55 protein-coding genes, 1 tRNA gene and 1 riboswitch (2 of these 57 cut by a window edge) are annotated in these 57671 nt (G+C 50.8%); of the genes, 16 read left to right on the top strand and 40 right to left on the bottom strand.

Going from position 1 to position 57671, the window contains the following annotated elements; all coding sequences use genetic code 11:
* The 9 genes from brxC to F5I99_RS04845 all read right to left on the bottom strand — a co-directional run.
* On the bottom strand, positions 1–744 hold the beginning of the coding sequence (gene brxC, locus F5I99_RS04885) for a BREX system P-loop protein BrxC (protein ID WP_225307559.1). 2901 nt of this gene lie to the left of the window's left edge; the window shows 744 of its 3645 coding nt (coding positions 1–744); it begins with the start codon at positions 742–744; its stop codon lies beyond the left edge, outside the window.
* A 17-nt stretch (positions 745–761) separates the two neighbouring features.
* A complete protein-coding gene (locus tag F5I99_RS04880) occupies positions 762–1340 on the bottom strand; it encodes a BREX protein BrxB domain-containing protein (RefSeq protein WP_151053913.1) in 579 nt (192 codons plus the stop codon).
* Positions 1321–2103 (bottom strand): BrxA family protein, encoded by a 783-nt coding sequence (locus F5I99_RS04875; protein ID WP_151053912.1) that lies wholly within the window; start codon positions 2101–2103, stop codon positions 1321–1323. Before F5I99_RS04875 ends, F5I99_RS04880 begins: the two co-directional genes overlap by 20 nt.
* The gene (locus F5I99_RS04870; RefSeq protein WP_191905951.1) at positions 2100–2606 is read right to left on the bottom strand and encodes a BrxE family protein; all 507 of its coding nucleotides are present in this window, start codon (positions 2604–2606) and stop codon (positions 2100–2102) included. Before F5I99_RS04870 ends, F5I99_RS04875 begins: the two co-directional genes overlap by 4 nt.
* A gap of 1182 nt (positions 2607–3788) precedes the next feature.
* A complete protein-coding gene (locus F5I99_RS04865) occupies positions 3789–5249 on the bottom strand; it encodes an ATP-dependent DNA helicase (RefSeq protein WP_151053910.1) in 1461 nt (486 codons plus the stop codon).
* A 97-nt stretch (positions 5250–5346) separates the two neighbouring features.
* Positions 5347–5619 (bottom strand): hypothetical protein, encoded by a 273-nt coding sequence (locus F5I99_RS04860; RefSeq protein WP_151053909.1) that lies wholly within the window; start codon positions 5617–5619, stop codon positions 5347–5349.
* A 151-nt stretch (positions 5620–5770) separates the two neighbouring features.
* Positions 5771–6187, bottom strand: coding sequence for a helix-turn-helix domain-containing protein (locus F5I99_RS04855; protein ID WP_225307558.1), 417 nt, complete (start codon positions 6185–6187; stop codon positions 5771–5773).
* A gap of 68 nt (positions 6188–6255) precedes the next feature.
* Positions 6256–6927, bottom strand: a complete 672-nt coding sequence (locus F5I99_RS04850; RefSeq protein WP_151053908.1) for an inovirus Gp2 family protein — start codon at positions 6925–6927, stop codon at positions 6256–6258.
* Between the two features lie 296 nt (positions 6928–7223).
* On the bottom strand, positions 7224–7418 hold the full coding sequence (locus F5I99_RS04845; protein WP_151053907.1) for a helix-turn-helix transcriptional regulator: 195 nt from the start codon (positions 7416–7418) through the stop codon (positions 7224–7226).
* A 177-nt stretch (positions 7419–7595) separates the two neighbouring features.
* Here F5I99_RS04845 and F5I99_RS04840 point away from each other — a divergent pair, with 177 nt between their 5' ends.
* The 6 genes from F5I99_RS04840 (at position 7596) to F5I99_RS04815 (ending at position 12797) form a co-directional block, all read left to right on the top strand.
* Entirely contained in the window at positions 7596–7922 is a 327-nt protein-coding gene (locus tag F5I99_RS04840; RefSeq protein ID WP_151053906.1) for a hypothetical protein, read from the top strand.
* A 125-nt stretch (positions 7923–8047) separates the two neighbouring features.
* Complete coding sequence (locus F5I99_RS04835) at positions 8048–9109, top strand: YqaJ viral recombinase family nuclease (RefSeq protein WP_151053905.1); 1062 nt, start codon at positions 8048–8050, stop codon at positions 9107–9109.
* 92 nt (positions 9110–9201) lie between these two features.
* Positions 9202–10122, top strand: coding sequence for a recombination directionality factor (locus F5I99_RS04830; protein ID WP_151053904.1), 921 nt, complete (start codon positions 9202–9204; stop codon positions 10120–10122).
* A gap of 108 nt (positions 10123–10230) precedes the next feature.
* Complete coding sequence (locus tag F5I99_RS04825; RefSeq protein WP_151053903.1) at positions 10231–11040, top strand: DUF932 domain-containing protein; 810 nt, start codon at positions 10231–10233, stop codon at positions 11038–11040.
* Positions 11041–11094: 54 nt separating this feature from the next.
* Positions 11095–11592 (top strand): RadC family protein, encoded by a 498-nt coding sequence (gene radC / locus F5I99_RS04820; RefSeq protein ID WP_151053902.1) that lies wholly within the window; start codon positions 11095–11097, stop codon positions 11590–11592.
* Positions 11593–11858: 266 nt separating this feature from the next.
* On the top strand, positions 11859–12797 hold the full coding sequence (locus F5I99_RS04815; protein ID WP_151053901.1) for a hypothetical protein: 939 nt from the start codon (positions 11859–11861) through the stop codon (positions 12795–12797).
* A 205-nt stretch (positions 12798–13002) separates the two neighbouring features.
* Here F5I99_RS04815 and F5I99_RS04810 read toward each other — a convergent pair whose 3' ends face one another.
* The 12 genes from F5I99_RS04810 to F5I99_RS04755 form a co-directional block, all read right to left on the bottom strand.
* Positions 13003–15921 carry a UvrD-helicase domain-containing protein gene (locus F5I99_RS04810; protein WP_151053900.1) on the bottom strand — a complete coding sequence of 973 codons (2919 nt, stop codon included), beginning with the start codon at positions 15919–15921 and terminating at the stop codon, positions 13003–13005.
* Positions 15922–16081: 160 nt separating this feature from the next.
* Positions 16082–16158, bottom strand: a tRNA-Pro gene (locus F5I99_RS04805).
* Positions 16159–16235: 77 nt separating this feature from the next.
* Positions 16236–16598 carry a MerR family transcriptional regulator gene (locus F5I99_RS04800; protein ID WP_151053899.1) on the bottom strand — a complete coding sequence of 121 codons (363 nt, stop codon included), beginning with the start codon at positions 16596–16598 and terminating at the stop codon, positions 16236–16238.
* Positions 16570–16881, bottom strand: coding sequence for an integration host factor subunit alpha (gene ihfA, locus F5I99_RS04795; protein ID WP_036518915.1), 312 nt, complete (start codon positions 16879–16881; stop codon positions 16570–16572). Before ihfA ends, F5I99_RS04800 begins: the two co-directional genes overlap by 29 nt.
* 16 nt (positions 16882–16897) lie before the next feature.
* Positions 16898–19279 carry a phenylalanine--tRNA ligase subunit beta gene (pheT, locus tag F5I99_RS04790; protein ID WP_151053898.1) on the bottom strand — a complete coding sequence of 794 codons (2382 nt, stop codon included), beginning with the start codon at positions 19277–19279 and terminating at the stop codon, positions 16898–16900.
* Positions 19280–19321: 42 nt separating this feature from the next.
* Positions 19322–20305, bottom strand: a complete 984-nt coding sequence (pheS, locus tag F5I99_RS04785) for a phenylalanine--tRNA ligase subunit alpha (protein ID WP_151053897.1) — start codon at positions 20303–20305, stop codon at positions 19322–19324.
* Between the two features lie 86 nt (positions 20306–20391).
* Positions 20392–20748 (bottom strand): 50S ribosomal protein L20, encoded by a 357-nt coding sequence (rplT, locus tag F5I99_RS04780; RefSeq protein ID WP_036518910.1) that lies wholly within the window; start codon positions 20746–20748, stop codon positions 20392–20394.
* A gap of 44 nt (positions 20749–20792) precedes the next feature.
* On the bottom strand, positions 20793–20987 hold the full coding sequence (gene rpmI / locus F5I99_RS04775; RefSeq protein WP_036518908.1) for a 50S ribosomal protein L35: 195 nt from the start codon (positions 20985–20987) through the stop codon (positions 20793–20795).
* Between the two features lie 105 nt (positions 20988–21092).
* Entirely contained in the window at positions 21093–21593 is a 501-nt protein-coding gene (gene infC / locus F5I99_RS04770; protein ID WP_225307557.1) for a translation initiation factor IF-3, read from the bottom strand.
* 59 nt (positions 21594–21652) lie between these two features.
* Positions 21653–23569 carry a threonine--tRNA ligase gene (gene thrS, locus F5I99_RS04765; RefSeq protein WP_151053895.1) on the bottom strand — a complete coding sequence of 639 codons (1917 nt, stop codon included), beginning with the start codon at positions 23567–23569 and terminating at the stop codon, positions 21653–21655.
* 219 nt (positions 23570–23788) lie between these two features.
* Positions 23789–24616, bottom strand: a complete 828-nt coding sequence (locus tag F5I99_RS04760; protein ID WP_151053894.1) for a sterol desaturase family protein — start codon at positions 24614–24616, stop codon at positions 23789–23791.
* Positions 24617–24878: 262 nt separating this feature from the next.
* Positions 24879–25358: an Lrp/AsnC family transcriptional regulator gene (locus F5I99_RS04755; RefSeq protein WP_151053893.1), complete on the bottom strand. Its 480-nt coding sequence runs from the start codon at positions 25356–25358 to the stop codon at positions 24879–24881.
* Positions 25359–25525: 167 nt separating this feature from the next.
* On the opposite strand from F5I99_RS04755, the gene leuA reads away from it, so the two are divergent.
* On the top strand, positions 25526–27199 hold the full coding sequence (gene leuA / locus F5I99_RS04750) for a 2-isopropylmalate synthase (RefSeq protein ID WP_151053892.1): 1674 nt from the start codon (positions 25526–25528) through the stop codon (positions 27197–27199).
* Positions 27200–27223: 24 nt separating this feature from the next.
* Here leuA and F5I99_RS04745 read toward each other — a convergent pair whose 3' ends face one another.
* Positions 27224–27922, bottom strand: coding sequence for a FadR/GntR family transcriptional regulator (locus F5I99_RS04745; RefSeq protein ID WP_151053891.1), 699 nt, complete (start codon positions 27920–27922; stop codon positions 27224–27226).
* A gap of 120 nt (positions 27923–28042) precedes the next feature.
* Here F5I99_RS04745 and F5I99_RS04740 point away from each other — a divergent pair, with 120 nt between their 5' ends.
* From F5I99_RS04740 to F5I99_RS04720, 5 genes are all read left to right on the top strand, one after another.
* Positions 28043–28831, top strand: a complete 789-nt coding sequence (locus F5I99_RS04740) for a (Fe-S)-binding protein (RefSeq protein ID WP_151053890.1) — start codon at positions 28043–28045, stop codon at positions 28829–28831.
* Positions 28832–28843: 12 nt separating this feature from the next.
* Positions 28844–30262: a LutB/LldF family L-lactate oxidation iron-sulfur protein gene (locus F5I99_RS04735; RefSeq protein ID WP_151053889.1), complete on the top strand. Its 1419-nt coding sequence runs from the start codon at positions 28844–28846 to the stop codon at positions 30260–30262.
* Positions 30259–30918, top strand: coding sequence for a LutC/YkgG family protein (locus F5I99_RS04730; RefSeq protein WP_151053888.1), 660 nt, complete (start codon positions 30259–30261; stop codon positions 30916–30918). The genes F5I99_RS04735 and F5I99_RS04730 overlap by 4 nt, the downstream gene beginning before the upstream one ends.
* 357 nt (positions 30919–31275) lie before the next feature.
* The gene (locus tag F5I99_RS04725) at positions 31276–31512 is read left to right on the top strand and encodes a ParD-like family protein (protein WP_151053887.1); all 237 of its coding nucleotides are present in this window, start codon (positions 31276–31278) and stop codon (positions 31510–31512) included.
* A complete protein-coding gene (locus F5I99_RS04720; protein ID WP_151053886.1) occupies positions 31481–31810 on the top strand; it encodes a type II toxin-antitoxin system RelE/ParE family toxin in 330 nt (109 codons plus the stop codon). The genes F5I99_RS04725 and F5I99_RS04720 overlap by 32 nt, the downstream gene beginning before the upstream one ends.
* Before the next feature lie 189 nt (positions 31811–31999).
* Here the strand turns inward: F5I99_RS04720 and F5I99_RS04715 are convergent, their stop codons facing one another.
* The 15 genes from F5I99_RS04715 to F5I99_RS04645 all read right to left on the bottom strand — a co-directional run bounded on the left by F5I99_RS04715 (position 32000) and on the right by F5I99_RS04645 (position 49956).
* Positions 32000–33052: a succinylglutamate desuccinylase/aspartoacylase family protein gene (locus F5I99_RS04715; RefSeq protein WP_151053885.1), complete on the bottom strand. Its 1053-nt coding sequence runs from the start codon at positions 33050–33052 to the stop codon at positions 32000–32002.
* Between the two features lie 2 nt (positions 33053–33054).
* Positions 33055–33960 carry a 30S ribosomal protein S6--L-glutamate ligase gene (rimK, locus tag F5I99_RS04710; protein WP_151053884.1) on the bottom strand — a complete coding sequence of 302 codons (906 nt, stop codon included), beginning with the start codon at positions 33958–33960 and terminating at the stop codon, positions 33055–33057.
* Positions 33961–34132: 172 nt separating this feature from the next.
* On the bottom strand, positions 34133–36484 hold the full coding sequence (locus F5I99_RS04705; protein WP_151053883.1) for a DNA polymerase II: 2352 nt from the start codon (positions 36482–36484) through the stop codon (positions 34133–34135).
* Positions 36477–37472, bottom strand: coding sequence for a diphosphomevalonate decarboxylase (gene mvaD, locus F5I99_RS04700; RefSeq protein ID WP_151053882.1), 996 nt, complete (start codon positions 37470–37472; stop codon positions 36477–36479). The genes F5I99_RS04705 and mvaD overlap by 8 nt, the downstream gene beginning before the upstream one ends.
* Positions 37473–37479: 7 nt before the next feature.
* Entirely contained in the window at positions 37480–38781 is a 1302-nt protein-coding gene (locus tag F5I99_RS04695; RefSeq protein WP_151053881.1) for a diguanylate cyclase, read from the bottom strand.
* Between the two features lie 26 nt (positions 38782–38807).
* Positions 38808–39254, bottom strand: a complete 447-nt coding sequence (locus tag F5I99_RS04690; protein ID WP_151053880.1) for a response regulator — start codon at positions 39252–39254, stop codon at positions 38808–38810.
* Positions 39251–40576 carry a sensor histidine kinase gene (locus tag F5I99_RS04685; RefSeq protein ID WP_191905950.1) on the bottom strand — a complete coding sequence of 442 codons (1326 nt, stop codon included), beginning with the start codon at positions 40574–40576 and terminating at the stop codon, positions 39251–39253. Before F5I99_RS04685 ends, F5I99_RS04690 begins: the two co-directional genes overlap by 4 nt.
* A gap of 190 nt (positions 40577–40766) precedes the next feature.
* Positions 40767–41717 (bottom strand): mevalonate kinase family protein, encoded by a 951-nt coding sequence (locus F5I99_RS04680; RefSeq protein WP_225307556.1) that lies wholly within the window; start codon positions 41715–41717, stop codon positions 40767–40769.
* Positions 41695–42687: a mevalonate kinase family protein gene (locus tag F5I99_RS04675; protein ID WP_151053878.1), complete on the bottom strand. Its 993-nt coding sequence runs from the start codon at positions 42685–42687 to the stop codon at positions 41695–41697. The genes F5I99_RS04680 and F5I99_RS04675 overlap by 23 nt, the downstream gene beginning before the upstream one ends.
* Positions 42687–43853 carry a hydroxymethylglutaryl-CoA synthase gene (locus F5I99_RS04670; RefSeq protein ID WP_151053877.1) on the bottom strand — a complete coding sequence of 389 codons (1167 nt, stop codon included), beginning with the start codon at positions 43851–43853 and terminating at the stop codon, positions 42687–42689. The genes F5I99_RS04675 and F5I99_RS04670 overlap by 1 nt, the downstream gene beginning before the upstream one ends.
* A 15-nt stretch (positions 43854–43868) precedes the next feature.
* Positions 43869–44900, bottom strand: coding sequence for a type 2 isopentenyl-diphosphate Delta-isomerase (gene fni / locus F5I99_RS04665; RefSeq protein WP_151053876.1), 1032 nt, complete (start codon positions 44898–44900; stop codon positions 43869–43871).
* Positions 44897–45934: a hydroxymethylglutaryl-CoA reductase gene (locus F5I99_RS04660; protein ID WP_151053875.1), complete on the bottom strand. Its 1038-nt coding sequence runs from the start codon at positions 45932–45934 to the stop codon at positions 44897–44899. The genes fni and F5I99_RS04660 overlap by 4 nt, the downstream gene beginning before the upstream one ends.
* 47 nt (positions 45935–45981) lie before the next feature.
* On the bottom strand, positions 45982–47556 hold the full coding sequence (locus tag F5I99_RS04655; RefSeq protein WP_151053874.1) for a tetratricopeptide repeat protein: 1575 nt from the start codon (positions 47554–47556) through the stop codon (positions 45982–45984).
* A 203-nt stretch (positions 47557–47759) separates the two neighbouring features.
* Positions 47760–48977 carry an argininosuccinate synthase gene (locus F5I99_RS04650; RefSeq protein ID WP_151053873.1) on the bottom strand — a complete coding sequence of 406 codons (1218 nt, stop codon included), beginning with the start codon at positions 48975–48977 and terminating at the stop codon, positions 47760–47762.
* Positions 48978–49104: 127 nt separating this feature from the next.
* Positions 49105–49956 carry a flagellar protein MotY gene (locus F5I99_RS04645; protein ID WP_151053872.1) on the bottom strand — a complete coding sequence of 284 codons (852 nt, stop codon included), beginning with the start codon at positions 49954–49956 and terminating at the stop codon, positions 49105–49107.
* Positions 49957–50128: 172 nt separating this feature from the next.
* On the opposite strand from F5I99_RS04645, the gene rnt reads away from it, so the two are divergent.
* Positions 50129–50746: a ribonuclease T gene (gene rnt, locus F5I99_RS04640; RefSeq protein ID WP_151058975.1), complete on the top strand. Its 618-nt coding sequence runs from the start codon at positions 50129–50131 to the stop codon at positions 50744–50746.
* Positions 50747–50798: 52 nt separating this feature from the next.
* Here rnt and grxD read toward each other — a convergent pair whose 3' ends face one another.
* Positions 50799–51140 (bottom strand): Grx4 family monothiol glutaredoxin, encoded by a 342-nt coding sequence (gene grxD / locus F5I99_RS04635; protein ID WP_151053871.1) that lies wholly within the window; start codon positions 51138–51140, stop codon positions 50799–50801.
* 281 nt (positions 51141–51421) lie between these two features.
* Here grxD and F5I99_RS04630 point away from each other — a divergent pair, with 281 nt between their 5' ends.
* Both F5I99_RS04630 and argF read left to right on the top strand, forming a co-directional pair.
* Entirely contained in the window at positions 51422–52615 is a 1194-nt protein-coding gene (locus tag F5I99_RS04630; protein WP_151053870.1) for an aspartate aminotransferase family protein, read from the top strand.
* A 55-nt stretch (positions 52616–52670) separates the two neighbouring features.
* Positions 52671–53585 carry an ornithine carbamoyltransferase gene (gene argF / locus F5I99_RS04625; RefSeq protein WP_225307555.1) on the top strand — a complete coding sequence of 305 codons (915 nt, stop codon included), beginning with the start codon at positions 52671–52673 and terminating at the stop codon, positions 53583–53585.
* Between the two features lie 35 nt (positions 53586–53620).
* Here the strand turns inward: argF and F5I99_RS04620 are convergent, their stop codons facing one another.
* Both F5I99_RS04620 and ribB read right to left on the bottom strand, forming a co-directional pair.
* A complete protein-coding gene (locus F5I99_RS04620; RefSeq protein WP_151053868.1) occupies positions 53621–55708 on the bottom strand; it encodes a putative bifunctional diguanylate cyclase/phosphodiesterase in 2088 nt (695 codons plus the stop codon).
* A gap of 539 nt (positions 55709–56247) precedes the next feature.
* Positions 56248–56904, bottom strand: coding sequence for a 3,4-dihydroxy-2-butanone-4-phosphate synthase (ribB, locus tag F5I99_RS04615; RefSeq protein ID WP_151053867.1), 657 nt, complete (start codon positions 56902–56904; stop codon positions 56248–56250).
* A gap of 235 nt (positions 56905–57139) precedes the next feature.
* Positions 57140–57280: riboswitch (FMN riboswitch) on the bottom strand.
* A 323-nt stretch (positions 57281–57603) separates the two neighbouring features.
* On the opposite strand from ribB, the gene F5I99_RS04610 reads away from it, so the two are divergent.
* A protein-coding gene (locus F5I99_RS04610; RefSeq protein ID WP_151053866.1) for a LysR family transcriptional regulator crosses the window boundary here: on the top strand, positions 57604–57671 show its 5' end (the start). Its footprint extends 847 nt past the window's final position; the window shows 68 of its 915 coding nt (coding positions 1–68); the start codon lies at positions 57604–57606; its stop codon lies beyond the right edge, outside the window.

Raw genomic sequence — 57671 nt, 5'->3', positions numbered from 1 at the left:
CATCTCGGTTACGCGGTCGTTCTCAAAGCGTATGACTTCGCTGCTTTCAGTGGTGAAAGAGGTGGGCGTTTTGAACAGCTGTGGGTAGAGCTGGTGTGCCATTTCCGGGATCACGCTGTCCACCACCAGTTCGTCATTACGATAGCTTTCCCACTCTTCGCCTTCGGTGAGATCGCGGAACAGCTGCAGAAACTCTTCATGGCGACCGTCAAGCTTCAAGCGACGTTCAAAGGCAGCCACTTTGAGGTTGCGGGAGTATCCCGCCCACTGCAGCACCTTGTAATATAGGACGGTAGATACCTCTTCCATGGTAGCACCTGCAACCTGCTCACTGGCAAGGTCGAGCATCAGCACCGCCGCAGGGAAACGGCTGGCCACTTTAGTCAACAGGGCTTTAGTGGTGTTCTTTTTCAACCGATCCTTGAGGTGTTGGATAAACGGCACACCGTCGATCTGTACGCGATCATCAAACGCCAGGCCCAAGTATTTGGTGAGGGAGCTTTTACCGGAACCGTAGAAGCCTGATACCCAGACACCCACTTCGTTCTGGCCACCCGCCTCCATGGCGGCATCCATCTTCTGCAGTAGGCTTTCCAACTGCTCTTCAATACTGTCGGTAACAACATATTCAGAGATCTCCGCCTTAAGGCGCTCTTCTTGTGACGCGCCGTAAGTGATCACCTTTTCGATGGTGCGGTAGATGTTTTTGTTGCTATCAAATAGAGATTTAATTTCCACTGCCATGTCCTGTGATTTATCCTTTAGCCGCCTACGTGATCCGAGCGGTAGTTGCCATCTTCTGGGTAGAAGCTTAAAAATTTAAGTCGTGTTTTACCTGTACGAATGCCCGGATAAAAGAAAACCGTTGGCACGCAAAACTTGCCTTGTAGCTCACCTTCAATAACACCTATGCGTGTATAGGGGTGAAGGGCCTCCAAGTCGGTGACCAGCAGGATGGAGTTCGCATTACCGTCAAGAGATGCCAGCTTTTCAGCCAACTTTGCCGTCAGGGCACCCTGCTCCAACCGGTTGGCCAGTGATGTATTGGTTTTGTCCCAATTCAGCGGTGCGGCGGCATCCTGCTTCTGCCAGATGGTTTTCACCATGTTCGGTACAGAGTCAAATATCTCTTGAATGGTGGTGGTGATCGAAAAAGTGTGTACATCCCAACCATCATTCGACAGGCGGGCTTCCCAGGCTTTCATCTGCCGCTTCACATCCAGGATGGAACGCGGGGAAAACACCAGGTAGTAGATGGGTTCATAGCTAGCATGGCCAAATTCGCGGCCACGCTTCATCCGTTCCATCAATTCGTTGAAGTCAGCACTCAGCGATGACATTGACGACATCCTCCATTGATTTGAATGGCCAACTGATGCGTGTAACATCGCCAGCCGCCTGTACGATCAACCAGTTGTTGAGCGACATGCGTTTGAATTCATTCCTGACATCGGCAGACTCCAGTCCAAACAGAGCCCAAGCCGAGTGAGCGATAACGGCATTGTCGCCATTACCGTCAAAGTGCTGTTTATAGGCCAGGTAGAGTACCGTGGCCTGTTCAATCCGCAGGGGTTGAATACTGCGCTCGGCAGTTCTGCGAGAAGACAAAAGGCCATAGTCAGCACAGCAACCTACCAGGTAAGACGAAATGCGTTTGACGGTAGTCTCTGACCAAGGCTTTTGCGTCTTGCCATCGCGTACGGCTTGCTCAACAAAGTGGCGGGAATCTTCCAGCGATACCTGATTGCCGCCACCAGCATAGCGTGCCCAGTACACTTCACGGATAAAGTCCGCCAGGATTAGGTTTGCACTGGCGGTATAATAAAGAAACAACTGATTCATCACCGATGAGCCTGCCCTGCCCTGCAGTGCCTGTAGATGTTCAGCCGCCCCGGTCTTGATATAACGAGGGGTAAAGCACTCCACCACGATGTTGCGCAAGCGGCGGGCTGAGACAGTGGGAAACATACCGGACTCAAGGGCTTTGTCATACAGAGCGGCACCACTTTGCCCAGGCTCATAAAGCGACAGCAGCAGCTTGGTTTCTTCAATCAAACCCAACCCGGCCTGCAGCTGGGTGGTGTAAAACGGGGTAGCGCTCACGCAGCTTCTCTCATAAACGGGTAACAACGAACATCATTCTGGAAGGCTGCGAGGTAACCTGCAGAGACCTGTTGTATTAGGTTGACCAGATCATCAGGACGATAGTCCCCCACCAATATGGGCCCTTCCTTAACGTCTTGCGAATTACCGGCCAATGCTTGCAACTGCTCCCGTGCAGTTTGCGTATCCTTGATAACAGCCAGGTAATGATCTGCTGGAGTAGCCTGGAACAGGCGATCTAACTCCAGTTCGATAGACTCTGGCATACGGAACAGATGATAAGTAGCACCGACACCGATCACTTCATCATGCACCAACGTCGCTGCTGCTGTGATGCCACGGTGCTGCGCCTGCAGCAGGGTACGAGGAAAAATGGGATTCAAGTAGGTTTTAGCCGATGGCGTGAGAAAACTGCTGGACCACCAGTTCTGCTGGTTCTTTTCACCCAAGAAACCAACCAGGATTCGCAGGTCAGCGATTTGCTTGATCACATCCTTATTCATAATGCATTTCCAAGTGGGTAATTTTGCCGTCATAATTACATTTTTAGTAACAGCATCCTACAACATATAAAGGCGCGACGAAATCTAGAAAGTACCTTGTATATCAAAATGCAACACACTTTTTATCTATGGAGCCAGCGATTAAGCCTCCTGTCTTACTCGACTGACGGTTTAGTAATCATTAACTAATCCCAGCAGTATTATCAGGTATTCCTCAGCATCAACGTACTAAATGCCATCATTGAATACGTGAAGCCGTTGCCGATTGTAGTAATTCATCAAGGTAGCTTCCAATACCCCTCTAGGCTTCGGGAAGGTTTCAGCTATTGAAGGGCGGCGTCAACTATTACTTCTGACTTCGAAACAATACATCCTCGGCTTGCAATCTACTTAGCCTAACCAACCAGTGCCATCACACTTCCTGCAACCTCCGCTACCAAGAAATCTAGGTATGTGCCTTTCTCGCTTACCGGCGGATACCTTGTCAAAGTGAGGACGTTATGACGCCTCTTAGCTTTATTTTCCTTTGTCTTGGGGCGTTGATTTCTTAAAGGAGAGAACAAGCTTACGATGTTCTGCGGATTTATCCGACCAATGTTGGGCATCAAGCTTGCTGGGAAAACGGACAATAATTTTTCCTGCTGGAGTAGCTATTACCCATTGGCCGCTGTCCTCATAGGTATAACCCTTCTTCTATCCGCCCAGTCCAGTCAAGTGGAGAAAATAATACCCTCATGCCCAGAATCAGCCTCATGAGAAGGCAATGCTTCAGTTCTTCCTGTATCGGGGTACCCCGACCACTAGCAGTGTGACTCGGAAGATATTGGTGTACATTTAATCCGAGCAGTCAAATACATCCAAACGAATGCCAATATTTCACCAGACCCTTCTGGGGGTGGTTTATTTGATAGCCAGGGTAATTTAATTGGCATCCCTACATTTTCTCTGGAAGGAGCCAGCGGGTTGAATTTCGCTGTAACCATAGATGAAATTATTAAATTTCTTGAATAGGCTCAAAGAAAGAGAGTGTTCAAGATCAGTTGCCAGCTGGGATATTTTAGGGGTCCTAGTCGCTCATATCCTGTCACTGGCTCAAAACGTCTTGGCTGCATGCCTAACTGACGATACTTATTATCAACGGATTATTTTTAAGCATGTTTTTGCTGTTATTTGCCAACTAACTCACTCAGGCACAGCCCCCTCAACCACACAGAGTGATTTTGCCGCTCGGGTCACGGCAGTGTACAGCCAACGCAACCCCCTCTCCTCGTAAATCCTGGCACCACTGATATCAATGATAACCTGATCCCACTCACCGCCTTGAGCTTTATGGCAGGTTAATGCATAACCGAACTTGACCTGGAGTGCGTTGTAAAAAGGGTCTTCTCTCATCAGTTGGTGGTACTCATCGCTATCAGGATCTTCGTATGGGTGCCGTTGGTGAAAATGCCTAACTAAAGCCGTCTGTTCATCATCGCTCAAATCACGCTCTTTTGAAAAAAGCTGGTTCTCCAGCATCAGGCATTCAATGTCTTCCCCCGGAGTCATGTCCTTCTGAAACACAACCAGCCTGAATTTGAGTGATATCTCCCTACCGTCAGACAGGGTCACTATTTCTCTTATCTGCTTCAAAGCTGCAGACTTCAGCTTGATGATGTCACCATTGCTGACACCGAGTTTGGTCGAGTTTCGTGTTACCAGCAGCTGATCACCAGATCTTACTGCACGACAGCCATTACCCCAGAGCGAGTGGCGAACAGCCAGGTTGTATTGCAGCGCTTTTTCGTTACTGTACACAACGGCGGCCGAGGAACGCATCATGTTAATATTGCTGACGATCATATTCACAGCATCGATCCGGTCCCCTACCAGTATGTCATCGCCATTGTGTTCAATTTTTACAACTGTACCGGATGGCTCAAAAATTTCTTTGCGTATTCTGTTCGCAAGATCCAGGATACCGCTCTTTTCAGCCTGCCGCATGACCGTGGTCAGCTCGTAACGCTGTACCTTCATATCGAACCGTTCCTGCAGATACTCAGGCGAGAGTGCCGGTGATTCCTCTGAACCCACCGGTGATAACTGCGCGAGATCACCTACAAACATCAGCTTGATTGGTCGCTGCCCTGGGTTATTTTCTTGAACGCGGTTAAGGAAATTGACCAAGTCACGCAGCAACTTGCCGGATCCAAAGCGCATGGTATTTTGGGGCATTCTCATATCGCCCACCATTGAGGCCTCATCCACTATGACCAAGTCGAAGGATTCCCCCTGCTGCTTTATTGGGAATTTCATTTGTAACGCACTTTGCCCATATTCAGTGCGTGCCTCATCCAGAGACATCTCTGCCAGGTAGTAAATCGCACCATGCAGGGTACTAACCGGTAAAGGCCCCATATTTACCGGCAGCATTTTATTCAGTTTGTTCTGTAAAATTCTGGCCGCCCTGCCCGTCGGTGCAACCATCATGCAGCCTAATTTCATTCCATGTAAAAGCTCAATAATCTTTGCCACCAGGGTGGTTTTGCCAGTACCGGCACTGCCACACAAAATAAAGGCCTGCTGCTCTGGGTCCAGCATAAATTCTTTAATCGCTTCAATTGCAGCAAGTTGATCCGGGTTTAACTGGATGTCATGATTCATCTGTTCTATTTCCTTTAGACGAGCATCAGCCTTGGATAACTCAGATCCAATACTGATGCTGTCGTGATGATGGAGTGGGTATACGCCAGCTGGGTGCTTAAACCTGACCGGTGTTGATCATTTCCAGTAAGCCCTGAATGCCAAAGCCGGTGATGGCTTTGTCTCGGCTTCTCCAGCGTCCCGTTCCGGGCCAGAAGTCTATGAGTTGGTAGTTGCCTGCCACAATCAGGTGAATGCCATCGTTCTGTGTCCAGTAGGCGATGCCATGACGCTCCAGCAGATGACGGGCGTTATCACGATTAAAGTGGCGGGCTATTTTTTTGGCTTTCGGCTTAGTTGGCTGTTCGTTGTTAACATCTTCATCTGTCATGATGTATCCCCAATGAGGTTAGATAGCTTCCGTGTAATGATGCGAACCTCCCTGTCCGTATCATGCGTCCGGCATGTAAAAAATTACGGCATTGACGGCTACCTCATGGGAAACGTATAGAGGCACTCAACAGACTTCCCCCCCTGCTTTACTACCTGCGCAATGAGCGACTGGCTATCTTTAAGTGCTCTGGGTTAGCAACCACCCAGACCAGTAAAGTACGTGCTGCACCACTGGGTTTACGCTTACCCTGCTCCCACTCTGCCAGTGTGCGTGGACTGATGTCTAAACACCTGGCAAAGCGTGTCTGCGTGAGCTTTAAGGATTTACGCGTTTCAATAGCAGCAGCAACGACTGGATCTATATCAGCCTGCTCCTCGCATTGCCGTAGCGAGTCGGTCCAAAGACGCGCATAACCCTGCGTTTTCGTCGGCTCTGACGGATTATTTACTATCGCTGGTAAGGCTTGGCGTTGAACTTGATTTTTAATCTCCATCGCCTTTTCAGGATTCTCCTCTTCAAATTTACGCACCCAATATTCTGTAAATGATCGATATTCTTGTGGCATAGTGACGACTCCTACACAGGTTTGTTTTTTGGCGATTGCCATAGCATGTGCAGGAAACTGGGTAAGGGTCACGCGTGAGGGACGTGGGATCCGCCGAAACTCTGAATGCCTTTACCAAAGCACTTCGTATGTACTTTGCATAAATAACTGCACCGATAAAACAGATCTGGTAGGGCCGCAAAGCCATCATTACGCTTCAGCCAATAGACCGCATTTTCAGGGATATGTACTAAGCCCATGTTCACGTCAGCGGGTATCTGCAACGCCGAATTCCAAGCATTCTTTATGATCATCATCAGGCTACCCGTCTGTGTGTGGTACTCACCCAGGCTGTGAAAAACATCCTGGTTGAATAGCAGCAGTAGATGGAAATGCGGCACATCCGAGGTCTTTTGTTCGCGTGCCCAGAGCCACATCACTTTGCAGGGATAGGTACGCTTGCCTTGTGCTTTCCGCCGAGCCAGGTATGCAGCAATACGTGCATCCAAGGCATCCTTAAAGTCCTGCATCATACGGTTGCTGCAAGCGATTTCTTGTGAATCAAAAGGGCAATGCAGATCAACACGAACGGCCATCACTCTTGGCGTATGCTGAGTGTAGTGATTAATGACATTCCAGAGCTTATCCAGATACTGCTTCACTAAGGGCTGATCTATTTGGCTCTGAACCTTCAGGTCTTTGTATTGCGGCAGTAGCCAGTAGTTGAGATTGTGATTTTCAGGGATATATTTCAGGTGCATGGGTGCAATCCAATAAAGTGATTACCCTCAACGGTGATACATGGCAGCTACTCTCAGGATCAAAATGATCCTGAGTTTTGCATATAGTATGAATAACTTGGCAGTGTTAATGCCTAGAGAGGGGGGAGGCTTTTATATTCCTATACAGGCACGATGGGGTATCGACTGCCTGCATTTCGCCCTTTATCACCGTTACTTCACGGCATTTCCGACTGCATCACAGGTCGGGTAATCTAGAAAAACAAGATTGATAAAAAGAAAAGCTGCTGACTCACCTCAGCAGATAGACGGAATGATTACGCAGTTGGCTTGACCTCCCGCTCGTTAATTCGCTCTTCGATCCAGCGCTGCACCTCTTCTTCGCACCAGGCTACTGAGCGCTGACTAATACGTATGGATGTTGGAAAAGAGCCATCATCAAGCTTACGGTACAAGCTTGAACGTGAAAGGCCAGTGGCATTGAGAACATCGGGTAGTCTTAAGAGTTTCATGATTTTTTCTCCATCGCAGATTAACTCATGCAATGGCGCAACCCGATAAGAAATTACTTGAGACGCCCTGAGATCTGATTTAAAAAAATTTCAGATCTATATCACCTTTTTGAGTACGGCACTTGCTGTCCTTACGAGCCATAGCTCGTGTATGTGTTAACAATCTCGGAGGTCTCTATGTCTATTCAATGTCCGTCATGCGGGTCAACGCACATTATGTCACGCCATGTGGCGCGCAAGGTGGCAGCCACTGCCGGTGGAGTGGCTGGAACAGCCAGTGGTGTTGCTGGCGCAACAACAGGGGCCAAAGCTGGTGCAGCGGTAGGCTTTGTCGGTGGACCGGTGGGAATTGCACTGGGCAGTTTATCAGGCGCTATTATTGGTGGACTGATTGGCTGCGTCGCTGGGAGTGTCGCCGGATCCAAAATTGGAGATACGCTGGATCAGCGTGTGCTCGATAATGCTGCCTGTGCCGATTGCGGCACCACCTTCCGCGTCGAGTAGTACCAGAACCACTCTAGAAAGCTCATTCTTTCCCAGAACATCCTATTTTCATAATCATCGCCCTCTTTCGATTACAGCCCGGCATTGGCTGGGCTTTATGCCGTCTGCAGGGTACTGGAGGTTTTATGTCACATCACAACAGCCTAGAGGCTAACGCAAACGCCGTTCCTGCCATTATTAGCAAAACCCCTTCTCCGGCACACCGTCGCCATGCACGTGCTCACCGGTTAGTTAATACACGTAGCATGGATCGATCTACTTGGCTGGCTGTGCGTCAAACGGGTATCGGTGCCTCAGATGCCGCGGCGGCAGTTGGGCTCAATCCGTATAAATCACAGCTTGAACTCTGGATGGAAAAAACCGGACGCCTGAAGTCAGGCTCTGGCGATACGGATGCAACTATTGATCAGGCTGATAGCCCAATCTTCTGGGGCACGCTACTGGAGCCCATCGTGGCAGAACAATATGCCCAGCGAACGGCTCATCGTGTCCGCCGGGTTAATGCTGTGCTGCAGCACTCGGACTACCCCTGGATGCTGGCTAATCTAGATCGAGAGGTGATCGGCTCAGATGACGTACAGATCCTAGAGTGTAAAACAGCCGGGATTAATGGCGCTAAGCTTTGGCGTGATGGCGTGCCGGAATACGTGCAGCTTCAAATCATGCACCAGCTGGCAGTCACTGGCCAACAGGCAGCCGATGTCGCTGTGCTAGTCGGTGGTCAGGAGTTACGCATTTTCAGGATTGAGCGAGATGAGGCGTTAATTGAGCGGCTTATTTCATTGGAGCAAGATTTCTGGCAATACGTGACCGATGACACTGCGCCACCTGCCGATGCCAGCGATTCAGCAGATCGCGCTTTACGAGCGCTCTACCCTCATGACAATCGCGAGGTGTTGGACCTGACAGACCATCAGGAGTACTCAGCGCTTTTTACTCAGTTACAGTCAGTACGTTCTGAGCTGGCCAAGGCTAATACCGCCGAGGCTCAACTAAAACATACACTGCAACAAGCCATGGGCGAATTCAGTGAAGCGGCTTTTGCGACAGGCCGCATTACCTGGAAACGCTCTGTGGATAGTCAGGGAGTGGATCTGGCTCGACTGAAGCAAGAGCAGCCTGATCTGGTAAAGACCTACCAAACCCTAAAGCCCGGTAGTCGGCGGTTTGTGGTGCATAGCCGCTGATCTGCTCAGATTACACCTAGCACCTCATACCACGGATCCTCGGCGAGGGTCCGTTTTTAATACCCACTCTCTGGATTTCATGGAGGCTCACCATGCTGAAAGGCCTAGCTATTACACCGCCCATTCTCGGTCGTATCACTATAGGGAAAGTAATCGAAAAAGACGGCAAACGCTTACCGAAAAAGGATGATCAGTTTACCCTCACCTCACAGATTCAAACCCGCGATGGCTGGTTACCGCATCCCCTGGATGAACAGCTGCGTGATAATCAACAGGGCAAACTCCGGCGTATTCCCATCAGGTTTTTGTTCAATGACCCCGATCTGAACCTTCGGGCTGAATATGCGCTGTTTGATCGCAATACGGCTCGGCCTCTCTGTGTTGGGGATGGCGTTCAATGCCGTCGCCGTCTTAAAGGTGAGATGCAAACGCTCCCCTGCCCTGGCCCTGATGTCTGTGAACTGGCTCAGGGTGGTCACTGTAAACCCTATGCTCGCTTGAATGTATTGATCGGCTCGGATGATCCGCTCGGAACCTTCATCTTCAGGACCACGGGGTTTAATTCCATTCGCACCCTCGCCGCACGGTTAGCCTACTTTAAAGCCATCTCCAATAATCAATTGGCGTGTCTGCCGCTGGAGTTACGCTTGCGCGGTAAATCAACTCGGCAAAGCCATGGCACCCCCATTTACTATGTCGACATCACCCTGCGTGAAGAACTGGATCTGGAAGCCACACTGGCGGGTGCACAGCAAATGGCTCAGGACCGGCAGGCGGCTGGTTTTGATCAGACAGCCTTAGATGCAGCCGCTCAACAGGGATTTGCCAATGGGGATTTTGAAGAGCAGGAAGAGGATGCCGCCGCCATTGTCGAAGAGTTCTACCCGGACCAAAATACAGCACCCGCAACCACTCAGGTATCAGGGGTTCGGCATAAACGCAGCAACCCCTCCCACACGCTAACACAAAAACTTACGGACAAATCTAACCGGGTCAGCACAGCGCAAACCTAACCCGTTTCCACACACTGACCAATCAAACAGCAAACTGAAACTAACGCCCCTGATGGATGCATTCCACAGGGGCTTTTTTATGCCCTTTTTATACCCAGGAGAGAGACCATGCATACCTTATCAACAGAACAGCTTAACACCCTAGCGCCAGTAATTTTTGCCACTGCCCCTGATCAAGCCGTATCTGAACGTTATGGCTTCGTACCCACTATTGCCGTAGTGGAAGCCTTGCAGGATGAAGGCTGGTTTCCAGTGCGTGCGCAGCAAACCCGTGTCAGAGATCCACAGCAGCGCAATACCACCCGCCATATGGTGCGATTCCGTCAAGACCCAGCCAGACAGATCCAGGTCGGTGATAGCGTAGCTGAGTTGGTATTAACCAATAGCCACAATCGCACCGCTGCCTACCAATTGGACTTAGGACTATTCAGGCTGATCTGCAGCAATGGCATGGTCACGCCCGTTGGCACCATGGGTGGCATCCGTGTTCGTCATGGCAATAAAGTCGTTGATCAGATACTGGAGGGCTCTTTGGCTTTGATTGATGAAGCCCCGTCTATCACTGAAAGCGTTGAGCGGTTTCAAGCAATGCGCTTGACCGAAGACGAATCACAGCTATACGCACAATCAGCTCTAACCCTGCGCTACGGGGAAGACTGGAAAGAACTCAGCCCGGTGACACCGGAAGCCATTCTACAAGCTCGCCGACCTGAAGACCGTGATAGCAACCTCTGGCGAGTATTTAACCGCACCCAGGAAAACCTGATGAAAGGCGGCTTAGCCGGTCGCTCTGCAACCGGTCGCCATACCCGCACTCGTGCCATCCACTCAGTGACCGAAGATGTGCGTTTAAACCGCGCACTCTGGCAATTAACGGAACACTTTGCCGCACTCAAATCCGGGTCCATCGCTGCCTGATCACGACCAGGCTCAAAGCATACCCACATTCTGTAATCATGGAGTCAACCAATAATGAATATTACTAATTTACGTGCCGGTGAATTACCCGGCACTTATGTCGTCACCGAGCCCGTAACTGACACTGAACTGATGCGTTTGGCAAAACTACTGGCGAAACGGCGATTAGCACGTGGCCGGAAAATCGACTCACCGGGAGAGGTACACCGGTGCTTACAAACCCTGCTGATGGACTATGAGCATGAGGTGTTTGGCATATTGATGCTGGACAACCGCCATCGAATTATCCAGTTTTCTGAAATGTTCCGTGGCACCATCAATAGCGCCAGCGTTTATCCACGTGAAGTGGTCAAGGAAGCCTTAGCCCAGAATGCGGCAGCCGTCATACTGGTTCACAACCACCCTTCGGGCGAACCTGAGCCCAGCCAGGCAGATCGACAGATTACGGATCGAATCAAGCAAGCGTTGGATACAGTGGAAGTGCGAGTTCTGGATCATGTAGTGGTTGGACATGAGGGGACTGTGTCGTTTGCGGAAAGGGGGTGGTGTTGACTATTTTGCTCATTGGCATGACACACCAGGCCTAAATGAAGCCTGGTGTGTTCTTCTGATTTGTCATCCACTTCTTTGCATTGCTCTATGGCTTTAATGTTTTTAGAGTTAAATTAATTACAACTATCTACTGAAACCCCCTATATTCAAGGCATCAAGCCAACTATTACTACAATAAAACCACAAAATAATTACTTGTAAGTTACTTCACAATAATGCTTAAATTACTTTTATTTTACTTAAAAGTGACTTAGTAGCAACTACAAATGAACACATTTAAAGGCGTTAAACTCATTCCCGGGGATGATAAAAGACTGGTTGAGTCTTGCTTAAGAGCTCTTGCTGGAAGAAATATTGAAGTCCCTACAACAATAGTGGATATAGGCCAAGAGGGTGCCAATATCATCAACAGAATAATCGCCTATATGGAATATGATACGGCACAGAAAAACCACATAGTTGACGATCTTCTGACCTCGGCCGGACAAAGCTTACTGCCACAAAAGGAGCTCAGCTGGCTTCAGGATAATGAACGAGCTTGCTTTTGGTTTTGGGGAGTCATTTCAAAATCACATTTTTTTGCATCCCCAGACCACCCAACTACTCAACCATTCAGAGGTCAACAAGTATCCGTAACAACGCCCTATAAAAACCTAAAGTTGAAAAGCTCACCTGCTAGTTCGAATGAAAGATTCGAAGAAATCATCAAGTTCTTTGATCGCGTTGGCCAACCAATGGAATGGCAGCGACTATTGATTGATGAGTTAAAGAAAAGGTGGGCGTATATATATAATGCCCGCAATCCCTTCTCATGGTTAAAACAGGATGATGCTGAACAGTGCGCTTGGGCATGGGACTATATCTCACATCGCAATACGCCGGTAAGGTATGACAACTCACCTGCGACTTCCGAATTTTCACCGGTAAACCTCAAAGAAAAATATTTATCTATCTACGCAGTTTACGACTGTTGGGAAACTCAACCAGACTCCAAAAAGCTTTTTTGCCACAATTTCAACAAGGCCTGGCATCAGAAAAAGCTCCGCGATAGTCGTCAAGGCAAAAAGGTTTGCAACTTGGTACTTCGTGAAGACGTAAAAAGAAAACTGGATCAAATGGCACATGACCAAAACATGACTCTCAATCGAATGGTAGAATCCCTGATTGAGAACGAGTACTTAAAGCAAACTGAAACGCCAAGATGAGTCTCACAGATGAGATGGGTTTTGTAGAAGTCTATTTTTGATTGCCGCCCCAGACTAATGCCAAACCCATTTAACCACCTGCCCTCCAACGGTGGCCGAGCACAATGATAAAGCAGCCCTGTGCAGGCTTCCGGTTCCGTATTAGCATGGTCCATTTTTTATGGGCTGCAGCATGGGGCAAGAAAGCACAGGTTTAAATCCATTTTCAAGGACTCTCCGGAATCAGTAAATTTTCATCAAATATAATTTCATTTTCCGTATGCTTACAGCACTCACCTTCATTCCGATAGTTCTTGCACCCCCAAAACTGACCATATCGACCTTTCCGCCGGACCATTTCTGCACCGCACTGCGGGCAAACGGGGACCCAGCTTGAGCAATCGGGGTTGATACAGATCTTGAAGCGCCCAGCGCGGCGCATTTGTGATTCACACCGCTCACACCCTCGTTCTTTATGAGAGCAGAGCGGGAATTTATTACAGCCAAAGAAGCGCCCGAACGGCCCTTGTCTCGGAACCATGGTTCCAGTCTTGCACTTCATGCATTTGAGAAGGTTCAGCAATTGCTGGCTGAGTGAGGTCGAGAATTCGTTCAGATCGATCTCATAATCACCCATCAGAAGCTCCACAACAAAACCCGAAGCAACAGCCATATCAGCAATCAGGTACACTCGACATCTGGCCCGCGTCATCGCTACATACAGCAGACGTCTCTCCTCGGCGTGCGGGTAGTCTTCCAGCGGCGGGAGCAAGGCTTCAAGCAGTGGATGTGTAGTTTTCCCGGAAGGGAAACCAAACTTTCCAGTCTCCAGGCCAAGAACGATGACGTAGTCCGCCTCTTTGCCCTTGGATGCATGAACTGTATGACACGCCAGCGTTATTGAGGGATAGCGTGCTGCGAGCCACTGTAATTCCTTCCTATCTGGAAGGTTGAATCCATAACGCCCCAGTAGATAGACACTACTGCCTGGCTCGGCTATGTCAGCTATGCGAGATATCACTTTTTCCAGACGACCTGGCTCCTCAGGGCTCTGCTGGGGCCGGTTGTCCGCCCGGAGAAGTGATACCGTAGGGTGTTTCACCTTCTCCTGGGTATTGAGCTGCTTCTGTATCTGTACTGGGTTTTGCAACACAAACCCTGTTGCTACATCACTGATGCCACTGTTAAATCGAAAAGTAAGATCAAGAGCGGTTACCTTCGTGGCGCCGAATTTTTCACGAAATGCTGTTGTAAAGCTCAGATCACTGCCAGTAAAACGATAGATAGCCTGCCAGTCATCTCCGACACAAAACAGCGAGCAATCCTTTACAGCATCTCGCAGGTAGCGGACTAACCGCGCACGGGCTTCGGATATATCCTGAAATTCATCTACCAGGATATAGCGCCAGGGACTGCGGAAACGCCCCTGCCGAACATACTGAATGGCCTTGCCGATCATGTCATCGAAGTCAATCTGCCCTTCACGATCCAGGAGAGCCTGATAGTCATTCAGTATGGGGCGAAGAAGATTCAACGCCGCATCCACCTGCTCCGGGTTTTTGGCATCGGCGATAACAGCTTCTACCTGCTTTTGCTCGTAGCAATTGGCACGATAGCGTTTTAGCAGATCCGCCAACAGAATTGCAAAACTACTTATGGCGCCGAACTCACGCAACGTCGCCAATACTGCTTCTGGCGGGAGTGGCTGATATTCCACATTCAACTCAGCCAACTGCGCATCAAGGGTGTCAAACAGTACACCTTCTTGCAATTCGTAGTGGTACAGCTCTATCAGACGAGTACCTTTTTCAGTGTGGAGCTGGCGCTTCCAGTCCATACCCTGATGGTACTTTTCATGATCTACATAGGGCGCGGTATTACCCTCCCGGTCAATACCGAAATACTCAATGTAGATCCCATGCTCAGGCAGGTAGAAATCCGGCTGATACTGCCGATACAGTGAGCTGGCCGTCCTATGCTCATAGGCGGGCTCATACTGGTATTCAATACCTTGCCTAAACAGATAGTTAGCCAGTAGACATTCACCCAGGCTTTTAACCACTTCACCTTTCAGTGTGCGAATATCATTGGCCAGAATATAGTCGAAATACTCTCCCTCCGACTCAAAATCAAAGGGGTTTACCGCTGGGTAGAGATGGTGCTGAAAATATTTGATCGCCAGCTGCTGATATACCGGCGCCTTCAGGTGCTCCTCAAACCACTGACTCACCTGCAGAGCCAAGGCTTTATCATCTTCCGCCAATGGCGACAGAGAGGGCTGCTGCCCCTCTACGTTCGCAATGATCTCTTTACCCAGTTTGTGAAACGTACTGGCGGTAATTCCGCACTTGCCCAGCCGGTGGTCGATGCGCTCCTGCATCTCGGCTGCAGCCTTGTTGGCAAAGGCCAGCATCAAAATCTCACTGGCCTGGGCCTGGGCACTCTTGATCAGATACCCGGCACGGCCAACCATTACACTCGTTTTTCCCGTGCCTGCCCCAGCCAGCACCAGATTGTTATCTTCATCCACTACACAGGCTTGACGCTGACATTCAGTAAGCGGCAGACTCTCCACTGCATCAAAGTAACCTGCGTAGCGCTGCAGTTGACGAGCTACATAGCTCTGGCGTAACTTCTCCAAGTCATCATCTTGCCACCCAGCGACAGCAGCTACCCATTTGAAAGGGACACCTTGGACATCCGCGCACCATTCTGGATCAGGTACTCGAACAAAACGCGACAAAGCTTGCTGTGCCAATGCCCTAGCCGCTTTCAACCGAGACTGTCGGGGATAGCCTTGGGTCAGTAGGGTGCGAATTTCATCTGCCGCTATTACTACCTCTGGTGCCACCTGCCTTAGCCAGTGCTCACGCATCCACCAGAACAGCGCCTGGGCATCTTTCTTGCGCAAACCTGGAATCGATTTGCGTCCAATATTGGTTTGCAACTCTAGCCTGGCAAAGAATACGCCCTCCTGAAGACTTGCTTCATTAGCCAGCGAAGCTGCAAGAACCAGGTACTTTTCATCACACTTCGTCACCACCTGCAAATCATCACCGACCAGATGGCAAGTAACAGATTCAGCGCCAAAGCATCGCATCAGCCAATGAGGGACTACATGTATGGGAGCATTCTGAGAGTTCATATCTCGTAAGGTATCATTACTTTGTTTAACACGTCACGACATCAAACTCATCAAAAGATAAGCAAATCTCAAACGGTCACGGAACGGTCACGAGAAAGGCTCTAAACCCCAAAAAGCAAAAAATCGCCAGGCGGCGATTAATGTAACTCTTTGATTTAATTGGTCGGGACGGCAGGATTTGAACCTGCGACCCCTTGCACCCCATGCAAGTGCGCTACCAGGCTGCGCTACGCCCCGACTAAGGCGGGATCAGAGTTGCTCTGATCCGTAAGAGGTTGCAAATAGTACACTAAGCTTTTGAATGTGTGAAGCTATTATTTAACGGATTTTAACAATTTAAGTATTTCGTCCAGCTCATTAATGGTCTGGCGAATCAACTGCTGGTAGCGGGCAGAGTCATCATTGGCTTCGTCACCACTGAGCCATTGCCTGGCACCAGTAATAGTAAAACCCTGCTCGTAAAGCAGACTGCGTATCTGGCGGATCAGCAATAGATCCTGACGCTGATAATAGCGACGGTTATTGCGCTTGACCGGCTGTATCTGCTTGAACTCCTGCTCCCAGTAACGCAATACATGCGGCTTGAGGTCGCAGAGTTTTGCAGCCTCGCCGATGGTAAAATAGCGTTTGCCCGGAATGGGTTCCAGCTCAGGATTCTTCTCTCCGGCTGCCGGCATAGATGTCCACGCGCTCCTTCAGTTTCTGGCCTGGCCTGAACGTGACTACCCGGCGCGCCGAAATGGGCACTTCCTCGCCTGTTTTCGGGTTACGACCTGGACGCTGGCGTTTGTCACGCAGGTCAAAGTTGCCGAAGCCGGAGAGTTTTACCTGCTCATTGGATGCCAGACATTCACGTATTTCGTTAAAAAAAGATTCCACCATTTCTTTAGCTTCACGCTTATTCAAACCCAGTTCGTCGAACAAACGCTCAGCCATCTCGGCTTTAGTCAAAGAGCCCATGACAATCACCCTGTCTTTAATCTCTTAACGATGCACCGCAATGTGTTGTCAGTGCCACCACAACAGCAGATACGCTATTGTTTATTTCTTCATCAGTAAGAGTGCGCGAAGGATGCTGCCAGGTCAAGCCCAAAGCAAGACTTTTTCTACCTGCTTCAATGCCTTGTCCCTGGTAAAGGTCAAAAAGTATGACCTGTTTTAGTGCATCGCCAGCTGAACTGGAGACCACATCACGAATAGCATCGTAGCTGACATGCTCGTCCACCAGCAATGACAGGTCACGGCGCATTTCCGGGAATTTAGACAAGGGCGTATAGCGTGGCAGACGTCCAGCTGTGACTATATCCTGTTTTAATTCAAATAGATAAACAGGACCATTGAGGTCTAGTTTTTTCAACAAAATCGGGTGCATCGCGCCGATATACCCCAGCGTTTCGCCATTACGCTCAATCTTGGCTGACTGCCCTGGGTGCAGTGCCGGATGCTGCGCCGCCACAAAACGGAAGCTATCAGCCTCGCCTCCCAGCGCCAGCAGGGTTTCAACATCACCTTTTATATCAAAAAAATCGACTTTATCTTTTCCAGCCATCCAGCCTTCAGAATCACGTCCACCGGTAATAACACCGGCAATGGCATTTTCCTGCACCAGTGTGTCGCCCTGAGGGATGAAGCGCTGGCCCGTCTCGAACAGACGAATACGCGACTGCTGACGGTTCTGGTTATACTGCACCGCTTTAATCAGACCTGGCCAGAGCGTGGTGCGCATCACCGCCATTTCGGCTGAGATGGGGTTTGCCAGCGCCAGCGGCTGGGTATCCGGATCAAACAGGGCTGACAGACCGGATTCAATGAAGCTGTAAGTAATGGCTTCCTGATAGTTACGACTGATCAAGTGGCGGCGTACTCGCGCCAGATCAACACGCGCTTCGCTGATAGGCGGCAGCGGTAACTGGGCGATAGGGATGCGTACCGGTAAGTTGTCATAGCCATACACCCGAGCAAGCTCTTCGATCAGATCAACTTCCAGGGTGATATCAAAGCGCCAGGAAGGCACCTGCACAGCCCAGGCCGCCTCTTCCGTTTTACGGCTCAAGGTCATGCCCAGACGCGTGAGAATATCCTCAACCGTGGTACTGGGCATCTCCATCGCCAACATGGCATTGATTTTGGCATCTCGCAGGCGTACCACTGGGGTAACGGGCAAATCAGTTTCACTCACGGCCTCGGTCACAGGGCCGGGTTCACCACCGACGATCTCCAGCAACAAGGCAGTCGCGCGCTCGATGGCCTGGCGTTGTAACTGCCAGTCAACACCCCGTTCAAAGCGATGTGATGAGTCAGTATGCAAACCGTAATTACGCGCCCGACCAACAATAGACAGCGGGTTGAAATAGGCGCTTTCCAGGAAGATATCGCGGGTTTTATCGGTCACGCCACTGGCATCACCGCCCATGATACCGGCCATGGCCAGTGGCCCTTTGGCATCGGTGATCAGCAGCGTATCTGGATTGAGGGTCACCTCGGTTTCATCCAGCAACACCAGGGTTTCACCCGCCTGAGCCATGCGCACCGTAATGCCATCGCTGAGCTGCTGCAGATCAAACGCATGCATCGGCTGACCCAGCTCCAACAAGATATAGTTGGTCACATCCACCACAGGATCGATACTGCGAATACCGGAGCGACGCAGTTTTTCCTGCATCCATAGCGGCGTTTCAGCACCAGGATTGATATTGCGGATCACCCGACCCACATAACGTGGGCAGGCGTCTGGCGCGGCGAGCGTGACCGGGAAGGTATCGTCAATTACCGCCGCCACCGGTTCAATCGTTACCGGCTTAACGGGCACCTGATTGAGCACACCAACTTCACGGGCCATACCGGCAATGCTCAGGCAATCGCCACGGTTTGGAGTCAGATCGACATCGATCAGGCTGTCGTTCAGATTCAGGTAGTCACGCAGGTCAGCACCGACCGGCGCATCAACTGCCAGCTCCATGATACCTGCATGATCGTCAGACAAGCCCAGCTCATCTTCGGCACAGAGCATGCCCATGGATTCTACACCGCGCAGCTTGGCACGCTTGATACGGAAGTCGCCGGGTAAGTTGGCGCCGACACGGGCAAAGGCCGTTTTCAGGCCAGCACGGGCATTGGCGGCGCCACACACCACCTGATAGGTCTCGCTGCCATCGCTAACTTGACAAAGCTTGAGTTTATCAGCATCCGGATGTTGCTCTGCCGAGATGATTTCAGCCACGACCACACCGCTGAACTCACCTGCAACGGCACTGACGTCATCGACTTCAAGACCAGCCAGGCTCAACTGATCGGCAAGCGCCTGTGTTGCCAAAGCGGGCTGTACCCATTCACGTAACCACTGTTCACTGAATTTCATTGTTTAATCCTGTTAATCCTTAGAGCTGACGATGACGACGACTTAACTGAACTGACCTAAAAAGCGCAGGTCATTTTCAAAGAACAGGCGCAAGTCATTCACGCCATAACGCAACATCGCCAGTCGCTCTACCCCCATACCAAAGGCAAAGCCGGTGTAGACTTCGGGGTCGATACCGGAATACTCAAATACTTTCGGGTGCACCATGCCGCAGCCCAGCACTTCCAGCCACTTGCCATCACCGCGATCTATATCCACTTCAATAGACGGCTCGGTAAAGGGGAAATAGGAGGGACGGAAGCGGACTTTGACATCCTCTTCGAAAAATTCCCGCAGAAACTCTTCCAGCGTACCTTTCAGGTCGGCAAAGCTGACGTTCTTGTCGACCAGCAAACCCTCAACCTGATGAAACATGGGTGAGTGGGTCTGGTCATAGTCGCAGCGGTACACCCGGCCCGGACAGATGATCCGGATCGGTGGCTGCTTGGTTTCCATGGTGCGCACCTGCACAGGTGAGGTATGCGTACGCAACAGGGTGTGGGCATCAAAATAGAAGGTATCGTGCATGGCACGTGCCGGATGATGCGCAGGAATATTCAGCGCCTCAAAGTTGTGGTAGTCATCTTCCACTTCCGGACCTTCAGCAACACTGAAGCCAATGCTACCGAAGAACGCTTCGATACGCTCCAGAGTACGGGTCACCGGATGCATTCCACCCAGACCCTGACCACGGCCCGGCAGAGTGACATCGATCTGTTCAGCCGCCAGCTTGGCACTCAGAGCCTCAGCTTCCAGAGTATCCCGACGCTGATCCAGTTCAGCCTGCAAGGCTTCCTTGGCTTCGTTGATTTTTGCGCCTGCCGCAGGACGCTCTTCAGCCGACAGTTTACCCAGGCCTTTCAATAACTGGGTAAGCTCACCTTTCTTACCCAGGTACTGAACGCGCACCTCATCCAGCAGCCTGACATTATCAGCCTGTGCTACAGCTTGCTTGCCCTGTTCTAACAGTTGTGCAAGATTTTCCATTGTTTCAACTCCGCATAAAAAAGGGGAAGGTATACACCCCTCCCCTTATCTGTCAGTTTCTAACCTACCAATAGGTGGGTGTTGGCTTACGCCAGCGCTACTTTGGCCTTTTCAACCACGGCAGCAAAGGCATTCTGCTGATTAACAGCCAGGTCAGCCAGCACTTTACGGTCGATTTCGATGTTGGCTTTTTTCAAACCAGCAATGAAACGGCTGTAAGACAGACCATTAATACGTGCAGCCGCATTGATACGGGCAATCCACAGAGCACGGAACTGACGCTTACGTTGACGACGGTCACGATAAGCATACTGACCGGCTTTGATAACCGCCTGTTTGGCTACACGGAATACACGGCTACGGGCACCATAGTAACCCTTGGCCAGTTTCAGAATTTTCTTATGACGACGACGCGCCACAACACCACGTTTTACGCGAGGCATAACATTTCCTTCCTATAAAATTTCAGTCTTGACTCAAGTAACACTTACAGTGTCGGGAGCATACGTTTAACAAGTTTCACATCACTCTCGTGAACCTGCATCATCGGGCGCAGCTGACGCTTACGCTTGGTACTCTTCTTGGTCAGAATGTGGCTTTTAAAGGACTGCTTGTGCTTGATGCCATTCGCAGTTTTTTTGAAACGCTTTGCCGCACCGCGGACAGTTTTAATCTTTGGCATTACTTTCACTCCACGCATTCGTTTATTAATCAGTCACACGCGAAACAACAAAACCCGCCCGCCACTCAGATAACTGTGTGGCGAGCGGGTCTGCAGCCTGGATGACTATTTCTTCTTCGGAGCAACAACCATGACCATTTGACGACCTTCCATTTTTGGATGCTGTTCTACAATGCCGAATTCAGACAGATCAGCTTCGATCCGCTTCAGCAATTGCATGCCCAGCTCCTGGTGAGCCATCTCACGACCACGGAACCTAAGGGTTACCTTGGTTTTGTCTCCGCTTTCAAGGAAACGTATCAGGTTGCGCAGTTTTACCTGATAATCCCCTTCATCCGTACCGGGACGGAATTTCACTTCCTTGACCTGCATCTGAGTCTGTTTCTTCTTAGCCTCATTTGCTTTTTTCTTCAGTTCATACTGATGCTTACCATAATCCATTATCTTACAGACTATGGGATCAGAATCAGAGATCTGAACCAGGTCAAGTTCAGACGCGAGAGCTAGCTCAAGCGCCTGATCAATCGTTACGATACCAACCTGTGCACCATCTGCAGCAATTAAACGCAGTTCAGTTGCACGGATATTTTCATTAATGGGTGGCAACGGCGCACGGCCACCTCTTTTGTTATCACGCCTGATAGTACTATCTCCTGACGAATTCTTTATTCTTGAGCCGACTTGCGGCTGATGTCTGATTTCAATAGTTCAATCAGATCATCAACGGGAAGACTGCCTAGATCCTGACCGGAGCGCGTACGCACTGCTACGGTTCCGGATTCCACTTCTTTATCGCCCACTACCAAGAGGTAAGGGACTTTCTGTAAAGTGTGCTCGCGGATTTTAAAGCCGATCTTCTCGTTTCTCAAGTCTATCTGTGAACGTATTCCTGCTTCTTGCAGTTTTTCGTTCACTTTCTGGCAAAAATCTGCCTGTTTATCGGTAATATTCAGTAACACCGCCTGAACAGGACTCAGCCAAACCGGCAAAGCACCTGCATAGTGTTCGATCAGAATACCAATAAACCGCTCGAAGGAACCTAGGATAGCACGATGTAGCATGACAGGCACTTCTCTATCACCTACTTCGTTAACAAATTGTGCTCCCAGACGACCTGGCATGGAGAAATCCACCTGAATCGTGCCACATTGCCATACACGTCCCAGGCAATCTTTGAGCGAGAATTCGATTTTCGGGCCATAAAAGGCACCTTCACCCGGCAACTCTTCCCAATCCAGTCCAGCTGCATCGAGTGCATCTGCCAGGGCTTTCTCGGCTTTATCCCAGCTCTCATCCGAACCGACGCGTTTTTCCGGACGTGTCGACAGTTTATAAATGACGTTGGTAAAGCCAAAATCATTATAGACTTCATGCAGAAAATTGATGAAGTCAGCCACTTCTTTCTGAATCGTGTTTTCGGCACAGAAAATATGTGCATCATCCTGGACAAAGCCACGTACACGCATAATACCGTGCAACGCACCAGAAGGCTCATTACGATGACAGGAACCGAACTCAGCCAGACGCAGCGGCAGATCGCGATAAGAACGCAGCCCCTGGTTGAACACCTGCACATGACAAGGGCAGTTCATTGGCTTGATGGCAAAGTCGCGACTTTCCGAATGGGTGGTAAACATCTCTTCGTGGAATTTGTCCCAGTGTCCGGACTTCTCCCACAAGGTACGCTCAACCACCATCGGAGTTTTGATTTCCTGGTAACCATGCCTGATCTGCTTGGCACGCATATACTGTTCAATCTGCTGATACACTGTCCAGCCATGCGGATGCCAGAACACCATACCCGGTGCTTCTTCCTGCATGTGGAACAGGTGTAGGGACTTACCCAGTTTACGGTGGTCACGCTTCTCGGCTTCTTCCAGGCGGAACAGATAGTCTTTCAGATCTTTTTTATCGCCCCAGGCGGTACCATAGATACGCTGCAGCATTTCATTATCAGAATTGCCACGCCAGTAGGCACCGGCCACCTTCATCAGCTTGAAGACTTTGATATGACCGGTTGAAGGCACGTGCGGGCCACGGCACAGGTCGATAAAATCACCCTGCTTGTAGAAGGACAGTGGCTGGTCGGAAGGGATATCACTAATGATCTCAACCTTGTAGGACTCGCCCATCTCTTCGAACAACGCAACCGCTTCATCACGACTCATCAACGAACGCTCGACCGGCAAATTCTGCTTGGACAGTGCATGCATGCGCGCTTCGATCTTCTCCAGATCTTCCGGTGTGAACGGGCGCTCATAGGCAAAGTCATAGTAAAAACCGTTGTCGATCACCGGCCCGATGGTGACCTGTGCACCCGGAAACAGATCCTGCACAGCCATGGCCATCAGGTGGGCACACGAATGGCGGATAATATCCACGCCTTCTTCGTCTCGTGCCGTCACGATTGCCAATTCAACATCTGTATCGATAGTGTAACTGGTATCAACCAGCTCGCCATTAACCTTACCGGCCAGGGCGGCTTTAGCCAGACCCGCGCCGATATCGGCGGCGACATCAAATACAGAAACAGGGTGATCGAACTGGCGTGAACTGCCGTCCGGGAGCGTAATTACGGGCATGTTGAGTCCTTATCTTAGTGGTGACCCCTACGACAGGCCACATAAGCATGTGAATGCTGGAAAATAAAAAGCCGTACAAACCAGGTACAGCGGGTGAATATTATACAGATTTCAGGCTGATTTTCCAGCATTGACGGGGGATTTGTGGTGCGTATGGGGTAACTCTGTGTGGTACTGCGAGGGTGTCTCGGTGTGGTGTCTCGGTGTGGTCCGGGTGCGCTACTCGCTGTGTCTGACCCATTTTTTGGTGCGACGGAACGGCTGTATCAGCATCTGGTCCAGCCGCAAATCGCGTTCCGTCCGGAAATCCTCAATGCCGATGGTCATGCCCAGATGCCCCTTTTCAGGCTGAGCGCGGTAGGTTCCAAAGAGTCGGTCCCACCAGGATACGCTAAAGCCGAAGTTACTGTCGGTTTCACGCTGAATGGCAGAGTGATGCACCCGGTGCATATCCGGGGTCACCAGAAGCAGTCTTAACCAGCGATCAACCCTCTGTGGAAGACGAACATTGCCGTGATTAAACAGTGACGACGCATTCAGTAGTACCTCGAATACCACCACGGCCAATGCTGGGGCACCAACAAGCACAACAACCGCCATTTTGATGGCCATGGACAGCACAATCTCAAGCGGATGAAAGCGCAAGCCGGTGGTTACATCGAATTCCAGATCCGCGTGATGCATGCGATGCAATCGCCAGAACCAGGGAACGGCATGAAATATCCGATGCTGAAAATAGATGGCCAGGTCCAGAGCGATAATAGCGAGAACCACTGTTACCCAGCCTGGTATTGAAACCAGATTCAGCAGCCCCCACCCCTGCTCGGACGCATAGATCGCCGCGCCTACAGCGGCCAGGGGAAACAGCAGACGAATAGCCAGGGTACCCAGAACCACGATGGCGAGATTGGCGGGCCAGCGCAGCAGACGTTTAATGGTTTGGTGACGTCGGGTAGCAAGAGTCTCCCAAACCGCCATCAGACTCAGTACCGAGACAAAACCCAGAATGCGGATAGCCGGCTCATTGGCCAGGATGAAATCAGACATGGTTTGCCCTCCTCAATGTAAATGTTTGCAAGTTGATTCATACAAAGAGCTAAGGACGGTAGTTGGTCCGGATGCGCTACTCGCTGCGTCTGACACGCTTTTTGTCATCCCTGACCGCTTGACTGCCGCCGTCCTGGCGGCAGACAGTCAGACACAGCGAGTAGCACACCCTTCCTCAGATCTCGTGCCATCAGCAATAATGAAAATACCATCAACGCTTCATTCAGGCCCCGCCCAAACCCGACACCAGACACACAAAAAACTACCGAATATAATGCAACGGCACCGCCGTAGTATCGACCACCTTACGCATTATAAAGGATGACTTCACCCCACTCACCCCGGTAATACGAGTGATTTTACCCAGCAAGATGTCGTGGTAGCTGTCCATATCGGCAACAGCGACTTTGAGCTGGTAGTCAGCATCATGGCCGGTGATCAGGTAGCATTCCATCACCTCGGGAATATCGGCAATGGCGGCTTCAAAGGCTTCGAAACGCTCAGGGATATGCTTGTCCATAATGATGTGCAACATGGCAATCAGGTTTAAACCTACTTTACGCTCGTTCACCCGCACCACCTGCCGCTCGATCACACCGGTATCCAGCAGTTGCTTCACCCGCCGGGAACAGGGCGCGGCGGTCAGACCGATCCGGTCAGCCAGATCCTGATTGGAGATGGACGCATCCACCTGCAACTGCTGCAATATTTTTATATCAAAACGATCCAATTCAACATACATACATCACCTAAAAACCCGATAGCGCAATAATTTATAACTCTAATAGTAATACGCCACACTCTAATTGCGCAAACCTCGCAAACAAACCTGAATTCGCAACCCTATTGCGCGAGCAAGGGCGTAAACTTGTCTCTGTACTCAGTTAATCCGATTCTAAGGACTTCAGCATGTTTGATCATCGCAAATACCGAGCGTTTACACCGATTCGCTTAACCGATCGCACCTGGCCAGATCAGCAGATCACCCAGGCACCTCACTGGTGCAGTGTTGATCTACGCGACGGTAATCAGGCACTGATCAATCCAATGAATGTGGATCAGAAGACACGTATGTTTGCCCTGCTGGTCAAACTGGGCTTTAAAGAAATTGAAGTCGGCTTTCCATCGGCATCACAGCCAGATTTTGATTTTGTGCGCAAGCTGATTACTGAAGAGCTGATTCCTGCTGATGTGACCATTCAGGTTCTGACTCAGGCCCGTGAAGACCTGATCGCACGTTCCTATGAAGCTCTGGAAGGTGCGAAACAGGCGATAGTGCATGTGTACAACTCAACCTCCCAGGTACAGCGTGAACAGGTCTTTGGCCTGGACCGTGACGGCATCAAGGCAATAGCGGTTCAGGGTGCGCGCTGGGTACGCGACTATGCCACCAGGTATCCGCAAACCGACTGGGCCTTCCAGTATTCACCCGAGAGTTTTACCGGTACTGAGCTGGATTACGCCGTTGAGGTTTGTGATGCGGTAATCGCTGAGTGGCAACCGGAAAATGGACGCAAGGTGATTATCAACCTGCCCGCCACAGTGGAAATGTCGACGCCCAATGTGTTTGCAGACCAGATAGAGTATTTCTGTCGCCATCTGCAACAGCGCGATCGGGTGATCATCAGCCTGCACACCCACAACGACCGTGGCTGTGGCGTGGCTGCAGCAGAGCTGGGCATTATGGCCGGTGCTGACAGAATTGAGGGTACTTTGCTGGGCAATGGTGAGCGCACCGGTAATATGGATATCGTTACCCTGGGGATGAACCTTTATTCTCAAGGTGTCGATCCGGAATTGGATTTTTCCAATATCAAAGAGATTATCGCGGTAGTGGAATACTGCACCGAGCTGCCAGTAGCCGCGCGCCACCCCTGGGCTGGCGAGCTGGTGTATACCGCCTTTTCCGGTAGCCATCAGGATGCCATTCGCAAGTCCATCAACTACCACGAACAGCATCAGTTACCCCATTGGGAGGTGGCGTACCTGCCCATCGATCCACGTGATATCGGACGTGAGTACGAAGCGGTGGTACGCATCAACAGCCAGAGTGGCAAAGGCGGTGTGGCGCTGGTACTGGAGCGGGATTACGGCATCATCTTACCGAAATGGATGCACAGCGAAATCAGCCGCGTGGTGCAAAAAGCCTCGGAACAGACCGGCGCCGAAATCACCTCACTGCAGATCAGATCACTGTTTGAAGAGTGCTTCAATACCACCCAGGCTGACTGGGCCCTGCTCGACTATGACCTGCATACTGAACAGGGTGTGGTTAAAGGCAGCTTTAAAGTGGCCGAACACTTGCCCAGCCTTCAGGGACAGGGTAGCGGCGCCGTGGATGCCCTGGTGAACGCACTGGAAAAACGTTTCGGTGTTGGCATCGAGATACTGCAGTTCGATGAACGTGCTCTGACCGAGGGCACCCACGCCCAGGCGCAGGCCTGTGTGGCACTGAAGGTTGACGAGGTGAGCTATGCTGCCGTGACAGTGGCAGAGGATACCTCGGCGGCAACACTCCAGGCGGTCTTAAATGCATTTGCCCGCAGCCGATCCGCTGTGGCCATAGAAAAAAAGATTGCCTAGGTTCACTTGGCCAGGCAATCCAGGTCAGGCTTTTTCCAGCAGGCTGCGCGTATAGAGGATGTGCTCTCGCGCCTCGGTACGCGCCAGCTCAGGATTACGTGCCTGGATCGCCCGGTGTATTTTTTCATGCTGCTGCGCTATACCTTGCGGATAACGTCCGTAGCGCTTCAGCGTGGTGAAGAGCGCCTGATGTATGGCATTAAAATAGCGGGCATAGAATAGCTGACTGAAGCTCACCACCAGCAGATGATGGCTGGACTCTGCAATCATGGTATGAAAGGTTAAATCCTCCTTGGCCTTATGCAGGGTGGATTTTCCCTGATTGCGCAATTGCATGGCCTGATATTCTGTTGCCAGCGCTGCCAACTGCGCATCACTGGCACGCAGAGCACAGTAATAGGCTGCCTCACCTTCCAGTAACGCCCGCGCTTCCATCACATCGAGCTGCAGCGTGCGATTGTCCGATCCGGACTGGGGCAGCTGCAAATGTGTTTGCAATAAATTCAGACAGCGACTGCCACCGCCATGCCGGGTTTCTATTAACGCCTGCCCTTGCAGCGTCTGTACCGCCTGGCGCACACTGGCGCGGGATACCGCATAGTCGGTTGCCATACGCCGCTCTGATGGCAGCCGGGCACCCGGAATCAGCTCACCGGTCGCGATAAGACCGGTCAGTTGCTGCAACAGTGTCTCTTGAGTACTTAGGGCTTTGTTGTGTTTCAAGCCGCCACCTTGGTCAGACCACTTTAGGGGATAGTGTTTATTTTACCTGCGCTCTCGCCTATCTTGTAGTGATATACGGCGGTTTACCGCTTTTTGTTTACAGCCCTCTGAGGATTGAGTGTGAAAGATAATAAGAGTCAACCTGTTGTCGGCTTGTTTGTTACCTGCCTGACTGATCTCTACCGCCCCGAGGTGGGCTTTGCCACCATCAAACTGCTTGAAATGGCTGGCTGCCGAGTCGAAGTTCCCGAGCAGCAAACCTGCTGTGGACAGCCCGCATTTAACAGCGGTGACTTCAACACCTCGGCCGATATTGCCCGACAGACCATTGCGGCGCTGGATGGCTATGAATATGTTGTAGCGCCTTCGGGTTCCTGTATTAGCATGCTGCACCACTATCCGGAGCTGTTCAGTGCTGAGGACCCCTGGCAGGCACGCGCCATCGCCCTCAAAGCACGGGCCTTCGAAATTACCGCCTTTCTGGTGGATGTACTGAAGTATGATCAGTTCAGCAGCCAGTTCAGCGGCAGCGTCACCTATCATGACTCCTGCTCTGGCTTGCGTGAGCTGGGCATCAAGCAGCAACCTCGCCAGCTCCTGGCTCAGCTGAAGGGCGTTGAACTGAAAGAGATGGAAGAGAGCGAAACCTGTTGTGGGTTCGGCGGCACCTTCTGTGTCAAATATCCGGAAATTTCCAACCGCATGGTGGGTAATAAAACCGAAAGCATCAGCCAGTCAGGCGCACAAACCCTGCTGGGTGGTGACCTGGGTTGCCTGCTGAACATGGCCGGTAAACTGCAGCGTGAAGGTAAACCCGTAACCGTGCGCCACATCGTAGAAGTACTGGCGGATATGACCTCACAACCGGCACTGGGCGAATCTGCCTATGCCCTTGGCAAATCGCTGTAACAGGAGCCGGATATGCAAATTACAAGCCCCGATTTTAAAGCCAATGCACGTATCGCCTTGCAGGATGTCGGCCTGCAAAAAGCCCTTGGCAACGTCAAAACCGGTTTTCCACACAAGCGTGCGGCAGCCATGGCGCGCCTGCCGGAATTTGATCAGTTGCGTGATGAAGCGCGTGATCTGAAAAACCATATTATCGAACACCTGGATATCTATCTGGAAACCTTTGAAGCCAAGGTACTGGAAAATGGGGGCCATGTGCACTGGTGTCGCAGCGCCGAAGAAGCGCGCGAAACCATTCTGAAAATCTGTAAAGATAAAGATGCCAAAACCGTCACCAAGGGTAAATCCATGGTCACGGAAGAGATCAATCTGAATGACTACCTCCAGGCCAATGGCGTCACCCCGGTCGAAACCGATTTGGGTGAATATATACTGCAACTGCGCGGTGAACATCCCAGCCATATCATCGCCCCTGCCATCCATTTGAATCTGGAGGATGTGTCGGAAACCTTCCATGAGCATCATCACCAACCCAAGTCCATGGACCCGGCGGTGCTGATGCAGGAAGCGCGTGAAGTGTTACGCACCAAGTTTGTCGCCGCCGATGTGGGCATTACCGGTGCCAACTTTCTGGTCGCTGAAACCGGCTCCAGCATTATCGTCACCAACGAAGGTAATGGCGATCTGACCCAGACCCTGCCAAAAACCCATATTGTTGTTACCTCAATCGAGAAGGTAGTGCCCACGCTGGAAGATATGACTCTGTTTTTACGTCTGCTGGCACGCTCAGCCACAGGGCAGGAGTTTACTGTATACAACACCCTTTCCACCGGTCCGCGTCGCCCTGGAGATCAGGATGGCCCGGAAGACTTTCATGTGGTGCTGGTCGATAATGGCCGCAGTGAGATGGTCGGCACGGAACTCCAGGATATGCTGCGCTGCATACGTTGTGCCGCTTGTATGAATCACTGCCCTGTCTATGGTGCGATAGGTGGTCACAGTTATGGCTGGGTGTACCCAGGCCCCATGGGTTCAGTGCTGACACCCCAGATGATCGGTATCGAAAAGGCCGCGCTGCTGCCCAACGCCTCTACCTTCTGCGGCAAGTGTGAATCGGTTTGCCCGGTGCATATTCCCCTGCCCAAACTGATGCGTCACTGGCGTAAAAATGAGTTTGAAAAACACCTGACACCTCGCACTGCCCGCTGGGGTCTGGGGGTTTGGGGTTATCTGGCCAAACGTCCGGCCCTGTATCGCACCGTAACCTCTCTCAGCAGTGGTGTACTGCGGCTGATGGCAGGCAAAAAAGGCCGCATTAGCAAACTGCCCCTGGCAGGTGGCTGGACAGAGGGTCGGGAGATGCCCGCACCGAGTGGTAAAACCTTTATGCAACAGTGGCAGGAAAAACAGAAAACGGGGCAGTCATCATGAGTAAAGCAGAAATTCTGGGCAATATTCGCCGTGGTTTAGGCCGCACGCAAGCGACTGAGGCCGACAAGGCCCGCGTGGCGACGCGCATCTCCGCCCATGCCGCCAACCTGATCCCCGCCCGCGCACAACTGCCTGAGGCACAAACCCAAACCCTGTTTATCGACATGGCTCGTGAAGCCGCCGCTGAAGTGTTTGAGCTGAGCAATGCCAGTGCCTTGCCTGCAGCCGTAGCTGAATGGCTACAGGAAGCCGGTATTGATGAACTGGTCATGGCAACAGATGAATCACTGAAGACACTGCGCCAACAGCTACCGGACACTCTGAAGGTACGTGAAGGGGTGGCGCAAGCGGGCGATCTGGCCAGCCTGACCGGTGCGTTTCTCGGCATCGCTGAAACCGGCACGCTGATGCTCTACTCCCGCCCGGAAAGTCCTACCACCTTGAACTTTCTGCCGGATAATCATCTGGTGGTGCTGCGGCGTAAAGATATAGTCGGTGTTTATGAACAGGCCTGGGCACGCTTGCGCGAACAGCAGGCCAGCCTGCCCCGCACCGTGAATATGATTACCGGCCCGTCACGCAGTGCCGATATAGAACAGAAACTGCAAATGGGTGCGCATGGACCGCGTAGACTGGTGATATTTTTGCTGGGGTGATACTTGGACTTAGCAGTTGCTGCTCCCATGATGCCATATTAAAAGAGGTGCCACGCTGAAAGAGGTGCCACGCGGGGTGGTGGTATCGCTTTGGTGTGACTCGCTTTTCGTCATCCCTGACCGCTCCACTGCCGCCGTCCTGGCGGCAGAGGGTCACCCCAAAGCGATACCACCACCCCGCCCAAAACCCTGTGCCAGCGTAAAGATGAGCTGAATGGACATGGACCGAAGCTGGTAAAATTGCCCTGAGCTTTAGAATGACATTGTTGCAAAATGCAACATTTTGTCGCAGAATGCTTAATATGATTAATTTCAAATAATCAGCTTAAAAGATAAAAAGCACAATGGAGAATGCAAATGGCAACTAGTGTTCGTCTTGACGATGACTTCGTCGAGAGCGTGAGAATTCACTCAGCCGCCGCGCACCGAACAGTACCTAAGCAGATCGAGCATTGGAGTAAAATTGGACAGATGGTTGAAGACAATCCAGATCTATCCTATGAATTCATCCGTGAAGCACTGATCGCACGCGAAGCTGTTGTTTCTGGAAAAGCGACCAAATATGAGCGTAGAACCAAACGAAACCGGGATTAATGTATATGAAAGCCCGGTTTTCAAAAAGACTCTCAGCAAGCTGCCTGAAGATGATTTAGTTATCATCGAGGATGCGGTGGATGTAATCATCGAAAACCCTGAGATAGGGCAGCTAAAGAAGGGAGACCTTAGTTATCTTCGCGTCCATAAATTCAGTCTGAATGGACAGCAAGTACTATTGGGTTATAACTGGCAGGAAGAACAACTGACATTGTACCTTCTGAATATTGGACCGCATGAAAATTTCTATACTAACGCCAAAAAGCACCGCAAAGCCGATCTGAAGTTTATTAAATAATATCAGTGCATGGACCGACATCAGAAGGCTTAGGGGTTTTAGACTTTATGCTGGCACCCAGGTTTGAGAGGGCTGATGGGATCGGAACTGGCTGACCCTGTGCGCCATGGATGGCGCACAGGGTCAGCCAGGGATGGGTTTACGGCGAGTCAGACAGGTACGATCCTAGCCCTATACCACATGAAACAGTTAAAGCTGATCAGCAAACGGATGATCCTCAGCGACCAGCGCTTCCTGGTAGCTTTCCACCCGATCGGCTACCAGATCCGTACGGTGAAACTGGGCGATATGGATAATGGCATCGCCTTCATTCACCAGCGGCAGCTTCAACAGCCCGATCACGATACCGCTTAAGGGAGACCAGATCTCCTCTTCGGACTCACCAAAGGGATCGGCGACGATACCTAGCAGGGTTTGATCCCGTGTGACTCTTTCACCCTCTTTGACATTGGCACGGAAGATGCCGCTTTGCGGTGCGCGTACCCAGCTACTGGAACGGGCGACTAACGGCTCTTTAAATCCGGCTTTACGCGATTTGGGCAACATCTCCAGTGCACGCATCACACTGAGAATGCCATTCACACCGCCGCGGATGGATACCTCATCAAAGCGCAGCGCTTCACCGGCTTCGTACACCAGTATCGGCGTTTTTCTCTCATACCCTGCCTGGCGCAGGGAGCCCTCGCGCAAGGGAGCATTGAGGATAACCGGAGTGGCGAAGGCTTTGGCCAGTACAAGAGTTTCAGGATCATCCAAATTGGCGCGGATCTGCGGCAGGTTGGAGCGGTTGATCGCGCCTGTATGCAGATCGATGCCGTGGGTAGCCTTGCTCACCACTTCATTCATAAACAAACGCGCGGTGCGCCCAGCCAACGAGCCTTTGGCTGAGCCAGGAAAACTGCGATTCAGATCGCGTCGGTCGGGTAGATAACGGCTTTGATTGATAAAGCCATACAGATTGACGACTGGCACAGCCATCAGCGTACCCTTCACGCGCCTCAGAGCAGGCAGTCGCAGCAAACGGCGGATGATTTCCACACCGTTGATCTCATCGCCATGCAGGGCGGCACAGATAAACAACACAGGACCTGCCTGACGACCACAGATCACTTGTACCGGCATAATCGCCTCGGTGTGGGTGTACAGCTTACCGACTACCAGATCGACCGTGCGCCGCTCACCCGGCTGCAGGGTTTGGCCACCGATGGTGATCGGCTGATTGGGTTTGAAACTTGCACCCATGCCTAGCCCTGGCCTTTGGTCTGAGTACGATTAGGCTTGGCGTTTTTTTCAATAAATTCAATGATCAGATCGGCAATATCTTTACCGGAGGCGGCTTCTATCCCTTCCAGTCCTGGCGAGGAATTTACTTCCATCACCACCGAGCCATGATTGGAGCGCAACAGATCGACACCACAGACATTCAGCCCCATGACCTTGGCTGCACGCAGCGCCGTGGTACGCTCCTCTGGGGTAATCCGGCACAGTGCCGCCGAACCGCCACGGTGCAAGTTGGAGCGAAACTCGCCATCTTTGGCCTGACGCTTCATCGCCGCGACCACTTTGCCTCCAACAACAAAGGCACGAATATCAGCACCTTTTGCTTCCTTGATAAACTCCTGCACCAGAATATGCTGCTTCAATCCCATAAAGGCCTGGATAACGCTCTCAGCGGCCTGATTGGTCTCCGCCAATACCACGCCAACGCCCTGCGTACCTTCCAGCAGTTTAATCACCGCCGGTGCGCCACCAACAATACTGAGCAGGTCTTCTATATCATCGGGGGAGTGGGCAAAACTGGTCACCGGCAGGCCTATGCCACGGCGTGACAACAGCTGCAAACTACGTAGCTTGTCACGGGAACGGGAAATCGCCACTGACTCATTCAGTGGGTAGACATTCATCATTTCAAACTGACGCAATACAGCGGTACCGTAAAAGGTGATGGAGGCGCCGATTCGCGGAATCACCGCGTCAAAATTTTCCAGCACTTCACCCCGGTAATGAATCTGCGGATTATGCGAGGCTATGTTCATATAGCAACGCAATGCATCGATAACCCGTACCTCATGCCCGCGGTTTTTGGCGGCTTCGACCAGACGACGGGTTGAATAGAGTTTGGGATTTCGCGAAAGAATAGCAATTTTCATACTGGGGCTCCGCCGTCGGCGATCTGATACGCTTTATGGGATTATAAATAGGTTTCAGTTTATCAGTGATCACTGATGCGCAAATTACAGACTAGATGATTTTGAACAATCCTGAACAGGTTTGGTAATTGTAGCGTGTAATCGCCTTGAGGGAATAGTGTTTTTATCAGGCTTAGAACAACGACAACTGTGGCCGGGTCAGATCATCAAATTGCAGTCCAACAAAGGGCAGAATACTGTCGGCAACAGGACGTAGCTGTTTATCGATATAGTGTTGATAATCGATAGCGGAGGCCTGTATTTCAGCGGCTTCCGGGCCATTCACACTCATCACATAGGTGATGGTGTCGCCCTGTTGCAGTGGTGCTGGCAGGCCCTGATCACGGTACCACTGACACAACTGACGTGCCGCCCGTACATGCGGCGGGACATTACGCTGATAACTGTCCAGCGGGCGGCGTAAGCGCCGGTGATAAACCAGTTCAGCATCCCGCTCACCCGCCAGTAATTCAGCCACACGGGATTTAATCAGCGCTTCGCAAGGCTGATCGGCAAAAATCTGTGCAAACAGCGCCTGCTGAAAATCTCTGGCAAGGCGTGTCCAGTCACTGCGCACCTGCTCCAACCCTTTAAACACCAACAGGTCGCTACCATCAGCGGCTTGCCTGAGCCCTGCATAACGTTTTTTACTGCCCAGCTCTGAGTCGCGCATGCGTGGCATCAGGAAGCGCAAATAACAGGTTTCATATTGCAGCTCTAATGCCGAGCTCAGGCCATAGGTCTGTTGTAGCTTATCCTGCCACCAGTGATTTAGCGCCTCGGCTAATCTTGGCCCCTGGGCGTCGGCTTGCTCTGCCGGCAAGTCATCCCCCAGCCAGACAAATACTGAATCAGTATCACCATAAATCACCTTGTAGCCAAACGCGGTTTCAATCTGAGCGGCTGTTTCAGTCAGTATCTCATGGCCACGCATCGTGATGGAGGCTGACAGGCGCTGGTCGTAAAAACGGCACACATCTGAACCCAGCACACCATAACAGGCATTCATCTGGATTTTGATCGCTTGTGACAGCGCCGCATTACCTTCCTGTTTGGCCCGGTCACGCGCTTGCCAGAGGTGTTCAATTATACCCGGGAGTATCGCCTGTTCCCGACTGAATGCCGCACCTAAAAACCCAGGTACAGTGTTATCCGCGGTAGATTCCTGCTGGTTTAAGCCCAGGGTCAGCCCCAGTGGGTCAATCTGGAAAGTACGGATAATACTGGGATACAGGCTCTTGAAATCCAGCACCAGCACATTGCGATACAAGCCCGGCACCGACTCCATCACATGGCCACCGGGCACATGATCGCCGGTTTGTCCTGAAGCATATTCAGGTGCCACATAACCGGCCCGGTGCAGTGCTGGCAGGTATAAGTTATCAAAGGCCTGTGAAGAGCCGCCGACCTTGTCCAACGCCAGTCCGGTCAGGCGGGTGCGTTCTGTCAGGTAGTCGATCAGCCCTGCCTTGGCAAAGATTTCACTGACCAGACGACAATCTTCCAGGTTGTAGTGCGCCAGAGCGGGCTGATCTTCAGCAAACAGACGCTGAATCTCCTGGCCGCGATCGTTGACTGAGTCGATGGCTTTGCCGCGTCCCAGTAGTGTCTGGGCGACATATTCCAGATTGTAGCGTTCAAACTGCCAGGTCGCGCCCTTCAGCGTATCGATACCATCCAGTACCACGCGACCTGTCAATCGCGCATAGTGACGGTTTTGACCATAACTGCCTACCCGCAGTGCCTGCCGATCACGCCCCAGTTGCATGCGCACACCTAACACCTCGGCTCGGCGTTGCAAAACACGCAGATCAAAGCCTATGACATTCCAACCAATCAGGATATCTGGATCAAAATCTTGAACCGCAACGACAAACTGCTGTAACAGACGTTTTTCATCCGCACAGTAAGTAATAACTGAATGGGGCTCTTCCGACCCCAATGCCGGCCCCAGCATCAACACGCGTTCGTAATTCTCCGACTGCAGCGCAATGGACAGAACCCGATCAGCCTTCATGGTGGTTTCAATATCCAGCGACAATACCCGGAAGGCTGGCTGAATATCGATGGGGATCAGACGGCTTTTGGCTCCGGCCTCGACCCAGGCGGCACCGGCAAAAATGTAGCGTTCCATTAAATAGCGATCAGCCGGGCGGATATCCTCTTCCATCATGACAATACCCGAACCTTTAAGGCGTTCTACCAGGGTGTGCCAGGTGGTCAGACTGCGGCAGTAGAGCGCTGCCACCGGTTGCTCGAGCAGATTTTTTAGTTCCAGGTTTTGCCAGCGCCAGCCATGCAGGTCCTGTAGCTGCTGCGCTATGGTGCTCTGGTCTTGCTGTTGCACAAACAAGACCGCTTCCTGCCCCGGCAGGCTGACACGTTTTGCACCCTGCGCAGACACCAGCCAGTAGCTCAGCTCAATTCCTTCAGGGGTATCGCGCTGATGCCGGGTTAACGGAAACCCCTGAATGCTGTCAGACATCACCAAACGGCTGTATCACTTCCATATCCGGAAACTGGCGCATCACCTCTTCCAGTGAGGTCGATTCAAATAACAATTTCAGATTCGGACCAGCATCCATAGTGAAATAGATCGGCAGGCCATCCTGACGTAGTTTCCAGATTTTATGCATCATTTTCAGCGAGTCCGGTTGCCAGTACACCAGCGGTGGCCAGGACGCCAGCATGGTGGCATGCATCGACAAAGCATTATGTTCGGCGGTACGGCCCAGGAGTTCAAAGTCTTGTGCAGTAATGGCTTGCTTCAGTTGCTGCAGGTCAGACGCCGCCTGCAACGGCCAACTCTGGTAAAGATGAGCAGTTTCCACGGTGCGTTGCATACCACTGCGTGAATCTGTGGCTTTGACAGAGGCATCGACCTTGATCAGACCGATACACAAACCCGGCCAGCGGTTTTGCAATGCCAGTGCGTGGCTATCCAAACCATCTTCCCTGTGGCCCATCTGCCATTCGACAAAACCACTAAAGATCGAGCGGCAGGCACTGCCACTCCCCAGGCGAGCTACAACCGACAACTGCTCCTTGCTGAGCTGCAAGGCAAAGCTGTCGTTGACAGCCAGCGCCAGCGCAGCAAATCCCGACGCTGACGACGCCAGCCCGGCGGCTGTTGGTATAGAGTTACGGGTAGTGACACGGAAATGACAGTGATCCGGGTTGCGAAACAGATCCAAAAAAGCGCTGATGCGTTGACAAAAAGGGGCTGAGGGCACAAGTTTTTCGCCATTGAGCCAGATTTCATCAGCCGGATAGTCAATTGGCACTAGGCGGGTATGCGTACCCAGATGACCCAGCGACACAGACAAGGATGCATTGACCGGTAAATTCAGTTGCTGATCCCGCTTTCCCCAGTATTTACACAAAGCAATATTACTGGGGGCAAAATGTTCGTCTGATGCTGAAGGAGTTGTGCCAGTCGTTAACCAGCCAGCCAGAGTGGCACGTTTATCCATGGAATCCTCAGGTATTGTTGGTAAAACAGTAACGGTTTTTGCCCTGCTTCTTGGCACGATACATAGCCACATCAGCTTCGGTAATATAATCTTCCGGACTTTTCAACGACTGTCCGTCGATAAAGCACGCACCTATACTCACCGAGACTTCCAATGTGCGCCCCTTCCATTCAATGGGTTCATGAGCCGTTGTCAGCAAACGTTGCAGCACCTGTTCAGTGGTCTGTTGATCCAACTGCCCTTGGAGCAACAATAAAAACTCATCTCCCCCTAAACGTGCCAGAGTATCGTCTTCGCGTAAACAGGCCTTCATTTTCTCAGACAGAGCTTCTAATAGAAAGTCACCGGCCGCATGTCCATGGGTATCATTAACAGCTTTAAATCCATCCAGATCCATAAAGGCAAGTGCCAATGAGCTTTGAGTACGGCGTACAGACACCAGCGCCTGCTGGAAACGGTCCATAAACAAGGTCCGGTTTGGCAGATTGGTCAGCGCATCATGGTAAGCCAGGTAGCTTACTTTATCCTGAGCCGCCTTTTTCTGAGTGATATCAGAGAATAACGCCACATATTGCACAACCTGGCCTCGCGCATCATGCACGGCGCTTATGTTCATGGTTTCCACCACCAGACTGCCATCTTTGCGGCGATTCCATATTTCACCATCCCAACTGCCCTTAGCGGCCAGCGTGGCAAACATCTGCTCAAAGAAAGTAGCGTCATGATGACCGGAGTTAAGAAGTGCGGGTGTCTGCCCAATCACGTCTTCAGCACTGTAGCCAGTGATGTCGCTAAAGGCTGTGTTTACCTGGAGAATCTGTTGCTCGGCATTAGTGATCATGATCGCTTCACGTGCATGGCGGAACACAGCCATAGCCAGGCGCTCCGAAGCATCACGCTCATGCCGTAAAATTGCATAGCGGATCGCTTTGCGTATCCAGCGCCCTTCGGCGCCTTTGCTCAAATAATCTTCAGCACCGGCTTCAATAGCGGCTTCTGTTGCAGCCTGATCATCCAGGCCGGTCAACACGACTACCGGCACATCCGGAAAAAGCTGGTAGCAGCGTCTGACAGTAGCGACACCGCTTGAGTCAGGCAGATTCAAATCAAGCAGTATTGCATTTGGCATGAGGTTTTGCTGCTTAACTTGTATTTCGGCATCCTTGAGAGACCCTGCCAACACGATTTGATATGCCAACACATCCTGTTCCATGAGCTGCAGCCTGATAAGCTGGGCATCACCTGGTTCATCTTCTATCACCAGCACTACCGGCGCATTGTTTTCAGCGTGTACTTCGACTTGTGTCATTCAAACTTTTACCTGCTCAGAAAAAATCAACCGGGCTTTTGCGGGCGACGTACCAAAGTAATCCAGTAGTCTTCAAGCGTCTTGACCTGGTGTATAAAATCATCAATATCAACCGGTTTGACAACATAACCCGACGCGCCCAAATCATAGGACCTGATTATGTCACTCTCGGAATCTGATGTGGTGAGAACCACTACGGGGATATGGCGAAACGCGACCTCCTGCTTTATTTTTTCCAGAAACTGCAGCCCATTCATTCGCGGCATATTAAGGTCCAGCAGAATAAGATCCGGTTGAGCTTCATCGCTATAGCCTGACTGGCGACGCAAAAAACTGAAAGCCTCAACGCCATCACTAACATGACGCAAATCAACCAGCAGGTTATTCTCTTCAAAAGCCAGACGAATCAGATGTGCATCAGCCGGTTCATCTTCAACTAGCAGCACTCTAAATAAGGAGGGTTTATCAATCATGGTGTGGGGTCCTCAATGGCAAACTCAATCATCAGGCCAGTGCCCATACCATCATGGACGTTTACCCAGCCACCTTTCTTTTCGACCATTTTACGCAACACGGCCAGTCCCATCCCTGTACCTGTGCTGGACGCCTTATCCGCTTCATTGACAATGCGCGAAAACATCTCAAATAATTGTTCCCGGTATTCCGGCTCGACACCGCAACCATTGTCGATAAACTGGATCAGCGTATGGCCAGGCTGCTTCAGAGATTTCACCTCAATCCGTAATGGGCTATCTGCACAGGCATAATTCAGACTGTTATCAAACAATATTCTGAGAATTTGCTGCAGATAGCCTTTCGGAAAATATAACGAGTCCTCGGCCAAATTCAGCTCTACACTGACATGTTTCAGACGCTCACTTAACTCGGGTTCTCGCATCTGCTGCGCAATAACCTCTGATAAGTGTAGATGTTGCGATGCTGCATCGGCCTGGTCCAGCGCCAGATAGCGCTGGATATCACGCACCAGATAACTTAAGCGCAACGCTTGTTGATGGATAAAATCAACTGATACACGCACATCCTGGTCAGCCTCTACCAGGCCCTTTTTGTACAAACGCTGAGCAAAGCTAACCAGGCGGCGTGCCGGTTCCTGAAAGTGGTGTGCCATAATTTCATTCAGGCGACGCAATTCCCGATTGGTTTTTTCCTGTTGGTGCAGCAAGTTGGTGCGTTCTTTTTGGGTACGAAACAGACTGATAGACAGAATGATCAGCACAACTATAGCCAACATCTGCAATAAGACAGCAACAAACAGCAATCGCTGGCGATTGGCTTTTTCTTGTTGTAAGGCTTGCACCTGTAGATCAACTATCTCTTCCAGACGATCCTGATAATGCCAGAGCGCCTGATCAGCATGGCGTCCTGGAGTGATATCATTGATCACTGACAGCAAACGCAACTTCCCGTCAAACCGGTAAGGATGACTACGCACTTCCACGGTGCGTACGGCACCATCAGCCAGTACATGGCGAAAAACAAAATAGTTACGCCCTTGCGCGGTCGCCACTTGCATCTCTTCAGCCACCTGCGCTGGCGTCAGAGTATTCAGTGAGTGAATTGATAGCGTCAAAAGTGTTTCACGGTTGTAGCCATAAAACGCTTCAGCGGCCGGGTTGGCATCTTCAATTGTGCCGGTATCCGGATCAATCAACAGCATAACCGAGTCATGCTGTTGAAAAAAATCATACAGACTGTTGTCAGGGTGGTCAGTTGCTGTACAGGTCACGGACAGAAACAGTGCCATAAAGCACAACAACTGATTTAATCTACGCATGGTACAGTGTGTTTTAAAATTATTATCACTTGGCATTACATCTAATCCGCGGATCTAACGCATTTAAATTAAACACATTTTAAATCAAGATACGAGCAAAACCGCATGATGTAATGACTTGGAACAATTCACCAGCCACCGTTGGACTAATACCTGCAAGCCAGAGCATAAAAAGAAAAATGCAGGCAACCTAGCAGCAAGGTGTCAGCATCACACCTAGCTTAGCTGGTGCGATGGAAATTTGGCTGAACCCCTGTAGAGGTTGTGGTGTGGTTTTACCTAAGGTAAGCACACAATCCCCCAATCCCGAACCGGAGATCTTGCTACCCAGCACTGCAGAATCCTGACGTAAATCAGCGAGCATTTTTGCCAGTGTAGCATCATTGACACCCAGCGCATCCATCAACCCCTGATACACCTGCATTAACCGCCCCAGTGTTATCAGGTCAGCCGCTTTTAATGCACGGACAGCTGCCAAACTGGTTTCACCCATCAAACGGTAGAGCTGCTGCAATAGCTGCGGTTCTTGCTGCCAGCGAGATTCCACATAACGCAGCACCTCGGGCGTTTTCATTTTGTAGCCACAGTAGAAAAGTGACAGGGTGAGTCCATCCGGACACTGCAAGGCTTCGATCTGCAAAGGTGAGGGTGAGAAACACACTATCCCGCCACTAAGACTGGCAGCCAGGTCAGCTCCAGAACCACGCCCTTCCTGTACTGTATGAATAATAGCCAGGCCGCTGCGGAACTGCTCTAGAAGTGTGGATTCGATAGACGCAAAATGCTCCAGCGCCACGACCATGGCAGCCGTCACGGCGGCCGAAGATCCCAGACCTATAGTAGAAGAAAAGCCTGATTCGATGATCAGATCAAAGCCTGATGGCAACTGCGTGCGATAGGCTGACACAGCGGCGAGCACAAAACTAAGCGCCGGCTGAGGTGTCAACCGATCAAGGTCAGACTGATACTGACACAGGCTGCTGTGTATATGCACCTGACGATCTGAACGTGGCCGCAATGTCACCTCTATACGCGCATCTACCGCGCAGACCAATGCGACTTCACCCTGTAGTACCGCATGCTCACCCATTAGCATGGTGCTGCCAGGTGCGGAGACCTTAAAGGCGGAAACTGACGGCACCCTGCACCTCCTCTTCCAGTACACCCCAGTGCATCGGCTCTGGCAAATTTAATGCGGCTGGATTCAGCCCCGGCAACCAGACCAATACCAACCCGGCAGCCTCTCCATGAATACTGCCAGCACCGGAAATTTTAGCAGCCCCGCCAAGCCTTTCAATCTGCTGGATCAACGCTTGTACTGCCCGAGGCACTACGCCCAGCCGACATAACAAGCGGTGATTTTCGCGTACCAGTTCAGAGCGCTCAGTAACTGTCGCTGTGTGCCATTGCCGGGCTATAGCTGCAAACGCCTGCCAGATCTCCGAGTGACTGAATTGCTGTCGAACCCTGTCGACACATTCTCCCGTACTCGACAAGGGTACCCCGGTGAATATCCAGTACCAGTCTTCAGCCAATGCCGGGGATGCCAAAGAGGTCAGGTTCTTACCCTGAACGGCTACACAGCCGCCCAAGCTGACAGCGGCCGCATCAATATAACTGCCTTTACCATGCTGTAAACGCTCACAGAAATGCACCTGATGCATCAGGGCTTCAGCAGACAACACCTCAGGGGAAAATAAGCGAAGGAGTACGGCAATAAAGGCCGCCGACGAACCCATGCCCGATCCAACCGGTAAATCGGAACGCCAGGTCAGATCACCACCAGGTAAATCTGTGCCCTGCAAGGCTTGAGCAACGCTATACACCAGCAAATCCGTTGGTGACGGCAGAATCTCATGAATAGCCAGATGACCTTGTTGCCAGGCGTCATAACGCAACGCCAATAGTTCGGACCGTTGCTGGAGTTGTGCGTGGGTATAGCTGATTTGCCGACCGCTGAAAGGATCCTTCCAACGCAGTACACCGCTATCGTCTTCAAGCAGCAACGCACGGATATGGCGTTTAACCGCCATGGCAGTGGCTGGCACGCCATGCACCACGGCATGTTCTCCTGTAAGAATAATTTTACCGGGTGCTGAGGCGGCACGCATTAGCAGGGAATATATTCACGCTTATGCTGCGTGATAGCAGCAAGCCGGAACTGCCCTTTGGTGGAGTGAGGCATTTCCACGCTTTCACCCTGCTGAGGATCAGCATAGTGATACAGTGACAGGTACTCGTCGTAATCAACTTCCTGGCGCTGCGCCAGCATCGCCTGATGCCGCGAGGTATGCAGATATGCCTGATAACCGGGTTGAATCTGGCCGGCAAAAAACTCGGCCACACAGCCAGAGCCATAGCTGAAAAAGGCAATGTTTTTACCACTGAGGTCATCCTGAAGATTATCCAGCAATGAACACAAACCGATATAGATAGACGCTGTATAGCTGTTACCTATGGCCTGATTGTAACGCAGGGTATCCGCTATCTGCAGCTCAATCTCTTCCGCTGTTAGCGCACAGTGATTCAGTTTGGCCAGATGCTGATGGGCTTTCTGAGCCATACGACTGAAGGGCAAATGATAACAAAAATAGCTGAAATCATTAAATTGCAGTGGACTGACCGCAGTGAAATTTTCCCAGGTTTTCTTCAGCGCCCGCAGATAGATCTTGGTGGAATATTTACCATCAACCAGTGCAGTAGTGCGATAGTTCGGTCGCCAGAAGTCCATCACGTCATCGGTATAATTGCCCACATCCGCAGACACACTGAGAATCCGCGGACTCTGGGTGATCAACATGGCAACCGCGCCACAACCTTGAGTGGCTTCACCAGGTGTATTCAGGTCATAACGGGCAATGTCCGAGGCGATAACCAACACCTTGCTTTGCGGTCGACGTGCAACCAGGGCACAGGCCATCTGCAAGGCGGCGGTGGCACTGTAGCAAGCCTGTTTCAGCTCAACTACACGGCAGTTAGCCTGCATACCGAGTAAACGGTGCACATAAACGCCAGCCGATTTCGATTGATCTATAGCGGTTTCAGTGGCAAACAGGATGGTGTCCACCGCGTCTGCTCCAACCCGCTCGATAATGGGCAGGGCAGCATTGGCCGCCATGGTGACAATATCTTCATCTGGCGCGGCCATGCCCATCTTTTCCTGACCGATTCCGGCATAGTACTTCTCAGGATCAGTCTGCTGTTTTTCAGCCAACGCCCTCAAATCCAGAAAATAGCTGGACGTATAAAAACTGATTTCGTCTATACCTACTGACATAGTCGGCTTCGTTCCTTAACGCTCTTCGACAATAAGCGCTTTGTTCCTGAACAGTGCAGCAGTATTTGGAATACCGAGCAGAAACATCGCTGTAACAAATTCACGGCGCAATTTTTCAATAGCTGCGACGACGGCATCGGCCGATTCCATCGCAGGCTGTAACAGGGGCGCTGCCACCCCGCAAAGCGAGGCGCCGAGTATAACAGATTTCGCCATATCAATCCCATCTCTGATACCACCGCTGGCAATCAATGTTGCGCTATCCAGAAAGGGTTCGGCCTGGCGCAATGCCAGCGGCGTCGGCAATCCCCAGTCCTGAAACTTGAGACCAATATCGGCTCCCTGATCCAGACGGCGGTGATGCTCTATGCGGCTCCAGGAGGTCCCCCCGGAACCAGCCAGATCAAAAAAACGAATATTTTGTTCCAGCCCTGCCTGAATATCAGCCGGAGACAGACCTGCCCCCACTTCTTTCAGAATAATGGGTACCTGTAAATACGACTGTAACCGGCCAATAGACTCGGTCAGACCGGTAAAATTGGTATCTCCTTCAGGCTGCACCGCTTCCTGCAAAGGATTCAGATGCAGGAACAGCGCATCCGCTTGCAGCACGTCAATCGCTTGCTGTATCTGGGTATTGGTCATACCGTAATTGAGCTGTACAGCCCCAATATTAGCAATCAGTACCGTGGTGGGTGCATAGCGGCGCAGTGCAAAACTCTCCCGAGCTTCCGGGGAACTGAACATCACCCGCTGCGAACCGACTCCCATAGCCACCTGGCAACGCTCGGCGGCCTCAGCCAAATTCTGGTTAATACAACGAACCAATTCGTGATCACCCCCGGTCATGGAGGAGATCAGCAAGGGAAAACTCAGCGTTTTGTTCAGAAAACGACAGCTGGGATCGATTTGAATCAGGGACAACTCGGGTAAAGCACGGTGAGTCAGTCTTATGCGGTCAAACCAGTTACCCTGACGATCGGTTAGCGCGTCCTGCTCTATTGCCCGGATATGTTCAATTTTACGGGTATTGGTCTGGTCGCTCATGGGCGTTCCAGCCGGATGTGTGCTTCCATCAACTCTCCCGGATTGGTCTGGGCACTCAGCAGCGACAGCTCACCACAAAGCACTGTTGCGGCGCAAATAGCGGCCAGACGGCGTGCATTTTCACCCGGCACACGGTCTTCACGGCAACCCAGTTTATGCAGATTCTCCTCGACAAAGTCTATGCCTTTGCCGTTACCGACGCTGCCAACGATCAAATTCGGCAAGGTACAGGAAAAATACAATGCATCATCTCTAACCTCGGCATGCACCACACCCTGAGACCCTTCAATAATATTAGCGGCATCTTGCCCGGTCGCCAGATAAAAACCTAGCAGCATGTTGGCATAGTGCGCATTGGCACTGCGTAGCCCACCGGCTATCAACGTTCCAATCAGATTTTTACGCACATTTAACTCAACCACTTTTTCCGGGGTGGTATTGAGTTTACGCTCACACAAATCTCTTGAGATGAGTATTTCGCTGACCACATATTTGCCCCGACCCAGAATACCGTTCACGGCCGTGGCTTTTTTATCAGAACAATAATTAGCAGAAATCGATGAGTAACGTAGCTGCGGGTAGTGATGCAAAATCCAGGGAATCAGCTTGTCAGCCGCATTTGTGACCATATTGTGACCTGAAGCATCACCGGTAGTGAATTCAAGCCGCAGGTAGATGAGATTGCCGACTATCTGACTGTGCATATCAATCAACTGGGCAAAACGACTGGTAGTGGCAACCACCTGATTCATGTCTGCTTTGCGCTGCAATATCGATTGCAACGCCTGATGTGCAACCATGGCATTATCAGCTTCCAACAGAATTGAGCGGGTCATACGCTCATCTATCACTGTAGTGAGGATGCCGTCGGTCAGTACAGAGACACGCGCACCACGACCCACTGAATGCCACAGAGGGGTTTCATAAGTTGCCAGCGGCACACTGATTTTTTCATCCAGAGTCTGGCCGGTGATTTTCAGGGGGCCTACCCAACGCATAGGGATGGGGGCCTGTAGAATTTTATGAGACTTCATAGATTCCCGAACCAAAGAAACGCGGAATTTTAGCCACCTGCTTCAGGTTATGCAATCTCTGCATCCCTGATCAGGTCGCTGAAACGTTCACTCAAACGCTGATAACGTTGCTGCTGTTTGTTACTTAGCGCACCATACTGCAGCTCTATGGCTATTTCGGCACAGCGTTTCAGCACTGTCAACTGACTCATATCCTTGCGCAGAGTTTCAATACCTGTCTGCAGCAGATTCAGTCCAACACCAGGATTCCCTGGATCAGCAAGCCAAGCCGATTCGAAAGACTCAAACGCTTCAACCAGCGCTTTTTGTCGAAACGACAGCATGCCCTTAAGGTTACTTTTACCCCACTCGACCGTCGACATGGAGCGTGACACCTCTTGCTTCAACTCAGCCGCCTGACTGGCGAAACGGGTAGACTCCAGACCATCAGCCAACAGGTCTGCCACACTTAACTGTGCTGCCAAGGGAATCTTGCGAAATTGAGCCAGTGCATCCCCTGCCGCAAAGTCAGCATTCTGATGTTCACCATTCTGCCGGTATATATCCGCTGCAATAAGACGCGCCCGAAAGCGTATCTGTGGATCTCCCAGGCAATCGTGTACCACCGACTCCAGTACCCGAATAGCTTCTGCAATAAACTCAACTGTTCGGTCCGGCTTGTCGGCTATCTGCTGCTGTATCACCCGTACCAGACCAAAATAATATTCCGGATTCTGCATGGCAGTATGACGAGCATGCAGTACCGCCTGGCGAAAACCATCAGCAGCCACATTCAACTCTTCAGCAAAGCCTGCCCGATTACCCAACTCCCCCTGCAGCACTGATACTGAGGGTTGCAACATCACTGATTTTCGCAACAGCGTCACACACTGACTACGCTCACCCCGGAGCCAGTGGATACGCGCCATGACCAGAAAAGCCTCCTGACATACCTGTTGCGCTTCTATAACCTGTGTCATTTCAACCCGGGCCCGCTGATAGTCCGCCATATCATAAGCCACTAACCCAAGTGCGACCCGCACCCAGGGCTTATCATGCGCCTGGCGGATGCGTTCAAATACTGACAAGGCCTTTTTATACTGCTGCTGTTCCAGATAGATCAGCCCTTTGATACGAAAAATCAGCACACCCAATGCCGGAAACTGCTTCTGCAACTTCTCGCACTCTTCCAGGGCCTGGTCCCATTTGCGCTGATCTCGAAAAGCTTCAACACGCGCAATACAGCGTTTGATACGCAACTGCTTTTCCAACTGCGCTCTCAGCTTAAGCTGATCATAGGGCTTTGCCAGATAGCCATCGGCAGATAGCTCAGGAGACCCCATTAGCAGACTGAGCTTTTGCGGATCAACCACCAACAAAAAGCAAGTGGAATAGCTGGGTCGTCCGGCCGCTTTGAGCTCCTGAAGAACCTGCAAGCCGTTTTTTTCATCCCGGCCCAGGTCGTACACCAGCATGCACAAATCAACCTGCACCTCACTCAGCAGACTGGTTGCCATATTGACCGATGAAGCTACTTCGATTTTACGAAAGCCCATAGTGGTCAAAATCTGCCTAAGCTGCTCCAGCTCTTCCAGATTTTTTTCAACAATAAGTACTGTCTGATCAGAGAAAAGTGCTGCCATGGCCCAGATTTCTTAATAACTATCTGAAAAGTAGCATGAAAATTGGCCTAATTACCACTACTTGGCCATTTCTGCGAAGTAGCAAGGTATAAACATGCTTACGGTAAGGGTTCTCAGACAGGATTGCAGCAAACTAGCGCGGGTTAGCACCAACCAGGGAGTATATTCACAACCCCTGGTTGGTGCCTGATGCTGATAGCAAATCAGAATTTTCTGCCTTTACTGGCAGCAATTCGCATACGCAAAGCATTCAGCTTGATAAAGCCTTCTGCATCTTTCTGATCATAGGAACCGGCATCATCTTCAAAAGTAGCAATACTTTCATCAAACAGACTGTCAGGTGAACGACGACCGACAACGCTGACACTGCCTTTATAGAGTTTCAGTCGTACATCACCATTTACATGACGCTGGGAGTAATCGATCATTTCCTGCAGCATCTTACGCTCTTCTGACCACCAGAAGCCGTTATAGATAACTTTGGCATAGCGCGGCATCAGTTCATCTTTCAGATGCGCCGCTTCACGATCCAGGGTCAAGGACTCGATAGCACGATGTGCTTTAAGCATGATGGTGCCACCCGGTGTTTCATAACAACCGCGTGACTTCATACCGACAAAGCGGTTTTCAACAATATCCAGACGACCGATACCGTTGGCGCCGCCGATTTTATTCAGCGTCTCCAGCACGGTTGCCGGACTCATGCGCTCACCATCGATAGCCACGATATCACCCTTTTCATAGGTGAGTTCAAGGTAAGTTGGCTGATCAGGCGCGGCTTCAGGATTGATGCTCCAGCGCCACATATCTTCTTCAGCTTCAGCCCAAGGATCTTCAAGAATGCCACCCTCATAAGAGATGTGCAGCAAGTTGGCGTCCATGGAGTAAGGTGATTTCTTTTTCTTGTTGCTGAAATCAACCGGAATATTGCGCTCTTCGCAGTATTTCATCAATGTTTCACGGGAGGTCAGATCCCATTCACGCCAGGGTGCTATCACTTTAACACCCGGCTTGAGGGCATAGGCACCCAGCTCAAAACGCACCTGATCATTGCCCTTACCCGTAGCACCGTGGGAGATCGCATCGGCCCCGGTTTCGTTGGCAATTTCAATCAACCGCTTGGCAATCAACGGACGCGCTATAGACGTGCCCAGCAGGTATTCGCCTTCATAAATAGTATTGGCACGGAACATCGGGAAGACGAAATCACGCACAAACTCTTCGCGCAGATCTTCGATATAAATCTCTTTCACACCCAGCGCCTGCGCTTTGCTGCGCGCAGGTTCAACCTCTTCACCCTGACCCAGGTCAGCGGTAAAGGTAACTACTTCGCACTGGTAGGTATCTTGCAACCAGCGCACTATCACAGAGGTATCCAGACCACCGGAGTAAGCCAGAACAACCTTCTTGACGTCGGACATATTGATGCTCCCGATTTAACCAACTCCGGCTGTCTTGACCGGAGCCTGGCGACTAATAGATAAAACCCGATAATAACAGATTGCCGCAGGGCTTGCCTGTCAATCAGGACAGATGCGCTTTAAACGCTCAGTCTTTTTCAAGGCGAATAGTCACACGGCGGTTACGGGTACGATTTTCAGGGGTATCGTTGGCGACCACCGGATAACGGTCCCCATGAAAGCGGGTAATAATAGCATCTTCACTGACACCGCGGGAGACAAGATAACGGGTAACTTCCTCAGCACGGCGTTTGGACAAATCACGCAGCAACAAGCGTCGACCATTGTTATCGGTATGTCCATCAACAAAGATCTGTTGCACAGTATCATCGGTCAATACATATTGGGCAATCAGATCCAGACGCTCACGAGTCGCATCCGATAATTGATGCTCCGCCGTAGGAAAGAGTACAGCGGTTCGGGCTATTTGACGATAATTAACCGGCAGCAACCCAGTCAAACACCCCAGGTAATCCTGATAGGCTGAATGAAAATTCACCGACATAATACCAACTGACACAGCTTCTGATGCACCGAACCAGCGATCAGCACTGAACGTTGGCATCAGCCCTTCATGCAATGCGGCTAACATCTGCGTCGCTTGCTTACCCAACACCTGAATCTGTCCCTGACTGACGTCCATTTCGCCGATAAACCGGGGAGCATGGCCCGGTGACCAAGGCGCCGCTTGAGCAACCAGTCGTGCACGCCCGGAAAGTTGCTGAGTCTGTGCTGGCTGCAGCAAAAACTGCAAACCTTCTCCAGCCTCCTGTTCAAACACCGCATCCCCGAAAGCCGGGATAGACTGCGACAAACGACAAACAAAAGGAGAAGCCTCAATATCCCATTGTACCGCATCGACAGGTGCCATAAATGTCACAGCCTGAAGGGCCTGAAAAGGCAAACACAACAACAGAAACAATAGCGCTCGGCCAGGCATACAACTTTCAACCCTATAAAAGACAGTAACGAAGACTCTCTGTATTATCGGCAGAATACGCCAGGGCTTTACCTTGCATTTCACTCCGCCTCTCGCGACTGCTAGAATAACACACTATTAACATTACATAGATTAAGGATATGGCTTGACCCACTCAGTTGACAAGACTCTTATGGCCGATCGTTTCCGAGGCTACCTCCCCGTCGTCGTCGATGTTGAAACGGCAGGATTTAATTGCCGTACTGATGCGCTACTTGAAATTGCCGCTGTCACGCTGAGCATGGACGAGAACGGCTATCTGATGCCGGAGCGTACCTACAGTGCCAATGTCATTCCGTTTGAGGGCGCTAACCTGGAGCAGTCAGCCCTGGCATTCACCGGTATTGATCCCTGGAATCCGGATCGGCAGGCGATTAGTGAAGCACAAGCGCTGGAAAATATTTTCAAACCCATCCGCAAAGCGATTAAGGCTCAGGGATGCAAACGTGCCATCCTGGTGGGACATAACGCCACCTTCGATCATAATTTCGTCAGTTGCGCGACGGAACGCCAAGGCATCAAACGCAATCCTTTCCATCCATTTTCAACCTTCGATACTGCGACATTGGCAGGGCTTGCCTGTGGACAGACCGTACTGGCTAAAGCCTGTGAAGTCGCCGGGATAGATTTTGATAATCGCAGTGCGCATTCAGCCATTTATGACACTGAAAAAACTGCCGAGCTGTTCTGTATGATTGTAAACCGCTGGAAAGATATGGGGGGGTGGGATCTGGTACTGCAAACCCGTTGATTCGGAGTTGCAAGGCGGCAGCCGGACTGAAGTCCGGCTGCCGTTAAGAGAATCAAGCCTGGGGCTGCTCTTCTTCAGCGCCGGCAGCAGCGGCCTTAACCAGAGTTTCAAGCTCGCCGGTCGCACCCATTTCGCAAATAATGTCACAGCCGCCCACTAGTTCACCGTTGATCCACAACTGCGGAAACGTTGGCCAGTTTGCATATTTGGGCAGCTCAGCACGAATGTCCGGATGCTCAAGGATATTCACAAATGCAAAACGCTCACCACAAGCCATCAGCGCTTCAGTAGCACGGGATGAAAAGCCGCATTGAGGAAAGCGCGGGGTACCTTTCATATAAAGCAGAATTGTATTGGATTCAATCTGCTCTTTAATCACATCGACAACACTCATTGAAGCACCTATTTTCTGTAAAACTCATATTCGGTATCAGGCTGGCGGAACATACTTAAGCCTCACCTGCATAATCAGGCATTATATCCGACAAAAAAAGTCAGGTAAAATTCACACCTCTGATTACAAATATACGGGCTCAGGCTGAGAATTCAATCTGTTTTACGCAGATAATACCCGTCCACCCACAAAGTGAATTGCTAAAACCTGAGGATAAGCCTAGAATAACTCTTTTTTTGGCAGCTCTGGCTGCCTTTTTGCGTTGTAGGGAGAGAAGCTGAATGGCCATACAACCACTGATGAATACCTATAATCGTCTATCCGTCGCCTTTGACCATGGTCAGGGCGCGTGGATCTATGACACAGATGGACACAAGTACCTGGATGCACTTAGCGGCATTGCCGTTACCGGGCTTGGACATGCGCATCCTGCTGTCACTGAGGCTATCTGTCAGCAAGCTGGTAAACTGATTCACTGCTCTAACCTTTACACTATTCCGCTGCAACAAGAGTTAGCTGAAAAACTCACACAGGTATCCGGCATGGATAATGTGTTTTTTGGCAACTCGGGTGCAGAAGCTAATGAAGCAGCCATCAAGATTGCGCGTCGTTACGGCCACAGTCGCCAGATCGATAAACCCGCCATCATTGTTATGGAAAACTCCTTTCATGGCCGCACCCTGGCAACGCTAAGCGCTACCGGCAACCGTGCCACTCAGGCAGGCTTTGAACCTCTGGTCAGCGGTTTTATCCGCGCTCCCTTCAATAACCTGGAAGCGGTCAAGCAGATTTTGCGCAGCAATAACGATGTTGTCGCTATCATGGTAGAACCTATCCAGGGTGAAGGCGGCATTCAGGTACCGGACAATAGTTATCTGGAAAACCTGAGAGCCATTTGCGATGAGCACGATCTGTTGTTGATCCTGGATGAAGTACAAACAGGTAATGGCCGTACAGGTCGCTACTTTGCCTACCAGCACACCAGCATCATGCCCGATGTAGTCACCACAGCTAAAGGCCTGGGTAATGGTTTTCCTATCGGCGCCTGTCTGGCTCGCGGCAAGGCCGCTGAAATTTTCGGGCCAGGCAATCATGGTACAACCTATGGCGGCAACCCACTGGCTTGTGCGGCAGCACTGGCGGTTATCAATACCATTGAACAGGATAAACTCTGCCAGCACGCTGCATCCTTGGGACAGTATATTCTCGACAGCTTCCATATCCAGCTGGCTGATAAACCCTATATCAAGGAAATTCGCGGCAAAGGGTTGATGATCGGTATCGAACTGAAGGATGCTGGCACAGAGCTGGCGGTACTGGCCAAAGTCAAAGGTGTGTTGCTGAACATTACCGGCGGCGGGCGAGTTGTTCGACTACTGCCACCGCTGATCATGAATCAGAGTGAAGCTGATTTACTGGTCAATACGGTTTCCAGCCTGATACGCATCTACGCTGGCGAAGACTCCACCGACTGATTAACCAATAAAAACTGACTCAGGGACTGGCAGCCTGACTGCCGCATATGACATTATGAGCACCAGACACTTTCTGACACTGCTGGATCTGACACCTGTTGAACTGAAACAGTTGATCCACCGCGCAATAGAATTAAAGCAATTGCGTAACAACGGCACGCTTTATCAGCCGCTGAAAAACCGCGTTATGGCGATGATTTTTGAAAAAGCCTCAACACGTACCCGTGTATCTTTCGAAGCGGGTATGGCGCAGTTTGGTGGACATGCGATGTTTCTATCTTCACGGGACACCCAACTCGGGCGCGGTGAACCGGTAGCCGACAGCGCCAGAGTTATCTCCTCAATGGTCGATATTGTCATGATCCGTACTTTCAGTCATGACCTGATCACAGAGTTTGCCGCCAACTCCTCAGTTCCGGTCATCAATGCCCTGACCGATGACTACCACCCTTGCCAGTTACTCGCCGATATGCAGACCTTCCAGGAACTACGCGGTGATATACAGGGGAAAACCGTCGCCTGGATAGGTGATGGCAACAACATGTGCCACTCCTATATCAATGCGGCACGTCAGTTTGACTTCAAGTTGAATATTGCTTGCCCCGAAGGCTTTGAACCGAATACCGACCTGGTCAGCCGCAATAGTGACCGGGTCACTGTGATGGAAGCACCGGAGGCCGCTGTCGAAGGCACACATCTGGTGGTCACCGATGTCTGGGCCTCGATGGGCCAGGAAGATGAACAGCGCCAGCGCATGCGTGAATTTCGCGGCTACCAGGTTAATCCGGAATTGATGGATCTGGCCGCTGATAATGCTTTATTCATGCATTGCCTACCCGCCCACCGTGGCGAAGAAGTCAGTGAAACAATGATGGATGATCCACGTTGCGTCGCCTTCCACGAAGCGGAGAACCGCCTGCATGCACAGAAAGCGCTGATCGAGTTTTTATTACGCGACTTAATCAGTTGATATCAAGCACCCGGAACCCTCTTGGCTTTCGGGTGCTAATGACGTTCATCGGGCCCATTGCACAAAAACTCTTGCAGACGTTCGGCTGATAACGGACGGGAAAAGTAATATCCCTGCCCATAATCGCACCGTGCCGACTTGAGCAATTCTTTTTGTTCCCGTGTCTCAATCCCCTCAGCGACTACCTGAATACCCAGCTTATGCGCCATGACAATCATGGCTTCACACAGCGCCAGATCATTTGAATCCGGTTGCAGATTTCTGACAAAAGACCGATCTATTTTTAAAAAATCGATATCCATTCGCTTAAGATAAGCAAGCGACGAATAACCTGTACCGAAGTCATCCAGTGCGACCTCCATACCAGCATCACGGATTAACAGCAGGCAATTTTCGATATCAGCTGAATTTTCCATCAGCATACCTTCAGTGATTTCCAATGAAATAGTTTTGGAACTCAGGCAACGCTCACGCAGATAATCAATCCAACTGGAAATCCGATGCGTGTCATCACGGTATTGTACCGGAGATGTATTAATACTGATTTGAAAAGGACGCTGTAGTAACGTTTGCCAGGCTTCAGATTTACTCACCGCTTCACGAAAGACCCAATCACCTATTTCGGAAATAAGCCCGGTCTCTTCTGCAACAGGAATAAATTCTGCTGGACTCACCAACCCCAGTTGCGGATGCTGCCAGCGAATCAGAGCTTCTACCTTTGACAGCCTGTCATCAGTCAGACTCACGATTGGCTGATATTCCAAAAACAATTGCTCAGCCGATAATGCATTACGCAAGTCCTTAGCCAATTGCATCCGCCGCTGAGCAGTCAGTTGCATAGCTTCAGTAAAAAACTGATAACGCCCCCGTCCGGTCACTTTTGCGCTGAACATCGCCTGATCAGCATTTTTTAATAACTCCCACGGATCATTGCCATCCTCCGGGCAGAAGGTGACCCCAAAGCTGACCGAGGTAAAAATATCTTCACCTCCCAGTTCAAAAGGCTGTTCAAATGCACTACGTACCTTCATAACCAACTGTTCAACGCTGACCTGATCTGTCAGACCAGTCAATAACAGAGCAAACTGATCGCCACTAAAACGCGCCACCATATCGGTTGTACGCACCAAGGTTTTCAGACGCTCAGCCACCAGAATAAGCAGGTCATCACCCAGCTTATGCCCCAGGGTATCATTGATCTCTTTAAACCCATCCAGGTCCATAAAAATCAATGCCAACCCCTGACCAGTGCGACTGACACGATTTATTTCCTGCTCCAGCCGCAAGGTCAATAACTGCCGATTGGGCAAATGGGTCAACGAGTCATAATTGGCTTGACGCCAGATCAACTCCTCACTCTGCTTCTGCCGGGTAATATCGGAAAAAATCGCAATGCGCCGAAACACATCACCCTGATAGGTGTAGGCTGTATGTATCGACAGCCACTTGGGATACACCTCGCCATTTTTACGCCGATCTAAAATTTCACCCTCCCAACTCCCTTGGGTATTGAGGCTATGCCACATGGCCTCATAGAAAGCGGCATCATGATAGCCTGAACTCAGCAGAGAAGGTCGACCACCGATCACTTCATCTGCGTTATAGCCGGTTACTTGGGTAAAAGCAGGATTGACGCTGAGTATTACCCCTCTGGGATCGGTGATCATAATGGCTTCACGCGCGTATTCTCTGACCAACTCGGCTAACTGCAGGGTTTCGTTTACCTCTTTGGTTTCAGCCTGGTAAAAAATATAGCCGCGCAGTCGTAGCAAACGCCCTTGCGCATCCCACTCCGGCATACTGAAATCTTTTACCGAACAGTAACAACCGGAATGACACATAAGCCGGTATTTCTGCTCAAAATAACTGGTTTTTTGTGTCAGATAACGCGCCACTTCGGCCTCGACCCGTGGTAGATCATCAGGATGAATCAAGCCAGCATAAGGTTGCCTTCTCTGAACCAACTCAGATGCTACGTAACCTAATACCTCTTCAACATTGTCTGACACATATTCTATCGGCCAGCCTTGCTGCGAAGACCACACAAATAATGCAACTGGACCACCCGAAAATAGTTCGAATATTTTGTCCTGATACTGCCCTGCAACGATTGAAGAATCCACATTTCACCGGTTAGTTGTTATATTCCCACACAAAAAATACAAGAAAACACTGACGCAGGTCAACTCAAACAGCAAAGAAACATGCTATGCACTGCAAAACAGCACACGCCCACCATTAAAATAAACTAATTTAGCAGTTTATGCATTTATTTATATGCGCGTAGTGGGAACACATGACACGATCTTTCACGAATCATCAGTGCCATTTGCTCGACTGTCAGCACCTCGCTGACATCTCACCAGATCTGCTGGCGAGACGGATCGAGCGCTCATGGACTCACCCTATTGGCACCGGTGAGGAATTTCACCCTGCCCTGAGAATTATATGTTTTGATTTAACCTCCGTTAGAGTTTGCTGCCTTCAGCCGTTATACTCAGTGACCGCTGTTTTCTAATAAACAGGTATATGCTTGATCACAACATCCTCTGCATGGCAGATTTGCGTATTATCCGTTAATCCTCTGCATGGAATTGGGCATGCTCCGCAAAAGCAAATCTACCAGGCAAATCCTTGTAAACCCATCCAATGGATCAGCGGCTTACGCCAGTTTAAGATCGTATCGTATGCGATATTGCACCATATCTTCGATCGTTAGCACGGGCATATTGTGCGAGCAAGCAAATGCGACGATTTCCGCAGCATTTGCCATGGTGCCATCGGAGTTAGTAAGCTCACACAAGACACCTGAAGGTAATAACCCAGCCATTTGCATCAGATCCACTGTCCCTTCCGTATGACCTCGACGCGCCATCACGCCACCCTTACGAGCACGCAGCGGAAACACATGACCTGGGCGAGCTAACTCTTCAGGCTTGGCATTGGGATTGATTGCTGCTTTGATGGTGGTGACACGGTCTTTGGCTGACACGCCAGTGGTTACACCATGGCGCGCTTCAATCGAGACGGTAAATGCTGTCTGATTCTGACTGTCATTAGCCTGCACCATCGGTGGCAAATCTAATTGATTGGCTTGTTCATCGGTCAAACACAAGCAGACGATGCCACTGCATTCACGAATCATCAGTGCCATTTGCTCGACTGTCAGCGTTGCTGCTGAATAGATAATATCACCTTCATTCTCACGACTTTCATCATCGAGTAATAATACCCCACGGCCTTCACGTAAGGCTTGTAGCGCATTTTCAACACGAGTGATTGAGTCGCCAAACTCGGCAAGTAAAGATAACTGATTCATGGCTTACTCCTAATAATGACCAGAATCAGGGCGGCTATGAGGCAAAACGAAATGCACCAACCAGGGCGTAGGGACAAGCCCACATCCGCAAAGGTTGATGTATACCTAAACATATTGAAGATGCTGGTAGGCGAGGCGTTAAGTGAATCAGTTCCTATCGGTATAGATCAACACTGCGATTGGGATACCCGAACCTGGTCAACACCACTGCAATTTCAAATTGGACAGGCATATTTGTCATTCTCTCTCATCCGGACTGTAACCGTCGGCTCTGGCCTCTCACCAGATCTGCTGACCTCGACGAATCGAGCGCTCGTGGGCTCACCCTATTAGGTATACCACCGGTGGGGAATTTCACCCCGCCCTGAGAATTATATGTTTTGATTACTTACAGTAATCGTAAGGGGAGTGTAGTCTCCCGCTTACTGGCGGTTATGATAATACTTTGTATACCTATTGCAAAGTGTACACATCTCATGCATAACGACTGAAAATTCCACATTTCCCCAATTGGTTAGTACATTGCTAACAGAGTCATGTCATCATCCAACGTTTAAAATGATCCTCCGCTAGAGCTTGCTGCCTTCAGCCGCTATACTCAGTGACAGCTGTTTTCCAATAAACAGGTATATGCTTGATCGCAACATCCTCTGCATGGCGGATTTGCGTAACCGTTAATCCCCCTGCATGGAGTTGGGCATGGTTGAAATTCGTCATCTGAAAACCCTGACAGCGTTGCGCGATGCTGGCAGCCTGGTGGAAGCGGC

Source organism: Nitrincola iocasae (assembly GCF_008727795.1).
Lineage (GTDB): Bacteria > Pseudomonadota > Gammaproteobacteria > Pseudomonadales > Balneatricaceae > Nitrincola > Nitrincola iocasae.
Note: the sequence above shows the minus strand (reverse complement) of the source record. Positions and strands in the feature narration are given on the sequence as shown.

Coding starts and splice junctions, on each gene's coding strand:
- F5I99_RS04845 (WP_151053907.1), bottom strand. CDS start 7,418: ATGAAACTCTTAAGACTACCCGATGTTCTCAATGCCACTGGCCTTTCA.
- F5I99_RS04870 (WP_191905951.1), bottom strand. CDS start 2,606: ATGAATAAGGATGTGATCAAGCAAATCGCTGACCTGCGAATCCTGGTT.
- F5I99_RS04670 (WP_151053877.1), bottom strand. CDS start 43,853: ATGTCAGTAGGTATAGACGAAATCAGTTTTTATACGTCCAGCTATTTT.
- rimK (WP_151053884.1), bottom strand. CDS start 33,960: ATGAAAATTGCTATTCTTTCGCGAAATCCCAAACTCTATTCAACCCGT.
- thrS (WP_151053895.1), bottom strand. CDS start 23,569: ATGCCCGTAATTACGCTCCCGGACGGCAGTTCACGCCAGTTCGATCAC.
- F5I99_RS04830 (WP_151053904.1), top strand. CDS start 9,202: ATGCTGAAAGGCCTAGCTATTACACCGCCCATTCTCGGTCGTATCACT.
- F5I99_RS04660 (WP_151053875.1), bottom strand. CDS start 45,934: ATGAAGTCTCATAAAATTCTACAGGCCCCCATCCCTATGCGTTGGGTA.
- F5I99_RS04760 (WP_151053894.1), bottom strand. CDS start 24,616: ATGTCTGATTTCATCCTGGCCAATGAGCCGGCTATCCGCATTCTGGGT.
- leuA (WP_151053892.1), top strand. CDS start 25,526: ATGTTTGATCATCGCAAATACCGAGCGTTTACACCGATTCGCTTAACC.
- F5I99_RS04675 (WP_151053878.1), bottom strand. CDS start 42,687: ATGCGTGCCGCCTCAGCACCCGGTAAAATTATTCTTACAGGAGAACAT.
- F5I99_RS04735 (WP_151053889.1), top strand. CDS start 28,844: ATGCAAATTACAAGCCCCGATTTTAAAGCCAATGCACGTATCGCCTTG.
- F5I99_RS04850 (WP_151053908.1), bottom strand. CDS start 6,927: ATGCACCTGAAATATATCCCTGAAAATCACAATCTCAACTACTGGCTA.
- F5I99_RS04855 (WP_225307558.1), bottom strand. CDS start 6,187: ATGCCACAAGAATATCGATCATTTACAGAATATTGGGTGCGTAAATTT.
- F5I99_RS04645 (WP_151053872.1), bottom strand. CDS start 49,956: ATGCCTGGCCGAGCGCTATTGTTTCTGTTGTTGTGTTTGCCTTTTCAG.
- F5I99_RS04860 (WP_151053909.1), bottom strand. CDS start 5,619: ATGACAGATGAAGATGTTAACAACGAACAGCCAACTAAGCCGAAAGCC.
- F5I99_RS04800 (WP_151053899.1), bottom strand. CDS start 16,598: ATGCCGGCAGCCGGAGAGAAGAATCCTGAGCTGGAACCCATTCCGGGC.
- F5I99_RS04815 (WP_151053901.1), top strand. CDS start 11,859: ATGAACACATTTAAAGGCGTTAAACTCATTCCCGGGGATGATAAAAGA.
- F5I99_RS04865 (WP_151053910.1), bottom strand. CDS start 5,249: ATGAATCATGACATCCAGTTAAACCCGGATCAACTTGCTGCAATTGAA.
- grxD (WP_151053871.1), bottom strand. CDS start 51,140: ATGAGTGTTGTCGATGTGATTAAAGAGCAGATTGAATCCAATACAATT.
- F5I99_RS04880 (WP_151053913.1), bottom strand. CDS start 1,340: ATGTCATCGCTGAGTGCTGACTTCAACGAATTGATGGAACGGATGAAG.
- F5I99_RS04690 (WP_151053880.1), bottom strand. CDS start 39,254: ATGATTGATAAACCCTCCTTATTTAGAGTGCTGCTAGTTGAAGATGAA.
- radC (WP_151053902.1), top strand. CDS start 11,095: ATGAATATTACTAATTTACGTGCCGGTGAATTACCCGGCACTTATGTC.
- F5I99_RS04695 (WP_151053881.1), bottom strand. CDS start 38,781: ATGACACAAGTCGAAGTACACGCTGAAAACAATGCGCCGGTAGTGCTG.
- argF (WP_225307555.1), top strand. CDS start 52,671: ATGAGCACCAGACACTTTCTGACACTGCTGGATCTGACACCTGTTGAA.
- F5I99_RS04825 (WP_151053903.1), top strand. CDS start 10,231: ATGCATACCTTATCAACAGAACAGCTTAACACCCTAGCGCCAGTAATT.
- F5I99_RS04650 (WP_151053873.1), bottom strand. CDS start 48,977: ATGTCCGACGTCAAGAAGGTTGTTCTGGCTTACTCCGGTGGTCTGGAT.
- F5I99_RS04755 (WP_151053893.1), bottom strand. CDS start 25,358: ATGTATGTTGAATTGGATCGTTTTGATATAAAAATATTGCAGCAGTTG.
- F5I99_RS04725 (WP_151053887.1), top strand. CDS start 31,276: ATGGCAACTAGTGTTCGTCTTGACGATGACTTCGTCGAGAGCGTGAGA.
- F5I99_RS04685 (WP_191905950.1), bottom strand. CDS start 40,576: ATGCGTAGATTAAATCAGTTGTTGTGCTTTATGGCACTGTTTCTGTCC.
- F5I99_RS04655 (WP_151053874.1), bottom strand. CDS start 47,556: ATGGCAGCACTTTTCTCTGATCAGACAGTACTTATTGTTGAAAAAAAT.
- F5I99_RS04715 (WP_151053885.1), bottom strand. CDS start 33,052: ATGGGTGCAAGTTTCAAACCCAATCAGCCGATCACCATCGGTGGCCAA.
- pheS (WP_151053897.1), bottom strand. CDS start 20,305: ATGGAAAATCTTGCACAACTGTTAGAACAGGGCAAGCAAGCTGTAGCA.
- rplT (WP_036518910.1), bottom strand. CDS start 20,748: ATGCCTCGCGTAAAACGTGGTGTTGTGGCGCGTCGTCGTCATAAGAAA.
- ihfA (WP_036518915.1), bottom strand. CDS start 16,881: ATGGGCTCTTTGACTAAAGCCGAGATGGCTGAGCGTTTGTTCGACGAA.
- fni (WP_151053876.1), bottom strand. CDS start 44,900: ATGAGCGACCAGACCAATACCCGTAAAATTGAACATATCCGGGCAATA.
- F5I99_RS04705 (WP_151053883.1), bottom strand. CDS start 36,484: ATGTCTGACAGCATTCAGGGGTTTCCGTTAACCCGGCATCAGCGCGAT.
- F5I99_RS04835 (WP_151053905.1), top strand. CDS start 8,048: ATGTCACATCACAACAGCCTAGAGGCTAACGCAAACGCCGTTCCTGCC.
- F5I99_RS04630 (WP_151053870.1), top strand. CDS start 51,422: ATGGCCATACAACCACTGATGAATACCTATAATCGTCTATCCGTCGCC.
- pheT (WP_151053898.1), bottom strand. CDS start 19,279: ATGAAATTCAGTGAACAGTGGTTACGTGAATGGGTACAGCCCGCTTTG.
- rnt (WP_151058975.1), top strand. CDS start 50,129: ATGGCCGATCGTTTCCGAGGCTACCTCCCCGTCGTCGTCGATGTTGAA.
- F5I99_RS04720 (WP_151053886.1), top strand. CDS start 31,481: ATGAGCGTAGAACCAAACGAAACCGGGATTAATGTATATGAAAGCCCG.
- rpmI (WP_036518908.1), bottom strand. CDS start 20,987: ATGCCAAAGATTAAAACTGTCCGCGGTGCGGCAAAGCGTTTCAAAAAA.
- mvaD (WP_151053882.1), bottom strand. CDS start 37,472: ATGGATAAACGTGCCACTCTGGCTGGCTGGTTAACGACTGGCACAACT.
- F5I99_RS04840 (WP_151053906.1), top strand. CDS start 7,596: ATGTCTATTCAATGTCCGTCATGCGGGTCAACGCACATTATGTCACGC.
- ribB (WP_151053867.1), bottom strand. CDS start 56,904: ATGAATCAGTTATCTTTACTTGCCGAGTTTGGCGACTCAATCACTCGT.
- F5I99_RS04730 (WP_151053888.1), top strand. CDS start 30,259: ATGAGTAAAGCAGAAATTCTGGGCAATATTCGCCGTGGTTTAGGCCGC.
- F5I99_RS04810 (WP_151053900.1), bottom strand. CDS start 15,921: ATGAACTCTCAGAATGCTCCCATACATGTAGTCCCTCATTGGCTGATG.